The sequence below is a fragment of the Pseudoxanthomonas sp. SGT-18 genome (assembly GCF_003931645.1).
Classification (GTDB): Bacteria; Pseudomonadota; Gammaproteobacteria; order Xanthomonadales; family Xanthomonadaceae; genus Pseudoxanthomonas.
On record NZ_RRYJ01000009.1, the window covers coordinates 113,262 to 163,219 of the forward strand.

At 72.1% G+C, this 49,958-nt stretch carries 50 protein-coding genes and 1 pseudogene (1 of these 51 only partly in view); all 51 read left to right on the top strand.

Features of this window, described 5'->3' with window-relative positions; all coding sequences use genetic code 11:
* Nucleotides 1-164, top strand: the 3' portion of a protein-coding gene (locus EIM47_RS12775) for a flagellar basal body rod protein FlgF (RefSeq protein ID WP_019398906.1). Its footprint begins 586 nt before the window's first position; the window shows 164 of its 750 coding nt (coding positions 587-750); its start codon lies beyond the left edge, outside the window; the stop codon is at nucleotides 162-164.
* Between the two features lie 255 nt (nucleotides 165-419).
* On the top strand, nucleotides 420-1,205 hold the full coding sequence (gene flgG / locus EIM47_RS12780) for a flagellar basal-body rod protein FlgG (RefSeq protein WP_019398905.1): 786 nt from the start codon (nucleotides 420-422) through the stop codon (nucleotides 1,203-1,205).
* A gap of 27 nt (nucleotides 1,206-1,232) precedes the next feature.
* Nucleotides 1,233-1,922: a flagellar basal body L-ring protein FlgH gene (gene flgH / locus EIM47_RS12785; protein ID WP_125077118.1), complete on the top strand. Its 690-nt coding sequence runs from the start codon at nucleotides 1,233-1,235 to the stop codon at nucleotides 1,920-1,922.
* Between the two features lie 9 nt (nucleotides 1,923-1,931).
* Complete coding sequence (locus EIM47_RS12790; RefSeq protein WP_019398903.1) at nucleotides 1,932-3,062, top strand: flagellar basal body P-ring protein FlgI; 1,131 nt, start codon at nucleotides 1,932-1,934, stop codon at nucleotides 3,060-3,062.
* Nucleotides 3,062-4,168, top strand: coding sequence for a flagellar assembly peptidoglycan hydrolase FlgJ (gene flgJ / locus EIM47_RS12795; RefSeq protein WP_125077119.1), 1,107 nt, complete (start codon nucleotides 3,062-3,064; stop codon nucleotides 4,166-4,168). The genes EIM47_RS12790 and flgJ overlap by 1 nt, the downstream gene beginning before the upstream one ends.
* Nucleotides 4,169-4,171: 3 nt before the next feature.
* Nucleotides 4,172-6,049: a flagellar hook-associated protein FlgK gene (gene flgK / locus EIM47_RS12800; protein WP_125077120.1), complete on the top strand. Its 1,878-nt coding sequence runs from the start codon at nucleotides 4,172-4,174 to the stop codon at nucleotides 6,047-6,049.
* Nucleotides 6,046-7,248, top strand: coding sequence for a flagellar hook-associated protein FlgL (flgL, locus tag EIM47_RS12805; RefSeq protein WP_125077121.1), 1,203 nt, complete (start codon nucleotides 6,046-6,048; stop codon nucleotides 7,246-7,248). Before flgK ends, flgL begins: the two co-directional genes overlap by 4 nt.
* Before the next feature lie 320 nt (nucleotides 7,249-7,568).
* On the top strand, nucleotides 7,569-8,393 hold the full coding sequence (locus EIM47_RS12810) for a flagellin domain-containing protein (protein WP_125077122.1): 825 nt from the start codon (nucleotides 7,569-7,571) through the stop codon (nucleotides 8,391-8,393).
* 236 nt (nucleotides 8,394-8,629) lie between these two features.
* Entirely contained in the window at nucleotides 8,630-12,202 is a 3,573-nt protein-coding gene (locus tag EIM47_RS12815; protein ID WP_125077123.1) for a glycosyltransferase, read from the top strand.
* Between the two features lie 96 nt (nucleotides 12,203-12,298).
* Nucleotides 12,299-13,642: a flagellar filament capping protein FliD gene (gene fliD / locus EIM47_RS12820; RefSeq protein WP_125077124.1), complete on the top strand. Its 1,344-nt coding sequence runs from the start codon at nucleotides 12,299-12,301 to the stop codon at nucleotides 13,640-13,642.
* 101 nt (nucleotides 13,643-13,743) lie between these two features.
* Nucleotides 13,744-14,154, top strand: coding sequence for a flagellar export chaperone FliS (fliS, locus tag EIM47_RS12825; protein WP_125077125.1), 411 nt, complete (start codon nucleotides 13,744-13,746; stop codon nucleotides 14,152-14,154).
* The gene (locus EIM47_RS12830; RefSeq protein ID WP_125077126.1) at nucleotides 14,151-14,447 is read left to right on the top strand and encodes a hypothetical protein; all 297 of its coding nucleotides are present in this window, start codon (nucleotides 14,151-14,153) and stop codon (nucleotides 14,445-14,447) included. The genes fliS and EIM47_RS12830 overlap by 4 nt, the downstream gene beginning before the upstream one ends.
* The gene (locus EIM47_RS12835) at nucleotides 14,447-14,680 is read left to right on the top strand and encodes a hypothetical protein (protein WP_125077127.1); all 234 of its coding nucleotides are present in this window, start codon (nucleotides 14,447-14,449) and stop codon (nucleotides 14,678-14,680) included. Before EIM47_RS12830 ends, EIM47_RS12835 begins: the two co-directional genes overlap by 1 nt.
* Complete coding sequence (locus tag EIM47_RS12840) at nucleotides 14,677-15,258, top strand: PilZ domain-containing protein (RefSeq protein WP_028915046.1); 582 nt, start codon at nucleotides 14,677-14,679, stop codon at nucleotides 15,256-15,258. Before EIM47_RS12835 ends, EIM47_RS12840 begins: the two co-directional genes overlap by 4 nt.
* A 92-nt stretch (nucleotides 15,259-15,350) precedes the next feature.
* The gene (locus EIM47_RS12845; protein ID WP_019398893.1) at nucleotides 15,351-15,992 is read left to right on the top strand and encodes a response regulator transcription factor; all 642 of its coding nucleotides are present in this window, start codon (nucleotides 15,351-15,353) and stop codon (nucleotides 15,990-15,992) included.
* A 208-nt stretch (nucleotides 15,993-16,200) separates the two neighbouring features.
* On the top strand, nucleotides 16,201-17,631 hold the full coding sequence (gene rpoN / locus EIM47_RS12850) for an RNA polymerase factor sigma-54 (protein WP_125077128.1): 1,431 nt from the start codon (nucleotides 16,201-16,203) through the stop codon (nucleotides 17,629-17,631).
* A 22-nt stretch (nucleotides 17,632-17,653) separates the two neighbouring features.
* Nucleotides 17,654-18,034 carry a response regulator transcription factor gene (locus EIM47_RS12855; protein WP_019398891.1) on the top strand — a complete coding sequence of 127 codons (381 nt, stop codon included), beginning with the start codon at nucleotides 17,654-17,656 and terminating at the stop codon, nucleotides 18,032-18,034.
* On the top strand, nucleotides 18,031-19,473 hold the full coding sequence (locus EIM47_RS12860) for a sigma-54 dependent transcriptional regulator (protein WP_125077129.1): 1,443 nt from the start codon (nucleotides 18,031-18,033) through the stop codon (nucleotides 19,471-19,473). Before EIM47_RS12855 ends, EIM47_RS12860 begins: the two co-directional genes overlap by 4 nt.
* Before the next feature lie 192 nt (nucleotides 19,474-19,665).
* Nucleotides 19,666-20,043, top strand: a complete 378-nt coding sequence (fliE, locus tag EIM47_RS12865; protein WP_125077130.1) for a flagellar hook-basal body complex protein FliE — start codon at nucleotides 19,666-19,668, stop codon at nucleotides 20,041-20,043.
* Nucleotides 20,044-20,060: 17 nt separating this feature from the next.
* Entirely contained in the window at nucleotides 20,061-21,764 is a 1,704-nt protein-coding gene (gene fliF / locus EIM47_RS12870; RefSeq protein ID WP_028915054.1) for a flagellar basal-body MS-ring/collar protein FliF, read from the top strand.
* Nucleotides 21,765-21,777: 13 nt separating this feature from the next.
* Nucleotides 21,778-22,767, top strand: a complete 990-nt coding sequence (gene fliG / locus EIM47_RS12875; RefSeq protein WP_026010577.1) for a flagellar motor switch protein FliG — start codon at nucleotides 21,778-21,780, stop codon at nucleotides 22,765-22,767.
* Nucleotides 22,764-23,387: a FliH/SctL family protein gene (locus EIM47_RS12880; RefSeq protein WP_125077131.1), complete on the top strand. Its 624-nt coding sequence runs from the start codon at nucleotides 22,764-22,766 to the stop codon at nucleotides 23,385-23,387. The genes fliG and EIM47_RS12880 overlap by 4 nt, the downstream gene beginning before the upstream one ends.
* Nucleotides 23,384-24,790, top strand: coding sequence for a flagellar protein export ATPase FliI (fliI, locus tag EIM47_RS12885; protein WP_019398885.1), 1,407 nt, complete (start codon nucleotides 23,384-23,386; stop codon nucleotides 24,788-24,790). Before EIM47_RS12880 ends, fliI begins: the two co-directional genes overlap by 4 nt.
* Entirely contained in the window at nucleotides 24,787-25,242 is a 456-nt protein-coding gene (fliJ, locus tag EIM47_RS12890; RefSeq protein WP_028915057.1) for a flagellar export protein FliJ, read from the top strand. The genes fliI and fliJ overlap by 4 nt, the downstream gene beginning before the upstream one ends.
* Nucleotides 25,239-26,390 carry a flagellar hook-length control protein FliK gene (locus EIM47_RS12895; RefSeq protein ID WP_125077132.1) on the top strand — a complete coding sequence of 384 codons (1,152 nt, stop codon included), beginning with the start codon at nucleotides 25,239-25,241 and terminating at the stop codon, nucleotides 26,388-26,390. Before fliJ ends, EIM47_RS12895 begins: the two co-directional genes overlap by 4 nt.
* Before the next feature lie 271 nt (nucleotides 26,391-26,661).
* Nucleotides 26,662-27,180 (top strand): flagellar basal body-associated FliL family protein, encoded by a 519-nt coding sequence (locus tag EIM47_RS12900; RefSeq protein ID WP_028915059.1) that lies wholly within the window; start codon nucleotides 26,662-26,664, stop codon nucleotides 27,178-27,180.
* A 13-nt stretch (nucleotides 27,181-27,193) separates the two neighbouring features.
* Complete coding sequence (gene fliM / locus EIM47_RS12905; protein WP_019397609.1) at nucleotides 27,194-28,207, top strand: flagellar motor switch protein FliM; 1,014 nt, start codon at nucleotides 27,194-27,196, stop codon at nucleotides 28,205-28,207.
* A complete protein-coding gene (gene fliN / locus EIM47_RS12910; protein WP_019397610.1) occupies nucleotides 28,204-28,536 on the top strand; it encodes a flagellar motor switch protein FliN in 333 nt (110 codons plus the stop codon). Before fliM ends, fliN begins: the two co-directional genes overlap by 4 nt.
* Before the next feature lie 2 nt (nucleotides 28,537-28,538).
* On the top strand, nucleotides 28,539-28,940 hold the full coding sequence (gene fliO, locus EIM47_RS12915; RefSeq protein WP_028915060.1) for a flagellar biosynthetic protein FliO: 402 nt from the start codon (nucleotides 28,539-28,541) through the stop codon (nucleotides 28,938-28,940).
* Nucleotide 28,941: 1 nt separating this feature from the next.
* Entirely contained in the window at nucleotides 28,942-29,709 is a 768-nt protein-coding gene (gene fliP, locus EIM47_RS12920) for a flagellar type III secretion system pore protein FliP (protein WP_019397612.1), read from the top strand.
* Between the two features lies 1 nt (nucleotide 29,710).
* Nucleotides 29,711-29,980 carry a flagellar biosynthetic protein FliQ gene (locus tag EIM47_RS12925; protein ID WP_019397613.1) on the top strand — a complete coding sequence of 90 codons (270 nt, stop codon included), beginning with the start codon at nucleotides 29,711-29,713 and terminating at the stop codon, nucleotides 29,978-29,980.
* Nucleotides 29,981-29,995: 15 nt separating this feature from the next.
* Nucleotides 29,996-30,790, top strand: a complete 795-nt coding sequence (gene fliR, locus EIM47_RS12930; RefSeq protein ID WP_019397614.1) for a flagellar biosynthetic protein FliR — start codon at nucleotides 29,996-29,998, stop codon at nucleotides 30,788-30,790.
* Nucleotides 30,791-30,858: 68 nt separating this feature from the next.
* A complete protein-coding gene (gene flhB / locus EIM47_RS12935) occupies nucleotides 30,859-31,995 on the top strand; it encodes a flagellar biosynthesis protein FlhB (RefSeq protein WP_019397615.1) in 1,137 nt (378 codons plus the stop codon).
* A 41-nt stretch (nucleotides 31,996-32,036) separates the two neighbouring features.
* Complete coding sequence (gene flhA, locus EIM47_RS12940; RefSeq protein ID WP_125077144.1) at nucleotides 32,037-34,082, top strand: flagellar biosynthesis protein FlhA; 2,046 nt, start codon at nucleotides 32,037-32,039, stop codon at nucleotides 34,080-34,082.
* A gap of 171 nt (nucleotides 34,083-34,253) precedes the next feature.
* The gene (gene flhF, locus EIM47_RS12945) at nucleotides 34,254-35,630 is read left to right on the top strand and encodes a flagellar biosynthesis protein FlhF (protein WP_125077134.1); all 1,377 of its coding nucleotides are present in this window, start codon (nucleotides 34,254-34,256) and stop codon (nucleotides 35,628-35,630) included.
* Between the two features lie 37 nt (nucleotides 35,631-35,667).
* Nucleotides 35,668-36,501 (top strand): P-loop NTPase, encoded by an 834-nt coding sequence (locus EIM47_RS12950; protein WP_019397900.1) that lies wholly within the window; start codon nucleotides 35,668-35,670, stop codon nucleotides 36,499-36,501.
* Nucleotides 36,498-37,238 carry an RNA polymerase sigma factor FliA gene (locus EIM47_RS12955; protein ID WP_019397899.1) on the top strand — a complete coding sequence of 247 codons (741 nt, stop codon included), beginning with the start codon at nucleotides 36,498-36,500 and terminating at the stop codon, nucleotides 37,236-37,238. Before EIM47_RS12950 ends, EIM47_RS12955 begins: the two co-directional genes overlap by 4 nt.
* Before the next feature lie 26 nt (nucleotides 37,239-37,264).
* A complete protein-coding gene (cheY, locus tag EIM47_RS12960; RefSeq protein WP_019397898.1) occupies nucleotides 37,265-37,657 on the top strand; it encodes a chemotaxis response regulator CheY in 393 nt (130 codons plus the stop codon).
* Entirely contained in the window at nucleotides 37,654-38,283 is a 630-nt protein-coding gene (locus EIM47_RS12965; RefSeq protein ID WP_019397897.1) for a protein phosphatase CheZ, read from the top strand. The genes cheY and EIM47_RS12965 overlap by 4 nt, the downstream gene beginning before the upstream one ends.
* Nucleotides 38,284-38,286: 3 nt before the next feature.
* Nucleotides 38,287-40,194, top strand: coding sequence for a chemotaxis protein CheA (locus EIM47_RS12970; protein ID WP_125077136.1), 1,908 nt, complete (start codon nucleotides 38,287-38,289; stop codon nucleotides 40,192-40,194).
* A 112-nt stretch (nucleotides 40,195-40,306) separates the two neighbouring features.
* The gene (locus tag EIM47_RS12975) at nucleotides 40,307-41,047 is read left to right on the top strand and encodes a flagellar motor protein (protein ID WP_019397891.1); all 741 of its coding nucleotides are present in this window, start codon (nucleotides 40,307-40,309) and stop codon (nucleotides 41,045-41,047) included.
* A gap of 13 nt (nucleotides 41,048-41,060) precedes the next feature.
* Nucleotides 41,061-41,888 (top strand): annotated as a pseudogene (gene motD / locus EIM47_RS12980) (flagellar motor protein MotD); the annotation flags it as partial.
* 188 nt (nucleotides 41,889-42,076) lie between these two features.
* Nucleotides 42,077-42,862, top strand: coding sequence for a ParA family protein (locus EIM47_RS12985; protein ID WP_028915065.1), 786 nt, complete (start codon nucleotides 42,077-42,079; stop codon nucleotides 42,860-42,862).
* A 482-nt stretch (nucleotides 42,863-43,344) separates the two neighbouring features.
* Nucleotides 43,345-43,896, top strand: coding sequence for a chemotaxis protein CheW (locus EIM47_RS16190; protein WP_343202897.1), 552 nt, complete (start codon nucleotides 43,345-43,347; stop codon nucleotides 43,894-43,896).
* A 53-nt stretch (nucleotides 43,897-43,949) separates the two neighbouring features.
* Entirely contained in the window at nucleotides 43,950-44,258 is a 309-nt protein-coding gene (locus EIM47_RS12995; protein WP_019399691.1) for an STAS domain-containing protein, read from the top strand.
* The gene (locus tag EIM47_RS13000; RefSeq protein ID WP_026010741.1) at nucleotides 44,255-44,620 is read left to right on the top strand and encodes a response regulator; all 366 of its coding nucleotides are present in this window, start codon (nucleotides 44,255-44,257) and stop codon (nucleotides 44,618-44,620) included. The genes EIM47_RS12995 and EIM47_RS13000 overlap by 4 nt, the downstream gene beginning before the upstream one ends.
* Before the next feature lie 43 nt (nucleotides 44,621-44,663).
* Nucleotides 44,664-46,625, top strand: coding sequence for a chemotaxis protein CheA (locus EIM47_RS13005; RefSeq protein ID WP_125077138.1), 1,962 nt, complete (start codon nucleotides 44,664-44,666; stop codon nucleotides 46,623-46,625).
* Between the two features lie 99 nt (nucleotides 46,626-46,724).
* Nucleotides 46,725-47,468: a flagellar brake protein gene (locus EIM47_RS13010; protein ID WP_240626235.1), complete on the top strand. Its 744-nt coding sequence runs from the start codon at nucleotides 46,725-46,727 to the stop codon at nucleotides 47,466-47,468.
* A gap of 86 nt (nucleotides 47,469-47,554) precedes the next feature.
* On the top strand, nucleotides 47,555-48,034 hold the full coding sequence (locus EIM47_RS13015; RefSeq protein WP_019399695.1) for a chemotaxis protein CheW: 480 nt from the start codon (nucleotides 47,555-47,557) through the stop codon (nucleotides 48,032-48,034).
* Between the two features lie 77 nt (nucleotides 48,035-48,111).
* Nucleotides 48,112-48,489: a hypothetical protein gene (locus tag EIM47_RS13020; protein WP_026010743.1), complete on the top strand. Its 378-nt coding sequence runs from the start codon at nucleotides 48,112-48,114 to the stop codon at nucleotides 48,487-48,489.
* Between the two features lie 73 nt (nucleotides 48,490-48,562).
* On the top strand, nucleotides 48,563-49,958 hold a 1,396-nt coding region (locus EIM47_RS13025; RefSeq protein WP_125077140.1), incomplete at its 3' end, for an MCP four helix bundle domain-containing protein.

Below are 49,958 nucleotides of genomic sequence, written 5' to 3' on the forward strand. Positions count from 1 at the left end.
CCGTGCTCACCACCGGCGTAATCGAGGAAAGCAACGTCGACGCCGCCGGCGCGCTGGTGCAGATGATCCAGATCCAGCGCCAGTTCGAGATGCAGGTGAAGGTCATCAAGACCGGCGACGAGAACGCGCGCTCGGCCAACACCATGCTGCGCCTGGGCGGCTGACGGCCGTTCCGGTCCCCTGCCGGTGCCCTCCGCCGGAGGGACATCCGGGCGCCTCCCGCCCCGTCGGCAAGGCGCCCGTTCCTTTGCTTCCGTGCCCTGCCCCTGCGCACGCCCGGGCGGCCCCGCCGCGGCCGCGACGGCGTCCCGGCGCGCGGACGGCATGCCGCCACGGCCAGCGCGACGGGCCTCCGACGCGGTTCTGGCACGCCCCATGCATCAGGGGTGGCGTCAATCCGTCACGTGAGGTTCCGCGTCATGAATCAGGCACTCTGGGTCGCCAAGACCGGTCTGGATGCGCAGCAGACGCGCATGTCCGTGGTGGCCAACAACCTGGCCAACACCAACACCACCGGCTTCAAGCGCGACCGCGCCAACTTCGAGGACCTGCTGTACCAGCAGGTGCGCCAGCCCGGCGGCTCGACCTCGGCGCAGACCCAGCTGCCATCCGGCCTGCAGCTGGGCACCGGCGTGCGCGTGGTGTCCACCGCCAAGGACTTCCAGCAGGGCAACCCGCAGCAGACCGGCCGCGCCCTGGACGTGATGATCAACGGCCGCGGGTTCTTCGAGGTGCTGATGCCCGACGGCAGCTCGGCCTACACCCGCGACGGCAGCTTCCAGGTCAACGCCCAGGGCGAGCTGGTGACCAGCAGCGGCTACCCGGTGCAGCCGGGCATCCAGATCCCCGAGGGCGCGCAGTCGATGACCATCGGCACCGACGGCACGATCACCGTGCAGATGGCCGGCGACGGCCAGGCGCTGGAGATCGGCGCCCTGACCCTCACCGACTTCATCAATCCCGCCGGCCTGCAGGCACGCGGCGAGAACCTGTACGTGGAGACCACCGCCTCCGGACCGGCGCAGAACGGCACGCCCGGCCTCAATGGCCTGGGCCTGATCGAACAGGGTGCGCTGGAGGGCAGCAACGTCAACGTGGTCGAGGAGCTGGTGAGCATGATCGAGACCCAGCGCGCGTACGAAATGAACGCCAAGGCCATCTCCACCACCGACTCGATGCTCGGCTTCCTCAACAACAACGTCTGACCGCGCTAGCGCCGCTGGAGTCCTGCCATGAACCCGCGTCCCCGTTCCGCCCTCGTCCTGGCGCTGCCGGCCGTGCTGCTGCTGGGCGGCTGCGCGGCCGCCGGCGACGTGCGCCCCTACCCGCCGATGGCGCCGATCGTCCCGGTCATGCCGGCCCAGGCCGCGCCAACGCCCGGCGCGATCTACGCCGGCGGCCAGGGGCTGTCGCTGTACGGCGACCGCATCGCCCGCGACGTCGGCGACCTGCTGACCATCACCCTGGTCGAGTCCACCACCGCGCAGACCAGCGCCACCACCCAGGTCAGCAAGGACAGCGAGCTGTCCACCGGGGTGCCCTCGCTGTTCGGCGGGCCGGTGAGCTTCAAGGGCCGCGACATCCTCTCGGCCTCGGCCAACGGCGAGCGCGGCTTCGACGGCCAGGGCAAGTCCAGCCAGAGCAACCGCCTGCAGGGCAGCGTCACCGTGAGCGTGATCCAGCGCCTGCCCAACGGCAACCTGGTCGTGCAGGGGCAGAAGAACCTGCGCCTCAACCAGGGCGACGAGCTGGTGCAGATCCAGGGCATCGTCCGCCCGCAGGACATCTCGCGCGACAACACCGTGCCCTCCAGCCGGGTCGGCGAGGCGCGGATCGTCTATGGCGGCCGCGGCGCGCTGGCCCAGTCCAACGCGATGGGCTGGCTGAGCCGCTTCTTCAATTCCGGCCTGTACCCGTACTGAGGTCGCCCCATGGCAACGTCCCGCAACCCCATTTCCGGCCTGCGCGCCCTCGCCTGCGCGCTGGTGCTGCTGGCCCTGGTGGCCGCGCCGGCGCAGGCCGAGCGCATCAAGGACCTGGCCCAGGTCGGCGGCGTGCGCAGCAACGCCTTGGTCGGCTACGGCCTGGTGGTGGGCCTGGACAACAGCGGCGACCGCACCAGCCAGGCGCCGTTCACCGTGCAGAGCCTGAAGAACATGCTCGCCGAGCTGGGCGTGCAGGTGCCGGCCAACGTCAACCCGCAGCTGAAGAACGTGGCCGCGGTGGCGATCCACGCCGAGTTGCCGCCGTTCGCCAAGCCCGGCCAGACCATCGACGTGACCGTGTCCTCGATCGGCAACGCGGTGTCGCTGCGCGGCGGTTCGCTGTTGATGGCGCCGCTGAAGGGCGCCGACGGCCAGGTCTACGCCATCGCCCAGGGCAACCTGGTGGTCGGCGGCTTCGGCGCCCAGGGCCGCGACGGCTCGCGCGTGGCGGTCAACATCCCCAGCACCGGGCGCATCCCCAACGGCGCCACCATCGAGCGCGCCCTGCCCAACGTGCTGGAGGCCGGCGGCGACCTGACCCTCAACCTGCACCGCACCGACTTCACCACCGTCGCGCGCATGGTCGACGCGATCAACCGCATGTACGGCCCCGGCGTGGCGCGCGCGGTGGACGGGGTGACGGTGGCCGTGTCCGCGCCGTCGGACCCGGGCATGCGCATCAGCTTCCTCTCCCAGATCGAGAACCTGGAACTGACCCCGGGCACCGCGCCTGCCAAGGTCATCGTCAACGCCCGCACCGGCACGGTGGTGATCGGTTCGCAGGTGCGGGTGATGCCGGCGGCGGTCACCCACGGCGCGTTGACCGTGACCATCAACGAGGGCGTGCAGGTGAGCCAGCCCGGCGCCTTCGCCGGCGGCGGCACCGTGGCCGCCCCGACCTCCTCCATCAGCAGCGCGCAGGAAGGCAGCCGCATGTTCCGCTTCGAGGGCGGCACCACCCTGGACGAGATCGTGCGCGCGGTGAATGAGGTTGGCGCCGCGCCGGGCGACCTGATCGCCATCCTCGAGGCCCTGAAGCAGGCCGGCGCGCTGCGCGCGGAGCTGGAAGTGATCTGATGCGCATCGACGCCCGCCCGCTGGAACTGGCGCCCCAGTCCGCTCCCGACGCCGCGCGGGTGGAACACGCCGCGCGCCAGCTCGAAGGCCAGTTCGCGCGGATGCTGGTCAAGAGCATGCGCGACGCCAGCTTCGGCGACTCGTTGTTCCCCAACGAGAACCAGGTCTTCCGTGACATGTACGACCAGCAGATGGCGCAGGCGCTGACCTCCGGCAAGGGCCTGGGGCTGGCGCCGATGATCGCGCGCCAGCTGGCGCGCCAGAGCGGCATCGACGCCACCGGCGGCAAGCCGCTGGATACCCGCATCGACGCCCGCCCCGGCCCGACCCGCGCCGCCGCGGCCCAGGCCTATGCCAGCGCCGCGGGGGCGATGGACATGCCCGCCGCCGCGGCCGACCGCGCCCTGGACCTGATCGCCGGCCGCGAGGGCGGCGATGCCGGCGAAGGCTCGCCGCTGGACGCGCTGGTCCGCCGCCTGATGGCCGGCCCGGAGGGCGCCGCGGCCACCACCGGCATGGTCCCGCCGGGCGCCGCCGCCCGGGCGGCGGCGGAGTTCGCGCCGCGCAGCCCCGAGCACTTCGTCGCCAGCATCTGGGACCAGGCCCAGGCCGCGGCCCGGGAACTGGGCGTGGACGCGCGCGCCCTGGTGGCCCAGGCCGCGCTGGAAACGGGCTGGGGCCGGCGCCAGATCCAGCGCGATGGCGGCGGCAGCGCCAACAACCTGTTCGGCATCAAGGCCAACGGCTGGAGCGGCGAGCGCGCCACCACCCGCACCCACGAATACGCCGGCGGCGTGCGCCGCACCGAGACCGCGCAGTTCCGTGCCTACGCCTCCCCGGCCGAGAGCTTCGCCGACTACGTGCGCCTGCTGAAGAGCAACCCGCGCTACCAAAAGGCGCTGCAGGCCGGCGGCGACGTCCGCCGCTTCGCCCAGGCGCTGCAGAACGCCGGCTATGCCACCGATCCGGGTTACGCGGCCAAGATCACCGCCATCGCCAATGGCCCGACCGTCAACCGCGCCATGCAGGCGATCGCCGGCGTGGCCGCGCGCGCGGCCGGCGGCGCGCTGGCCGCGGCCGACGTGGCCGGCTTCACCAGGAGATAAGCGATGTCCGTCCTGTCCACCGGCACCGGCGCCCTGCTCGCGTTCCAGCGGGCGCTTTCGACGGTCAGCCACAACGTCGCCAACGTCAACACCGAGGGCTATACCCGGCAGCGCGTCGACTTCGCCACGCGCACGCCGATCGACTACGGCTACGGCTACGTCGGCAGCGGCACCAAGGTCGCCGACATCCGGCGCATGGCCGACGAGCTGGCGACCTCTCGCCTGCTCGACAGCGGTGGTGAACTGGCGCGCCTGCAGCAGCTTTCCGCCCTGACTTCGCGCCTGGACGCGCTGTTTTCCGACAGCGCCACCAACCTCGCCGGCGCCTGGTCCAACTTCTTCGACTCGGTCAGCGCGCTGTCCTCCAACGCCGCCGCCACCGCCGAGCGCCAGAACGTGCTGGCCGAGGCCAACGCCCTGGCCACCCGCTTCCGCCAGCTCGACGGCCACATCGCCTCGCTGGATTCGGAGATCAACAACAGCCTGCTGGCCGGCGCCAGCGAGATCAGCCGCCTGGCCGCGGAGATCGCCCGCATCAACGGCGAGGTCGGCTCGGACGCCAGCAAGGCCGCGCCCGACCTGCTGGATCGCCGCGACCAGCTGGTGGCCGAACTGGTCGGCTACACCGGCGGTACCGCGGTCATGCAGGACGGCGGCGCGATCAACGTGTTCACCGCCGGTGGCCAGCCGCTGGTGGTGGGCGTGCAGGCCTCGAAGCTGACCACCGTGGCCGATCCCTACCGTCCCGAGCGCCTGCAGCTGGCGCTGGACGGCGGCGCTTCTCGGACCGTGCTGGACCAGCGCGTGCTGGGCGGCCGGATGGGCGGCCTGCTGGAGTTCCGCAACACCGTGCTGGACCCGGCAGCCGCCGAGCTGGGCCGGATCGCGGTGGCGATGGCGACCACCTTCAACCAGGGCCACGCCGCGGGCATGGACCTGTACGGCAACCTGGGCGGCGCCTTCTTCGACGTGCCGGCGCCGCAGGTCAACGCGCACGCCGGCAACGGCGGCGGCGCCACCCTCCAGGCCCAGGTCGCCGACGTGTCCGCGCTCGACGGCCAGAACCTGGTGCTGCGCCTGGGCGATACCGGCTGGATCGCGATGCGCTCCGACACCGGCGAGGCCTTGCCGATGACCGGCAGCGGCACCGCGGCTGACCCGTTCGTGGTCGCCGGCATCTCGCTGCAGGTTTCCGGCACCGCCGCGATCGGCGACCGCTTCCTGGTGCAGCCGACCGCGCGCGCGCCGGGTGGCTTCTCGGTGGCGATCTCCGATCCGTCGCGCATTGCCGCCGCCACGCCGGTGCGTGGCAACGCCGCGCTGTCCAACGTGGGCAGCGGCGCGCTGTCCGGCCTGCGCGTGGAGGACGCCTCCGATCCCGCCCTGCTGCAGGACGCGGTCATCGAGTTCCTCGACGCCGGGCAGTACACCATCGACGGCGCCGGCCCGTTCGCCTTCACCCCGGGCCAGCGCATCAGCGCCAACGGCTGGAGCGTAGTGCTCGATGGCATCCCGGCGGCCGGCGACCAGTTCACCATCTCGCGCGCGGCACCCGGCAGCGGCGACAACGGCAATGCCACCCGCCTGGCCAACCTGGACGACGCGCGCGTGGTCAGCAGCGGCACCATCAGCCTCAACGGCGCGGTCGGCGGCCTCACCACCATGGTCGGCTCGGCCGCGCGCCAGGCCGAGTACGCGGCCGACGCGCAGCAGGTGATCCACGACGACGCCAGGGCCGCGCGCGACGCGGTGGCCGGCGTCAACCTCGACGAGGAGGCGGCCAACATGCTGCGCCTGCAGCAGGCCTACCAGGCCGCCGCGCAGATCATCTCCACCGCCGACAACCTGTTCCAGTCCATCCTGAGCGCCGTCCGCCGATGAATTCGCGCATCTCCACCAGCCTGATGTACGACCTGTCGCTGGCCACCATGCTGGCGCGGCAGAAGAAGCTCTCGCAGCTGCAGCAGCAGGTCGCGACCGGGCAGAAAAACATCACCGCCAAGGACGACCCGGTCGGCGTGGGCGCCGCCGTGGGCCTGGACCGCTCGCTGGCCGAACTGGAGCGGTTCGGGCTCAACGCCAACACCGTGAACCACCGCCTGGGCCTGCAGGAGAACGTCCTTGCGCTGATCGGCGACGACATGATCCGCATCAACGAGCTGGCGGTGCAGGCCAACGCCGACACGCTCTCGGACGATGACCGCAAGTCCATCGCCGCCGAGCTGCGCGCGATCCGCGACAACCTGATCAGCCTGGCCAACAGCACGGACGGCACCGGGCGCTATCTTTTCGGCGGAGCGGCCGACGACGTCGCGCCGTTCAGCCGGGTCGCCGGCGGCATCGCCTACAACGGCGACCAGACCCAGCGCTCGGTCGAGATCGCGCCGGGCAGCTTCGTGCAGGACACGCTGCCGGGCAGCGAAGTCTTCATGCGCATCCGCACCGGTGACGGCACCGTGGACGCACGCATGGCCGCCGGCAACAGCGGTACCGGGATACTGGAGAGCTTCAGCCGTAGCACCGCAGGCGGCTGGAATGGCGAGAGCTATACGATCCGCTTCACCGCCGGCAACGGCTATGAAGTGTTCGACGCGGACAACAACATGGTCGGCGGCGGTACCTGGGCGCCGAAGACCGACATCGAGTTCGGCGGCCTGCGCCTTTCGGTCAGCGGCCAGCCCGCGGACGGCGACGAGCTGCAGATCGGCCCGGCGGGCACGCGCGACGTGTTCGCAACCGTGCAGGAGATGATCGACGCGCTCGAGGCGCCGGTGGTCACCGCCGGGGACAAGGCCGCGAGGCGCAACGCCCTGCAGGCATCCATGCGCGATGTCGCGCGCGCGGCCGAGAACATGATCGACGCCCGCGCCGCCGGCGGCGCCCAGCTGGCCCTGGTGGACGACGCGGCCTCGCTGCGCGAGGCCAATGCGGTCACGCTCAAGACTACCCTGTCCGGCATGCGCGACCTGGACTACGCGGACGCGATCACCCGCTTCCAGCTGGAAAGCACCGCGCTGCAGACGGCGCAGACCGTGTTCACCCGCATGCAGGGGCTGTCGCTCTTCAACCTCCTGCGCTAGGCCCGAAGGGGCCGACGCGGGACCTGGGACGGCGCGGGAAACCGCGCCGTTTTTCTTTTCGTCACGCCCCCCCTAAAGCCCGGCACGGCGCTGCCGTTAATCGATACCGTAGCCGGAGGCGACCGGGGGCAGGCTCTTTGAGCCACGCAAGTGCCCGGTAGCAAAGAAAAGAATTCCGGCACGGCACTAAAGCTTCGAATGCTGCCGCCGTTAATGGATACAGCAGCGGCACCGGTCAGATTGATGACCCCCCTGCGGAGGTCCGGCCAAGGCTTACGCAGTCCTACCCGCCGGGATGAATCGCTTAGAGGAGACTCAAAATGGCACAAGTCATCAACACCAACGTGATGTCGCTCAATGCGCAGCGCAACCTGAGCACCAGCAGCGCGAGCATGGCGACCACGATCCAGCGCCTGTCCTCCGGCCTGCGCATCAACAGCGCCAAGGACGACGCCGCCGGCCTGGCCATCGCCCAGCGCATGACCGCCCAGGTCCGCGGCATGGACGTCGCCGCCCGCAACGCCAACGACGGCATCTCGCTGGCGCAGACCGCCGAAGGCGCCCTTGGCTCGATCACCGACAACCTGCAGCGCATCCGCGAGCTGGCCGTGCAGGCCGCCAATGGCACCAACAGCGACGACGACCGCGCCGCGCTGCAGAAGGAAGTGGAGGAGCTGTCCGCGGAAATCACCCGCGTCAAGGACAACGCCCACTTCAACGGCATCAAGCTGCTGGACGGCAGCAGCTCCACCTTCGAGATCCAGGTTGGCGCGGACGCCAGCACCGATAACCAGATCACCATCAGCACGGTTAACATGAGTGCTACGGCAACGGCGGTCGCCGCCCTGGATATCTCTACGGCATCTGGTGCCACCGCCGCGCTGACCGCGATCGACAGCCAGCTGAAGACGGTCAACGACGCCCGCGCCGCCCTGGGTGCGATCCAGAACCGCTTCTCGTCGGTGATCTCCAACCTGCAGACCAGCTCGGAAAACCTGTCGGCCGCCCGCAGCCGCATCCAGGACACCGACTATGCGAAGGAGACGGCGGAACTGACCCGCAACCAGATCCTGCAGCAGGCCGGTACGGCGATGCTGGCCCAGGCCAAGGCGATCCCGCAGAACGTCCTGAGCCTGCTGCAGTAAGCCAGGCCAGCGCGGTAACCGCACCAGGCCCGCCCCGGTCCCACCGGGGCGGGCTTTCCTTTTTTCCGGCGCCCGGCGGCGGCACGCGGCTTGCATCAGCTTCCCGGTCGCCGGCGGCAGCCGCTGCGCGACGACGGCCCGGCGGCGGATGGCCCCGCTTCCGGGATCCGGTCCGGGTGCCGCCCCACGGCGCGCGCCCGTCCGGGCCGCGCGGCCATCCACTCCCCGGGTGATCCATGTACCAGAGCAGACTCCACCGCAGGTTGCGCTTCCCCTACTACCTGATGGCTCCCGACTACCAGGAAGCCTCGTCCCGGGTGCAGTGCGTCCACTACCTGTGCCATGCGCTCAACCTCGAGGGCGCGGACGCCTACCTGGTGGGGGCCAAGGTGCTCAACCCGGCGCTGAAAACGCCCGTGCTCACGGACGAGATGATCGCCCGGCACGTGGCGGAAGGCCGGCCGGGCATCGCCATCTATCCGGAAATCGTGCAGGGCTCGCCGATCCCGGCCGCGGTGGCGGTGCGCTACATGCTCAACCGCGAGGGCGTGATCGGCGGCAAGCCGATGGATCCCGGCCCGGACGACCTGTACATCTACCACCGCAGGGAGTTCATGGACCCGGAGCGCCCGGGCCAGCTGCTTACCGTGCCGATGGTGGATCCGGAGCGCTTCAGCCCGCAGCCGGAGGTCGAGCGCACGCTGGACCTGCTCTACCTCAACCGCGTGCCCGCCTCGGAGGTGGACTTCTCGCGCCTGCCGCCCGGCATCGTGGTGCTCTCGCCGGAGAACCGGCTGGGGCTGGACGAGCTGGCGGACGTGCTGCGCCAGGCGCGCGTGCTCTACACCTACGAGTCCTCCACCACCTGCCGCCTGGCGATCATGTGCGGTTGCCCGGTGGTGCCGCTGGTCGCGCCCGGGTACGAGAACCTGGCGGTCACGCCGCGGACCGTCGCCGACCTCGGCGGCGGCGGCTTCGCCTGGGACGACTCGCAGGAATCGCTCGAGCTGGCGCGTTCGCAGTGCGGACGCATCCGCGAACTGGTCGTGAAGATCGAGGACCGGTTCTGGAAGCAGCTGCACAAGTTCATCGAGACCACCCAGGAGGCCGTGCGTGCCAGGCAGCCGGTGGCAGCGGCCCCGGGCGGCCTGCGTGGCTGGCTGGAGGCGCGCACGCCGTTGCCGGCGCAGGCGCAGATCATTGCCGGCGCCCTGGCCCAGGAAGCCAACCCGGTCATCGGCGTGCTGGTCAACGGCAGCGATCCCTTGCGCCTGGGCCGCACGTTGCGCAGCCTGGCCCAGGCCCGGGAGCTGTATCCGCACCTGAAGACCTGGTGCGTCGCCGCGGACGGCACCGCACTGCCGGCCGACGCAGCGCAGGGCATCGAGGCCCTGCCAGCCGGCGCTTCCGCCGGCGCGGCCGGCGCGGCCAACGCGATCGCCGCGGCCGGCGCATGCGACTGGCTGATGGTGGTCGATGCCGGCTGCGAGTTCGTGGCCCCGGCCATGCAGTTGATGGCGGTGAACCTGGTCGCCAATCCGGAGCTGCGCGCGGTGTACGCCGACGCGGTGCAGCGCGATCCCGGCGGCGGCCTCTCCGCCCTGTTCCGCCCGGACTTCAACCTCGACCTGCTGCTGTCCGCCCCGGGCAGCCACGCCCGCCACTGGCTGTACAACTGCAAGGTGCTGCTGGAGGCCGGCGGCCTGGCGCCGGAGCACGGCCAGGCCGCGGAACTGGACCTGCTGCTGCGCCTGGTCGAATCGGGCGGCTTCGCCGGCCTGGGCCACGTGCACGAGCCGCTGCTGGTCACTCCGCTCCAGGTGCTGCGCAGCCTGCCGGAGGAGGAGCGCGCGATCCTGCGCCATCTGCGCGACCGCGGCTATGAGGGGGCGAGCGTGGCCAGCCACCTGCCCGGCCTGTACCGCGTCGGCTATGGCCACCCCGACCAGCCGCTGGTGTCGGTACTGGTCCCGACCCGCGACCAGTTCGCCCTGGTGCAGCGCTGCCTCGACACCCTGCTGGAGAAGACCCGCTACCCGAACTACGAGGTGCTGGTCGTCGACAACGGCAGCACCGAGGAGGCGGCGTGCCGCTGGCTGGACGGCATCGAGGCCATGGGTAGCGAACGCCTGCGCGTGCTGCGCCATCCCGGTCCGTTCGACTATCCGGCGCTGGTCAACGCCGCCGCCGCGCAAGCGCGCGGCGAGTACCTGCTGCTGCTGGACAACGACACCGCCATCGTCGACGGCGACTGGCTGGACACCATGCTCAACCACGCCCAGCGGCCGGAGGTCGGCGTGGTCGGGCCGAAGCTCATCAAGCCCGACGGCAGCGTGGAGGCGGCCGGCCTGGTGCTGGGCGCCGGGATCGGTGCGGCGCCTGCGTTCGAGGGGCACAAGCCGCAGGACGCCGGCTACATGTACCGCCTGCAGGTGGACCAGGACTACTCCGCGGTCCCCGGCTCCTGCCTGATGGTGCGGACTGCCGTGTTCCACGAGGTGGGTGGCCTGCGTGGCGGCGACCTGCGCCACGCCCACAGCGACGTGGACTTCTGCCTGCGGGTGGGCCAGGCCGGCTACCTGGTGGTCTGGACCCCGCATGCCCTGGTCCTGCACGAGGGTGGCGCCAGCCGCGCCCGGGTGGACACCGCGCCGCTGGAGGACAAGGCGCAGCGGGCCAAGGCCTCGCTGGAGGAGCTGTACCGGCAATGGCTGCCGCGGTTGGCGCGCGACCCGGCGCACAACCTCAACCTTTCGCTGGGCGAGCGGCCGTTCCAGGTCGAGACCGCGTCGTGGCTGAACCACGATCCCCTGCCCTGGCGGCCCCTGCCCGTGGTCCTGGCCCTGCCCGCCGACCGCCACGGCTGCGGCTACTACCGCGTGATCCACCCGGCCCGGGCCATGTCGGCCCACGGGGTGGCCGATGCCAGGGTCGGCGACCGCTACCTGAGCCCGGTGGAGCTGGAGCGGATGGCGCCGCAGGCGGTGGTGTTCCAGCGCCAGATGCTGCCCGAACAGGCCGAGTCGCAGCGGCGCATGACCGGCTTCAGCGACGTATTCAAGGTGGCCGAGCTGGACGACTACCTGCCCAACGTGCCGCTCAAGAGCGCGCATCGCAACCAGCTGCCGCAGGACGTGCTCAAGAGCATGCGTGCGGCGCTCAAGCAGGTGGACCGGCTGGTGGTCTCCACCGAGCCGCTGGCCGAGGCGCTGCGCGACCTGCACCCGGACATCCGGGTGTCGCGCAACCGCTTGCCGGCCGAGTGGTGGGGCGGACTGCGCGGCGGCCGGCGCCAGGGCAAGCGCCCGCGCGTGGGCTGGGCCGGCGGCATCGGCCATCGCGGCGACCTGGAAATGGTGGCCGACGTGGTCGAAGCGCTTGCCGGCGAGGTCGAGTGGGTGTTCATGGGCATGTGCCCGGAGCGGCTGCGCCCGTACGTGCACGAGTACCACCCGGGCGTGGCGATCGAGCAGTACCCGGCGCGCCTGGCCGCCCTGGACCTGGACCTGGCGATCGCGCCGCTGGAGGACAACCAGTTCAACCGCTGCAAGAGCAACCTGCGCCTGCTGGAGTTCGGCGCCTGCGGATTCCCGGTGGTGTGCAGCGACGTGGAGCCGTTCCGCGACGGCCTGCCGGTCACCCGGGTCAAGCGGCGCTTCCGCGACTGGATGGAGGCCATCCGCATGCACCTCAGCGACCTGGACGCGGCCGCTCGGGCCGGCGAGGCCCTGCGCGAGGCGGTCCACCGCGACTGGATGCTGGACGAGGCCAGTGCCGGCGCCTGGCTGGCCACCTGGCTGCCCGACTGAGGTCCGGCCGGCGGCGCCTCAAGATGCGCCGCCGGCGGCCGCTATCGACACCGGAGCACTGCGCGGCAGCGCAACCTGGACAAGCGAGGAAACACCATGGCATCGATCTCGACGGGCGGTTCCGGGCTGGACATCGCAAGCCTGGCGGCCCAGCTCGTGCAGGCCGCGCGCCTGCCCACCGAGGCCCGGATCAAGAGCCAGGCCAGCACGGTCGACGCCAAGCTGTCGGCGGTGGGCCAGGTGAAGAACGCCCTCAGTTCGCTGCAGGCCGCGCTGGACAAGCTCGCGTCCGCCGCGGACAAGCCCGCCTTCCAGGCCACCGTGCAGGAAGGCGCCGGCTTCACCGCCACCGGCTCGTCCGAAGGCATGGCCGGCAGCTATGCCGTCGAGGTGCTGTCGGTGGCCACGGCGCAGAAGCTGTCCTCGGCCGGGCACGCGCCCGGCGCGGTGATCGGCAGCGGAACCCTGACCATCGCCTGGGGCAGCGAGGACGACCAGAGCCTGAGCGTGGAGTTCGCGGAGGGCGCCACCCTGGCCGACATTGCCCGCGCCGTGAATCGTGCGGCCGGCGGCAAGGGGGTCAGCGCCACCGTCATCACCGCCGACGACGGCGAACATCTGGTGTTCACCGCCCGCGAAACCGGCGTCGCAAATGCCCTGTCGATCACCGCCAGCGGTGGCGACGGCGGGCTGCTGGCGGTCAGCAACGGGGCCGGCGGCGGCCTGGCCGAACAGGTGGCCGCCGCCGACGCCCGGGTGCGGGTGGACGGCTTCGAGCGCACCTCCGCCAGCAACAGCATCAGCGGCCTGGTGCCCGGGGTGACCCTGGCCCTCGCCGCGGCGAAGCCGGGCGAGACGTTCCGCCTGGACGTGAAGCAGGACAATTCGGCGCTGGAGAAGGCCATCGAGTCGTTCGTCTCGGCCTACAACAGCCTCGGCTCGGTCCTGAAGTCGACCAGCAGCTACGACGCCAACACCAGGACGGCCTCCGCCCTGACCGGCGACATCCTGGTCCGCGGGCTGCAGCAGCAGCTGCGTACCCTGACCAGCGGCAACTCGCAGGCGCTCAAGGCCCTGGGCATCAGCGTCGACAAGAACGGCACGATGAGCTTCGACAAGGCGAAGCTGGGCGACACCCTGGCGTCGGAGCCGCAGGCCATGTCGCGGCTGTTCGGCGCCGAAGGCGCGCTCACCACTCCGCTGAAGACGCTGCTCAAGGCCCAGCTCGACAGCGACGAGGGCACCATCGCCCAGCGCACCGACAGCCTGAAGAAGCAGCGCGAGCGCCTGGACGACCAGCTGGACCAGCTGGACCTGCGGATGGAGAAGCTGCATTCGATCTACCTGGCGCAGTTCACCGCCATGGAAAGCATGATCGTGCAGCTGCAGGGCAGCGCCAGCTCGCTCAACGGACTGCTGGCCCAGGCCAGCAAGGACTGATCCGGGAGCCAGCTCAAGCCATGGCCCGGGCCGCCGATAACAGGGGTGTGACCGGTTGCTCCGTCCGCCACCGGTCGTAGAACGCCCGAGGAATCCCCACCATGTACGCCGCCAAGCGCAACCTCGCCGACCAGTACCGCCGCACCGGGATCTCCTCCCGCGTCGCGGAAGCCGATCCGCACCAGCTGATCGCGCTGCTGTTCGAGAGCGCCGGCCAGCGCATCCGCCGCGCCCAGGCGTGCCTTGACCAGGGCGACGTCGCCCAGAAGGGCAAGGCCATCGGCGAGGCCTGCGCGATCCTCGGCCACCTCAGCGGCTCGCTGGACCACGAGGCCGGCGGCCAGGTCGCCTCGAACCTGGCGTTGCTGTATGACTACATCATCCGCCGCCTGACCGAGGCCAACCTGCACAACGACCCGGCGCCGCTGCGCGAGTCGCTGGACCTGCTGGTGGAGATCGAATCGGCCTGGAATTCCATTCCCCAGGCCCAGCGCGTGGCGATGCCGTCATGAGCGCCGCGGCCCGCCTGGCGGAACTGCATGCGGCCATGGACCGGATCCGGGAGGCGCTGGAGCGCGACCAGATCGAGGCCATGCCGCCCATGCTGGACGCCTACGACCGGGCCGTGGACGAGTTCTGCCGGATGGAAGGCGCCGCCGCGCTGCGGGAGGGCGTGCAGGCGCTGCACGAGCGCCAGCAGCAGGTCATCGCCGCCATGCGCGTCCGCCAGGACCGGCTGCAGGCGCTGATGCGCCAGCAGCGCCAGGCCAACCGCGCGGTACACGCCTACGCAGGGGTGCGCTGATGGCGGCCCCCACGCTGGCCGCCCTGTTGCACGATCTGGCCTGCCTGCGCCAGGCGCTGGAATGCGAGGACTTCGGGGCCGCCGGCGAGATGCTGGCCGGATACGAGCTGCACCTGCGCCAGTTCATCGAGACCTTCAGCCCCACCGCCCCCCAGCTGGTGCTGCGGGGCCTGCTCCAGCTGCAGAACATCCTGCAGCTCGACCACGGCCAAGCCCCCGGAGGTAGTGCATGAACAATCCCGCCTGGCCCGCCACCGCGCAGGCCGCCGAGCACGGGCTGTTCGGCGACGTGCTCACCTGCGACGCCGTCCTGCCGGCCAGCTACCTGGCCGACGCCACCGCGCGCACCGCCCAGGCCGAGGCCCTGCTGCAGGGCCTGGCCCAGGTCGAGGACCTGCGCGGCAGCGAGGACTCCGGCGAGGAAAAGCGCGGCGAACTGCCACTGCTGGCGCAGCGCCTTGACGCCAAGCTGGACCTGGTACTGGTGCTGCTGGGGCGGCTGGTGCGCCAGGCCAATCCGCCGTTGCCGCCCACGCCGCTGCGCTGGTCGGTGCGCGGGCTGCGCCTGCAGCTGGCGGCCGACGCCGCCCTGCCGGAGCCGGACTCGGCCGGCAGCGTGCGCCTGCAGCCGGCCGACTGGCTGCCCGACGACGTCGAGCTGCCGGTGATCGTCAGCGCCGCCGCACGCGGGCCGCAGGCCAGCTGGGTCTGGCTGCGCTTCCCCGCCCTGCCCCCGGGACTGGAGGAGGCCATGGGCCGCCACCTGTTCCGCATGCACCGCCGCCAGGTCGCCGACGCCCGCCGCCGCTAGGCTTGAACCGCGAACGCGGTCGCGGATGGCTACAAAAGCCCACGCCCATGGGCTAAGGTGGCAGGAATTTTCCCGGGGATCGGCAGCAGGCCGTGCGAGTTCTGATCGTTGACGACCACACCCTGGTCCGCGCGGGCCTCAGCCGCCTGCTGCAGACCTTCGAAGGGGTGGACGTGGTCGCCGAAGCGGCCAACGCCGACCAGGCCATCGACCTGGCCGCGATCCACCGCCCCGACCTGGTCCTGCTCGACCTGTCCCTGCCAGGGCGCACCGGCCTGGAGGCCCTCAGCGGGATCCTCGAGAAGGTGCCGGAGACGCGGGTGGTGATGATGTCCATGCACGACGACCCGCTGCACGTGCGCGACGCCCTGGACCGCGGCGCCGCCGGTTTCGTGGTCAAGGATGCCGCCCCGCTGGAACTGGAGCTGGCGCTGCGCGCGGCGGCCAACGGCGAGGTGTTCCTCAGCCCGCGCATCTCCTCGCGCATGATCGCCCCGCTGCTGGGGCGCTCGCGCCAGGCCCGCCCCGAGGGCGTGGCCGCCCTGCCCCCGCGCCAGCGCCAGATCCTGGCCCAGATCGGCCGCGGCCTCAGCAGCAAGGAAATCGCCAGCAGCCTCGGGATCAGCGTCAAGACGGTGGAGACCCACCGGGCGCGCATGATGGAGGCCCTGGGCTGCCGCCGCGCCAGCGAACTGGTGCTGCTGGCGGTCAAGCACCAGCACGAGCTGGGCTGAGCCGTTCCGGCGCGGCGAAATTCCGGCGCCACCGTCCCCGAAATGCGCACTGCGTCAGGATTTCAACGATGCTGTAGGTAAAAACCCTACACGCTGTAGGGGCTACCCCCTCAGGAATCAGGCGTCCCCCGATTCTTCCGCCGACGCAACCGGGGCAGGATGCTTCACATCGGCGTGACGAAACCGGCGCCGAATGGGGAAAAGCAAGATGAAGGCCATCCAGTCCGCGCAGTTGGGCCAGCAGCTCAACCTGACGCCGCAGCTGCTGCAGTCGATCCGGCTGCTGCAGCTCAATGCCCAGCAGTTGCAACTGGAGGTCACCCGTGCGCTGGAACTGAACCCACTGCTGGAGCTGGAAGAGGAAGCCCAGGCCGAAGCCCAGGCGCCGGCCGCCGGGGACGTCGAGCCGGCTGCGGTGGCCGGCGTCGAGACCGCCGCCTTCGACGAACTGCCCGAACCCTCGATGTGGGACGTGCCCGGCGCCAGCTGGAGCGGCGAAGGCGAGGACCGCACGCAGCGGATCGCCGAGCCCGGCTCCAGCGACCCCTGCGTGCGCGTGCTGCAGGCCCTGGCCCTGGAACTGGAGCCAGCCGAGCTGGAGATCGCCGCCTTCTGGCTGGAGCACTGCGACGAGTCCGGCTACCTGGAAGGCGAACACTCCGCCCTGCTGCTGCGCGCCACCGCCCGCTTCGACGTGGCCGCCGCGCGCATCGAGGCGGTGCGCCAGCGCCTGCTGCACGGCGAGCCGGCCGGACTGGCCGCGCGCGATGTCGGCGAGTGCCTGCAGGCACAGCTGGCCGCCCTGCCCGCGCCCTGCCCCGGGCGGCCGCTGGCCGCGCGGATCCTGGAATCCTGCGTCGATGCGCTGGCCGCGCACGACCATGCCGCCATCGCCGCCCGCCTGGATGCCGACGAGGCCGATGTCGCCGAGGCGGTGCGCCTGATCCTGTCGCTGCAGCCGCGTCCGCTGCAGGAGGCGGTGGAGACGGCGGACGGCTACGTGGTCCCCGACGTGGTGGCCTGGCATGCCGACGGCCAGTGGCGGGTGGCGCTGAACCCCGCCACCGCCCCGCGCGTGGCGATCAATGCCGGCTACGAGCGCGCCCTGGCCCACGCCGGCGACGGCGAAGGCGCCGCGGCCATGCGCGAACTGCTGCAAGAGGCGCGCTGGCTGACCCGCGGCCTGTCCATGCGCTACGAGACCCTGCTGCGCACCACCCGGGTCCTGGTCGAGCGCCAGGCCGCCTTCCTTGCCCGCGGCGAGGAAGCGATCGCCCCGCTGACCCTCAAGGAAGTGGCCGACGAGATCGGCATGCACGAGTCCACCGTCTCGCGCATCACCAGCGGCAAGTACATCCAGACCCCGCGCGGCACCTTCGAGCTCAAGCAGTTCTTCGCCGTGCGCCTGGAGGGCGCCAACGTCTCCGGCGCCGCGGTGCGGGCGATGGTGAAGCGCCTGATCGAGTCCGAGCCGCCGGGCCGGCCGCTGGCCGACGACGCCATCGCCGCGCTGCTGGCGCGCCAGGGCGTGCACATCGCCCGGCGTACCGTGGCCAAGTACCGCGAACAGCTTTCCATCCCCACCGCGCGCGAGCGCCGCCGCGCCGCCGCCCCCGCCGCGCTGGCGCGCGCCGTCTGACCCCCGCCCCCGGAGTAGCCCGATGCGCAAGATCCGCGTCCTGCTGGTCGACGATCACGAGGGATTCATCAATGCCGTCCTGCGCCACTTCCGCAAGCTGGAGTGGCTCGAGGTGGCCGGCACCGCCGGCAACGGGCTGGAGGCGATCGAGCGCTCCGAGGCCCTGCGCCCGGACGTGGTCCTGATGGACCTGGCCATGCCCGAGATGGGCGGGCTGCAGGCCACGCGCCTGATCAAGGCCCAGGACGAGCCGCCCTTCATCGTCATCGCCTCCCATTTCGACGACGCCGAGCACCGCGAGCACGCCACCCGCGCCGGTGCCGACGGCTTCGTCAGCAAACTGTCCTACCTCCAGGAAGTGGTACCGATCCTGGAGCGCCTAGCCGGAGTCCAAGCGTCATGAGCGAATCGCGCATCCTCGTCCTCGATAGCCAGGGGCCGCGTGCCGAGCACCTGTGCGGGTTGCTCGAGTTCATGGACCTCAACCCGCGCTGGGCCGCCTCGCCGTCCGACGTCAACACCGGCCGCCAGCGCCCGAGCGACTGGATGGCGGTGGTGGTCGGCACCCTGGACGACGACGAGTCCGCGCGCGCGTTCTTCGCCTGGCTGGGCGCCGCCCAGCTGCCGCCGCCGGTGCTGCTGCTGGAGGGCGACACCGCCGCCTTCGCCACCGCCCACGGCTTGCACGAGGCCGGGGTGTGGCCGCTGGAATCGCCGATCCGCCACGCCCAGCTGGAAGCCTGCCTGCGCCGGGCCAGCCTCAAGCGCCTGGACGCCGAGCAGCAGGGTTCCGGCGCCGACGACGGCCCGACCGGCACCAGTCCGGCGGTGCAGCGCCTGCGCCGCATGATCAGCCAGGTGGCCCCGTTCGACACCACGGTCCTGGTGCTGGGCGAGTCCGGCACCGGCAAGGAAGTGGTCGCGCGCACGATCCACCAGCAGTCCGCGCGCCGCGGCGGCCCGTTCGTGGCGATCAACTGCGGCGCCATCCCGCCGGACCTGCTGGAGAGCGAGCTGTTCGGCCACGAGAAGGGCGCCTTCACCGGCGCGCTGACCGCGCGCAAGGGCCGCTTCGAGATGGCCGAGGGCGGCACCCTGCTGCTGGACGAGATCGGCGACATGAGCCTGCCGATGCAGGTCAAGCTGCTGCGCGTGCTGCAGGAGCGCAGCTTCGAGCGGGTCGGCGGCAACCAGACCATCAAGTGCAACGTGCGCGTGATCGCCGCCACCCACCGCAACCTCGAGGACCGGATCGCCGAGGGCCAGTTCCGCGAGGACCTGTTCTACCGGCTCAACGTGTTCCCGATCGAGATGCCGGCCCTGCGCGAGCGCGCCGAGGACCTGCCGGCGCTGGTGCAGACCATCTCCGCGCAGCTGGCCCGCTCCGGCCGCGGCGAGATCCGCTTCGCCGACGCCGCGCTGGCGGCGCTGGCCGGCTACCCGTGGCCCGGCAACGTGCGCGAGCTCACCAACCTGGTCGAGCGCCTGGCCGTGCTCAACCCGGGCGGCCTGGTGCGCCTGGAGGACCTGCCGGCCCGCTACCGCGCGCATGTCCCGGCCGGCGTCGAGCCGGTGGCGATCGTGCCCGCCACTGCCGCTGCCACCACCACGCCGGCCGCGCCGGCCGCACAGGCACCTGCCGCGGTCGAGCTGCCGGAAGACGGCCTGGACCTGCGCGAGCACATGGCGCGGATCGAGCTGAAGCTGATCCGCGAGGCGCTGGAGCGCACCCAGGGCGTGGTGGCCCACGCCGCACAGCTGCTCGGCCTGCGCCGCACCACCCTGGTCGAGAAGCTGCGCAAGTACGGCATCGAGAAGGAGCACAGCGAGGTGATGGGCTGATCCTCCGTGCCCCCGCGCGGGCCCGTCCGGCCCGCAGGAGCGCCCCGCGATGCGGGGCGTTCGCGTTTTCCGGGCCAGCCGCGCCCGCCCCGCCGGCAGCCGGGCCGGTTTTCCGGCGCAAGGCCCCGCCGGCGCCGTGGCACACCGCTTGCATCGCCTGCGGCGACACCGGCCCATGCCGCAGGGAAACCCATGACCGACTCGATCAGCTCCGTCCTGTCGCAGATCCGCGCCTACCAGGGCCAGCTCGGCCAGGCCGCCGCGCGTGCGGGCGACGTGGCGCGCAGCGATGCGATCCAGGGACTGGGCGCCATGCAGGCACCGGGCGCGACCCAGGGCACCGCCGCGCCGAGCTTCACCCAGACCCTGGCCCGCGCCCTGGAAGGCGTCAACGCCGCCCAGGCCAAGGCCGGCGAGCTGCAGGCCGCGTTCGAGCGCGGCGAGCCGGGCGCCGACCTGGCCCGGGTGATGGTGGCCTCGCAGCAGTCGCAGGTGGCGTTCCGCGCCACGGTGGAGGTCCGCAACCGGCTGGTGCAGGCCTACCAGGACGTCATGAACATGCCGCTGTGACCAGGGACTGACACACGATGGCGATCACTCTTTCCAAGGACAGCTTCAACCGCGAGCAGGCCACCGAGAAGGCGGCCCAGGCGGTGGTCAAGCTGCAGGAGATGCAGCTGGGCCGGAAGCTCGGCACCCTGCTGGCGATCTCGCTGGCGGTGGCGGCCGGCCTGTACGTCTTCTTCTGGTCGCAGAAGCCGCAGTACACCCCGCTGTACACCGGGCTGGACGCCAAGGCCACGGCCGAGGCCGCCGACCTGCTGCGCGCCGCGCAGATCCCGTTCAAGCTCGACCAGGCCACCGGCGCCATCTCCGTGCCGGAGGCCAACCTGCACGACGCGCGCCTGAAGCTGGCCGGCTCCGGCCTGACCGAGAGCGGCCGCCTGGGCTTCGAACTGATGGAGCGCGACCCGGGCTTCGGCGTCAGCCAGTTCGTGGAGAACGCGCGCTACCAGCACGCGCTGGAAACCGAGCTGGTGCGCACCATCGCCACCCTGCGCCCGGTGCGCGACGCGCGCGTGCACCTGGCCATCCCCAAGCCCTCGGCCTTCACCCGCCAGCGCGAGGTGGCCAGCGCCTCGGTCGTGCTGGAACTGCGCTCCGGCGCCCTGCTCGAGCGCAACCAGGTGGACGCCATCGTCCACCTGGTCGCCTCCTCGATCCCGGACCTGGCCCCGGAGCGGGTGACCGTGGTCGACCAGAACGGCCGCCTGCTCAGCAGCAACGGCCAGGACAGCGCCTCGGCCCTCAGCGCCGCCCAGTTCGAGCAGGTGCGGCGCCAGGAGACCTCGTTCAACCAGCGCATCCGCGAGCTGCTGGAGCCGCTGACCGGCACCGGCCGGGTCAACGCCGAGGTCACGGTGGACATGGACTTCTCGGTCACCGAGGAGGCCCGCGAGCTGTTCAACGCCGAGCCGCAGAAGCTGCGCAGCGAGCAGGTCAGCGAGAACACCACCGCCGGCGAGGGCCCGCAGGGCATCCCCGGCGCCACCAGCAACACCCCGCCGGGCGCGGTCGCCCAGCAGCAGGCCGACGGCACCCCGCTGCCCGGCACCACCGCGGCCGCGCCCGCCGGCACCAGCTCGCGCAGCGCCACCCGCAACTTCGAGCTGGACCGCACCCTGCAGCACACCCGCCAGCCGGCCGGCCGCATCCGCCGGGTGACCGCCGCGGTGGTGGTCGACCACGTGCCGCGCCCCGGCCCGGACGGCAAGGTCGCCCTGCAGCCGCTGTCGGAGCAGGAGCTGGCGCGCCTGCAGGAGCTGGTGCGCCAGGCGGTGGGCTTCGACGCCGCCCGCGGCGACCAGGTCTCGGTGGTCAACGCCCCGTTCGTGCGCGACGACGCGCCGGCGGTCGAGGGGCCGAAGTGGTGGGAGGACCCGCGCGTGCGCGACGCCCTGCGCCTGCTGGTGGGAGCGGTGGTGGTGCTGGCCCTGCTGTTCGGCGTGCTGCGCCCGAGCATCCGCCAGATCGTCGCCCCGCCCGCGCCAAAGAAGGAGGAGAAAGCCGAGCCGGCCACCGCCGAGGTCTCCCTGGTCGAGGACGGCGAGGACCTGCCCGCGCTGGCCGAGGACACGGCCCAGCTCGGCCTGCAGGCCCCGCAGCCGCCGGCGGCGCTGCCCTCCGATGCCTACGAGGACCGCCTGCGCAACGCCCGCGAGGCCGTGCGCGCCGACTCCAAGCGGGTCGCCCAGGTGGTGAAGGAGTGGTTGGGAAATGAAGCAGCCTAGTCTCCAGTCCGAACTGACCGGCGTGCAGCGCGCCGCCGTGCTGCTGCTGTCGCTGGGCGAGAGCGACGCGGCCGAGGTGCTCAAGCACATGAGCGCCAAGGAAGTGCAGAAGCTCGGCCTGGCGATGGCAACCATGAGCGGCATCAGCCGCGAGCAGGTCATGGACGTGATGGAGCAGTTCGAGCAGGCGCTGGAGCGGCAGACCTCGCTCGGCGTGGGCGCGGACGACTACATCCGCAACGTGCTGATCCAGGCGCTGGGCGCGGACAAGGCCGGCAGCCTGATAGACCGCATCCTGCTGGGCCGCAACACCACCGGCCTGGACACGCTCAAGTGGATGGACCCGCGCGCGGTGGCCGACCTGGTGCGCAACGAGCACCCGCAGATCTGCGCCATCGTGCTTTCCCACCTGGACCCGGACCAGGCCGCCGAGGCGCTGAAGTTCCTGCCCGACCGCGCCCGCTCGGACGTGCTGCTGCGCATCGCCACCCTCGACGGCATCCCGCCGAACGCGCTCAACGAGCTCAACGAGATCATGGAGCGACAGTTCGCCGGCAACCAGAACCTGAAGTCGTCCAACATCGGCGGCGTCAAGGTCGCGGCCAACATCCTCAACTTCCTCGACGGCGGCCAGGACCAGTCGATCCTCGGCGAGATCGGCAAGGTCGACAACGAGCTGTGCCAGCGCATCCAGGACCTGATGTTCGTGTTCGACGACCTGGTCGAGCTGGACGACCGCGAGCTGCAGACCCTGCTGCGCGAGGTCTCCGGCGAGCGCCTGGGCATCGCCCTGCGCGGCGCCGACATCAAGGTGCGCGAGAAGATCACCCGCAACATGTCCCAGCGCGCCGCCGAGATCCTGCTGGAGGACATGGAGGCGCGTGGACCGGTGCGCCTGTCCGACGTGGAGGCGGCGCAGAAGGAGATCATGACCATCGTCCGCCGCCTGGCCGATGAGGGCGTGATCAACCTCAGCGGCGGCGGTGGCGAGGAGCTGGTATGAGCACCGTCGTGCGCTGGATGGCGCCGGAGCTGGAGGTCGCCCCGCCCCCGGCACCGGAGCCGGAGATCGTGGAGGAAGTGCCGCTGCCGGTTCCGCCGACCCTGGAGGAGATCCAGGCCATCCAGGACGCCGCGCGCGAAGAGGGCTACCAGGCCGGCTTCGCCCAGGGGCACCAGGACGGCTTCGCCCAGGGCCAGGCCGAGGTGCGCCGGCTGACCGCGCAGATCGAGGGCATCCTCGACAACTTCACCCGCCCCCTCGCCCGCCTCGAGGACGAAGTCACCGCCGCGCTGGGCGAGCTGGCCGTGCGCATCGCCGGCAGCCTGGTGGGCCGCGCCTACGAGGCCGACCCGGCGCTGCTGTCGGAACTGGTGTCCGAGGCGCTGGACGCGGTCGGCGGCGCCAGCCGCGAGGTCGAGGTGCGCCTGCACCCGGACGACATCGAGACCCTGGCCCCGATGCTGGCGCTGGTGTCCGAGGCGCGCCTGGTGCCCGACCCGACCCTGGGCCGCGGCGACCTGCGCGTGCACGCCGAGGCGGTGCGCATCGACGGCACCCTGGAGGCGCGCCTGCGCGGCGCGCTGGAAAGCGTGATCCACAAGGCCGGAGCCAGCGCATGAACCCCGCCCCCGACCGCAATCCCGCCCTCGGCGGCGCCGTGCCGGCCGACTGGCTGTCCGCGCGCAACCTGCGCCTGGCCATGCGCCTGGGCGCCCTGTCCCCGGACCCGGCCGCCGGCCGCGGCCTGATCCGCGAGGGCATCCTGCGCCGCGCCGTGGGCCTGACCCTGGAAGCCACCGGCTGCGCGGCGCCGATGGGCGCCACCTGCCGGGTGGAAGTGGCCGACGGCGGCTGGGTCGAGGCCGAGGTCGTCGGCTTTGCCGGCGACCGCACCTCGCTGATGCCCAGCGCCGAACTGCACGGCCTGCTGCCCAACGCCCGCGTGGTGCCGGTGCGCCGGCGCGGCGGCGTGGAAGTGGGCGAAGGCCTGCTTGGCCGGGTGATCGACTCCGACGGCGTGCCGCTGGACGGCAAGGGCCCGGTCCGCGCCGAGGGCAGCGTGAGCATGGCCGGCGCCGCGATCAACCCGCTGGCGCGCGAGCCCATCACCCAGCCGCTGGACGTGGGCGTGCGCGCGATCAACGCCCTGCTGCCGATCGGCCGCGGCCAGCGCGTGGGCCTGTTCGCCGGTTCCGGCGTCGGCAAGTCGACGCTGCTGGGCATGATGACCCGCTTCACCGCGGCCGACGTGATCGTGGTCGGCCTGATCGGCGAACGCGGCCGCGAAGTGCGCGACTTCGTCGAGAGCACGCTGGGCGAGGAAGGCCTGCGCCGCGCCGTGGTCGTGGCCGCCCCGGCCGACCGCCCGCCGCTGGCGCGCCTGCATGGCGCCTACCGCGCCACCGCCATCGCCGAGTGGTTCCGCGACCAGGGCCTGAACGTCCTGCTGCTGATGGACTCGCTGACCCGCTTCGCCCAGGCCCAGCGCGAGATCGGCCTGTCGGTGGGCGAGCCGCCGACCACCCGCGGTTACCCGCCGAGCGTGTTCGCCAAGCTGCCGGCGCTGGTCGAGCGCGCCGGCAACGGCGCCAAGGGCCGTGGCTCGATCACCGCCTTCTACACCGTGCTGACCGAAGGCGACGACCCGCAGGACCCGATCGCCGACGCCGCGCGCGCCATCCTCGACGGCCACATCCTGCTGTCGCGACGGATCGCCGACGCCGGCCTGTACCCGGCCATCGACGTCGAGTCCTCGGTCAGCCGCGTGGTCCAGGACATCGCCGACGAGACCTGGCGCGAGCGCATCCGCGCGCTCAAGCGCCTGGTCGCCGCCTACAACGCCAACCGCGACCTGATCGCCATCGGCGCCTACCAGCGCGGCAACGACCCGCTGGTGGACGAGGCCCTGGCGCGCTGGCCGCAGATCGTCGAATTCCTCGGCCAGGACGTGGCCCGCTCGGCCGACCTGGAACATAGCCGCCAGGCCCTGGCCGACCTGCTGCACAAGGAGAACGCCGCATGATGCAGTCCCGCCGCATCGATCCGCTGCTGCGCCGCGCGCAGGAGCACGAGGATGCCGTGGCGCGCGAGCTGGCCGAGCGCCAGCGTGCGCACGAACTGCAGGAATCGCGGCTGGAGGAGCTGCGGCGCTACGCCGCCGAGTACGCCGCCAGCCAGATGTCCGCGATCAGCCCGGCGCAGCTGGCCAACCGGCGCGCCTTCCTCGACCGCCTGGAGAGCGCGGTCGAACAGCAGAGCCGGAACGTGGACCGCAGCCGCGAGCGGCTGGAGGCCGAACGTGCCCGCCTGCTGCTGGCCAGCCGCGACAAGGCGGTGCTGGAGCAGCTGGCGGCGAGCTACCGCGCCCAGGAACGCAAGGCCGACGAGCGCCGCAGCCAGCGCGAGATGGACGACCTGGGCGCGCGCCGCGTGCGCGCCGCGCAGCAGGCCCGGCAGGAAGGAGAGTCGCAGTGACCCCGAGCCTGTTTGCCGCCGTCGCCCCGGCGCCGAAGACCGCCCCGGCAGGCTCCCCGCCCTCCCCGCGCGGCGCCTCCGCCGGCGGCGAGGGCCAGGATTTCGCGCGCCTGCTGGAAGGCCCGCAGGACGCCGGCGCCGCGCGCAAGGGCCCTGCCCGCGCCGACGCCCCGGCGCGCCAGCCGGGCAAGGACGAGGCCCCGGCCCGGGACGAGCTGCCGGGCGCCCCCGGCGAGGCCCGCCCGGCTACGGAGGAATCCGCGGAAGCGGCCACCGCCGCGCCGGCGGCCACGGACGAGACCCCGGGCACGGACAGCGATGGCGAAGCCGCCGCCAGCGACTGGCCCCCGCCGGGCCTGGCCTGGCTGCTGCAACCGCCGGAACCGGCGCCGCCGGCCCCGGCCGCCGGCGCCGCCGTTCCCGCTCCTGTTGCGGGCAATGCCGGCGAAGGCGAGCCCGCCGCGGCCGGCAAGGCCACGGCCCCGCTGCTGCCGGACCTGGCCGCCCCCGCCGCGCGCCCGCTGGCCGCCGCCCCGTCCCCCGCTGCCGAACCCCTGCCGCAGGAGGATGCCGCCGGCGAGGCCCTGGACACCCTGGCCGGCGCCGCGCGCCACCTGCAGGCGCTGGTCCCGGAGACCGGCCCGGAATCGCAGGCACCGGCCTTCGTGCTGCCGCTGGCCAACCCGGCGCCAGTGGCCGCACCCGCCGCGGCGCTACCGGCCACCCCGGCGCACCTGCCTACCCCGCAGCTGGGCGACGCCGGCTTCGCCGAGGATGTCGGCAGCCACGTGGAGTGGCTGGCCGGGCAGAAGATCAGCCATGCCGTCATCCGGGTCTCGCCGCGGGACCTGGGCCCGGTCGAGGTGCGCCTGCAGCTGGATGGCGACCGCCTGAGCGCCGACTTCAGCAGCGCCCAGGCCGAGGTCCGCCAGGCGCTGGAGCAGAGCCTGCCGCGCCTGCGCGAGATGCTGGGCCAGCATGGCTTCGAGCTGGCCCATGCCGGGGTTGGCCACGGCCAGGCTGGCGACCGCGAAGCGGCGTCGCAAGGCCGCCAGGGGAGTGGCGGCGAAGCAAACGGCGACGAACCGGCGGCCACGGCCCAGCCGGTACGGATGGCCCGACGCGGCCTGCTCGACGCCTACGCCTGACCGTCGCGGTGCCGGTCGCGCGGCACCGCTGTCCCCGGACCTGGTCCGCCGCGCTGCTTCGATGGTGCGTGTTTGCTGCCCCGCCCTGGCCGCGTCCGCGGCCGGGGCGCAGGTGCCTGTCGCAATCCCGATCGCCAGGCCCCGGCCATGCCGGCCGTGCGGCCACGCGCCGGACCTTCGCCGGCTCCGCCGCCGCTCGTCGTCAAACCGTCGCCGCGCTTGCGGCACGCCGCTTGCATAGGCCTTGCCGCAAACCACAGGAGATCGACGCGTGGCCACCGCAGCCGACAGGACCCCCCGCAACTCGCCGAACAGTACTCCCCGCGACGGCGGCAAGCTGCCCCTGGTCATCACCCTGGTCGCGGTGCTGGTGGCCTGCGGCGCCGGCGGCGGTTGGTACTGGAGCTCCCAGCGCGCCAAGGCCGCCGAGCAGGCCGCCGCCGAGGCGGCCAAGCCGCGCCTGCCGGCCCCGGCCCAGTACCTGGCGCTGGAGCCGCCGTTCGTGGTCAACCTCAACGGCGGCATCGAGGGCCCGAAGTACCTGCAGGTGGAGATCCAGCTGATGACCCGCGACAACAACGAGCTGGCGGAGCTGGAGCGCCACGCCCCGGCGATCCGCGCCCGCCTGCTGATGCTGCTGGCGCAGCAGACCGCCGAGGGCATCGCCGACCGCGCCGGCAAGGAAGCGCTGCAGGCCGAGGCCCTGGCCGAGGTGCGCAAGCTGATGCGCGCCGAGACCGGCAAGCCCTGCGCCGAAGCCCTGCTGTTCACCAGCTTCGTGACCCAGTGAGCCGCGCGCGCCCATGACCATCAACGACCTGCTCTCACAGGACGAGATCGACGCCCTGCTGCACGGCGTGGATTCCGGCGCGGTCAACACCGAGCCGGAGCCGGACCCGGGCACCGCGCGGCCGTACGACTTCGCCAGCCAGGACCGCATCATCCGCGGGCGCATGCCCACCCTGGAGATGGTCAACGAGCGCTTCGTGCGCCTGTGGCGCATCGGCCTGTTCAACCTGATCCGGCGCTCGGCCGACATCTCCGTGCGCGGCATCGACCTGATCAAGTTCGGCGAGTACATGCACTCGCTGTACGTGCCGACCAACCTCAACCTGGTGCGCTTCAAGCCGCTGCGCGGCATGGGCCTGATCGTGTTCGAGCCCAAGCTGGTGTTCACCGTGGTGGACAATTTCTTCGGCGGCGACGGGCGCTACCCGACCCGGATCGAGGGCCGCGAGTTCACCGTCACCGAGATGCGGGTGATCCAGCTGATGCTGCGCCAGACCTTCACCGACCTGGTCGAGGCCTGGGCACCGGTGATGGACGTGGAGTTCGAGTACATCAACTCCGAGATCAACCCGCACTTCGCCAACATCGTCACCCCGCGCGAGTACGTGGTGGTCAGCCGCTTCCACGTCGAGCTGGACGGCGGCGGCGGCGAGATCCACGTCACCCTGCCCTATTCCATGCTCGAGCCGATCCGCGAGCTGCTCGACGCCGGCATCCAGAGCGACCGCATCGACCGCGACGAGAGCTGGAACGCCACCCTGCGCGAGCAGCTGCAGCTGGCCGAGGTGACCATCTCCAGCGTGCTGGCGGAGAAGCGCATCGACCTGCGCCAGCTCACCCAGCTGAAGGTCGGCGACGTGCTGCCGATCGAGCTGTCCACCACCGTCCCGGTGTGCGTGGAGAACATCCCGGTGTTCACCGGCCAGTTCGGCCTGTCCAACGGCAGGAACGCGGTGAAGATCGTCCAGACCCACCCGCCCGGCGCCGAAAAGCCGCGCCAGGCCGCCCCCGAGGAAATGCCCGCATGAGCACCGAAGCCCCTGCCGCGACCGCGCAATTCGACGCGCTGCAGTCCGAGCCCGTCCAGGGCGCCAGCGACCTGAACCTGGACGTCATCCTCGACGTGCCGGTGACCCTGTCGCTGGAGGTCGGCCGCACCCGCATGCCGATCCGCAACCTGCTGCAGCTCAACCAGGGCTCGGTGATCGAGCTGGAACGCGGCGCCGGCGAGCCGCTGGACGTGTACGTCAACGGCACCCTGATCGCCCACGGCGAGGTGGTGGTGATCAACGACCGCTTCGGCGTGCGCCTGACCGACGTGGTCAGCCCCAGCGAGCGGATCCGGAGGCTGCGTTGAGCATCCTGCCGCTGCTGCTGGCCGCCGCCCCCGCCGCGCAGGCCGCGCGGCCGGCGGCGCAGGCCCAGGGCCCGGGCCTGTTCGGCGCGTTCTTCGCCCTGCTGCTGGTGCTGGGCCTGATCGTCGGCCTGGCCTGGCTGCTCAAGCGCATGCCCGGCTCCGGCTTCCGTCCCGCCGACGGCCTGCGCGTGGTCGCCTCGCTGCACCTGGGCACCAAGGAGCGCGCGGTGGTGGTGGAGGTCGGCGGCCGCCAGCTGCTGCTGGGCGTCTCCCCGGGCGGCGTGACCCTGCTGCACGAGCTGCCCGAGCCGCTGCCCGCGCCCGAGGCGCCGCGCCTGCCCAACCTCAAGGAACTCCCCAACTTCGCCCAGCTGCTGTCGCAGCGGCTGCGCCGGACCCGCTGACATGAACTCCCGCCGCCTGCTCCTGACCGTCGTGGTGCTGGTGCTGGCCTGCCTGCCGCTGCTGGCCGCCGCCGCGCCGGCGGCGCCGCAGGTGCCATCCCTGCCGAACGTGACCGTGGGCCGCATCGGCGACGCCCCGGTGAGCGTGCCGCTGCAGACCCTGCTGCTGATGACCGGCATCACCCTGCTGCCGTCGCTGCTGCTGGTGATGACCTGCTTCACCCGGATCATCATCGTGCTGGCGCTGCTGCGGCAGGCACTGGGCACCGGCCAGACCCCTTCCAACCAGATCCTGGTGGGGCTGTCGCTGTTCCTGACCGCGATGGTCATGATGCCGGTGTGGCAGAAGGCCTGGGACGCCGGCTTCGGCCCCTACCTCAACGGCGACATCGACTTCCGCAGCGCCTGGGACCTGGGCACCGCGCCGCTGCGCGCGTTCATGCTGGCGCAGGTGCGCGAGACCGACCTGATGACCTTCGCCGGCCTGGCCGGGCATGACACCTACAGCGGCCCGGACGCGGTGCCGTTCCCGGTGCTGGCGGCCTCGTTCGTCACCTCCGAGCTGAAGACCGCGTTCGAGATCGGCTTCCTGATCTTCATCCCGTTCGTGGTGATCGACCTGGTGGTGGCCAGCGTGCTGATGTCGATGGGCATGATGATGCTCTCGCCGATGCTGATCTCCGCGCCGTTCAAGATCCTGCTGTTCGTGCTGGTGGACGGCTGGGTGCTGACCGTCGGCACCCTGGCGGCCAGCTTCAACGGGGTCTGAGATGAGCCCGGAACTGGCCCTGACCGAACTGCGCCGCGCCCTCGAGGTGGCCCTGTGGGTGGGCGGCCCGCTGCTGGTCACCATGCTGGTGGTGGGCGTGGTGGTCGGCATCGTCCAGGCCGCCACCCAGATCAACGAGCCGACCATCGCCTTCATCTCCAAGGCCGTGGCCATGACCGCGGCGCTGTTCGCGCTGGGCAGCTTCCTGCTGGCCTACCTGGTCGACTACACCACCACGCTGTTCCAGCGCATCCCCCACCTGATCGGCTGAGGACGGGAGCGCGCGGTGGATCCGGCAACCCAGATGGTGGTCGACGGCCAGCAGGCCTTCGGCATGATCGGCACGGTCATGTGGACCATGCTGCGCACCGGGGCGATGCTGATGGCGATGCCGCTGATCGGCACCCGCGCGGTACCGGTGCGGGTGCGGGTGCTGGTGGCCGGCGCCCTGGCCATGGCGCTGGCGCCGATGCTGCCGCCGGTGCCGGAGTTCGCCGGCCTGGACGCGGCCAGCGTGCTGGGCGTGGCCCGGGAACTGGCGGTGGGCGTGGCCATGGGCTTCTGCCTGCGCCTGATGTTCGAGGCCGGGGCGTTCGCCGGCGAGATCGTGTCCCAGGGCATGGGCCTGGCGTTCGCGCAGATGAACGACCCGTTGCGCGGCACCAGTTCCGGCGTGGTCGCGCAGTGGTTCTACCTCGCCTTCGGCCTGCTGTTCTTCGCCAGCGACGGACACCTGGCCATGGTCGCGATGCTGGTGCGCAGCTACCAGGCCCTGCCGATCGGCGCCGGCTGGACCGATGCCGCGGCCGGGCTGTCGGTGCCGGTGCAGCTGTTCCCGGCGGTGCTGCGCGGCGGCCTGGGCCTGGCCCTGCCGCTGATGATGGCGATGCTGGCCACCAACCTCACCTTCGGCGTGCTGGCCAAGGCCGCGCCTTCGCTGCATCCGGTGCAGCTGGGCCTGCCGGTGGCGGTGCTGACCGGCATGCTGTTGCTGTCGCTGCTGGCCGGCGAGATCGCGCGCCCGGTGCAGGCGCTGTTCGACACCGCGTTCGACGCCGGCATGGCCGTCCCCGCGCCCTGAGCCGGCGCCTGGAACGGAACTTGCACTGACCGCCCCGCGCCGGCCCCCTTCCGGCGCCGGAGACCGGCATGGCCGAGAACGAGGACGGCCAGGAAAAAACCGAACAGCCAACCGGCAGACGCCTGCAGAAGGCGGCCGAGGAAGGCAACGTCCCGCGTTCGCGCGAACTGGGCAACGCGGCGCTGTTCGGCGCCGGCGTGGTGGCGGTGATCGCCGGCGGTCCAATGTTCGCGCGCGGCGCGGCCGGCTGGATGCGCAACGCGCTGGCGCCCGACCTGGGGATGCTGGAGGACCCGTCCCTGCTGTTCGGGCACATGGGCATGCTGCTGCTGAAGCTGTTCGCGGTGGTGCTGCCGCTGCTGGGCGTGGCGCTGCTGGCCTGCCTGGTCGCGCCGGTGCTGATGGGCAGCCTGCAGTTCAACCTCAAGGCACTGGCGCCCAAGCCCGAGCGCCTCAACCCCCTGGCCGGGCTGCAGCGCATGGTCAGCAGCGACGGCCTGGTGGAACTGGCCAAGTCGCTGCTGCGCGTGGCGTTGCTGGGCACCGCCTGCGGCCTGGTGCTGGTGCACGGCTTCGACGTGCTGCGCGCCATGCCCGGGCAGTCGCTGGAGGACGCCGCGCGCACCGGCCTGTACTTCGCCGGCCGCCTGCTGGGCGCCGCCGCGGTGGCGCTGCTGCTGCTGGCCCTGGCCGATGCGCCGTACCAGAAGTGGAACCGGCTCCGCAAGCTGAAGATGACGCGCCAGGAAGTGCGCGAAGAAATGAAGGAGGCCGACGGCAACCCGCAGGTCAAGGGCAAGATCCGGCAGATGCAGTTCCAGATGTCGCAGCGCCGGATGATGGAGGCGGTGCCGACCGCCGACGTGGTGGTGGTCAACCCGACCCACTACGCGGTGGCCCTGAAGTACGACGGCGGCAGCATGCGCGCGCCGAAGGTGGTGGCCAAGGGCGTGGACGAGCTGGCGATGCGGATCCGCGAGGTGGCCGACGCCCACCGCGTGGCGATCGTGTCCGCGCCGCCTCTGGCACGCGCCTTGTATCGCGAGGGTGAGCTCGACAAGGAGATCCCCGTGAGACTGTACGCCGCCGTGGCCCAGGTCCTGTCCTACGTGTACCAGCTGCGCGCCTGGCGCCCCGGTACCGGGCGCGCGCCGCAGCTGGGCACGGTCGAGGTCAGGGAATTCCCGGAGGATGACGGCAAGTGAGCGCGACCGCTTCCCAGCCGCTGTCCCGCCGCCTGCTGGAAATGGCCCGCAATGGCATCGGCGCGCCACTGTTGGTGCTGGCCCTGCTCGCCATGGTGGTGGTGCCGCTGCCGCCGCTGCTGCTGGATGCCCTCTTCAGCTTCAACATCGCCATCTCGCTGGTGGTGCTGCTGGCCGTGGTCTACGTGCAGCGGCCGCTGGACTTCACCATCTTCCCGGTCATCCTGCTGACCACCACCATGCTGCGGCTGGCGCTGAACGTGGCGTCCACCCGCGTGATCCTGCTGCACGGCCAGGCCGGCGGCGACGCCGCCGGCAAGGTGATCGCCGCCTTCGGCGAGTTCGTGGTCGGCGGCAACTACGCGGTCGGCATCGTGGTGTTCGCGATCCTGACCATCATCAACTTCGTGGTCATCACCAAGGGCTCCGGGCGCATCTCCGAGGTGACCGCGCGCTTCATCCTCGACGCCATGCCCGGCAAGCAGATGGCGATCGACGCCGACCTCAATGCCGGCCTGATCACCCGCGAGGAGGCCAAGGCCCGCCGCGACGAGGTCCGCGAGGAGGCCGACTTCTACGGCGCGATGGACGGCGCCAGCAAGTTCATCCGCGGCGACGCCGTCGCCGGCATCCTGATCCTGTTCATCAACCTGCTGGGCGGCTTCGCCGTGGGCATGTTCCAGCACGGCATGGCCGCCGCCGACGCCGCCTCGACCTACACCCTGCTGTCGATCGGCGACGGCCTGGTGGCGCAGCTGCCGGCGCTGCTGGTGTCCTCGGCCGTGGCCATGCTGGTGACCCGCGCCTCGCGCGCCCAGGACATGGGCCAGGCGGTGGTCGGCCAGGCCTTCGGCCAGTACCGCGCCCTGGGCGTGGCCTCGGCCATCCTGGTGACGGTGGGCCTGGTGCCGGGCATGCCCAACGTCGCTTTTCTGACGCTGGGCGCGGTGCTCGGCTTTGCTGCCTGGAAGCTGTGGCAGCGCAAGCAGCAGGAGGAATCCGCGGCGGCGCGGGCCGAGGCCGCCGGGCCGGCGGCCGCCCCGGGCCAGGCGGCCGGCGAGCTGGACTGGGACGAGCTGCGCCCGGTCGATCCGCTGGGCCTGGAGGTCGGCTACCGCCTGATCCCGCTGGTGGACAAGACCCAGGGCGGCGAGCTGATGGCGCGGATCAAGGGCGTGCGCCGCAAGCTCACCCACGAGATCGGCTTCCTGATCCCGCCGGTGCACATCCGCGACAACCTGGAGCTGCAGGCCAACCAGTACCGCCTGCTGGTACACGGCGTGCCGGTAGCCACCGCCGAGATCCAGCCGGACCGCGAACTGGCCCTGGACCCGGGCGGCGCGCTTGGCCCGATCGACGGCATCAAGGGCAAGGACCCGGCGTTCGGCCTGGACGCGGTGTGGATCCACCCGCACCAGCGCGCCCAGGCCGAGGCCCTGGGCTACACCGTGGTCGACCCGGCCACCGTGGTCGCCACCCACCTGTCCCACCTGGTGCGCGAGCACGCCCCGGAGCTGCTGGGGCACGAGGAGGTGCAGCAGCTGCTGGCCACCCTCGCCCGCAGCGCGCCGAAGCTGGCCGAGGACCTGGTGCCCAAGACCCTGCCGCTGTCGGTGGTGGCGCGGGTGCTGCAGAACCTGCTGGTGGAGCGGATCCCGGTGCGCCAGCTGCGCAAGATCGCCGAGGCCCTGCTCGAGCACGGCGCCTACAGCCAGGACCCGGCCGTGCTCACCGCCGCGGTCCGCAACAGCCTGGGCCGCTTCATCGTCCAGGAGATCGCCGGCGCCTCGCCGGAGCTGCCGGTGTTCACCCTGGCCGCGCCTCTGGAACGGGTCTTGCAGGAGTCCGCGCAGGGCAACGGCGCCGCGGCGCTGGAGCCCGGGTTGGCCGAACGCCTGCAGCAAAGCCTGGCCGAGTGCGCCGGGCGGCAGGAGGCGAAGGGCGAACCGGCGGTGGTCCTGGTACCGGCCACCGTGCGCGCCTCGCTGGCGCGGCTGGTACGCCACAGCGTGCCGTCGCTGTCGGTGCTGGCCTACACCGAGGTACCGGAGGACAAGCGGCTGAAGCTGGTCGGAACAATCAACTGAAAGCCGTGATTGGGGATTCGTGGTTCGTGATTCGAAAAAGCGGATCGCGGCGGACTGGGAAGGAAGTGGGATGAACAAGGCAACAAGAACACGGATACGGACAGGCCGCGGAGGCCCGGCATCTGCTTCTTCCAATCACCAATCACCAATCACGGATCACGGCCCCTAACCATGAAAATCAAGCGTTTCGTTGCCGCCGACATGCGTACCGCGCTGCGGATGGTCCGCGCCGAGCACGGACCGGATGCCGTGATCCTCTCCAACCGCCGCACCGAGGAAGGGGTGGAGATCGTCGCGGCCAGCAACTACGACGAGGACGCGGTGCAGCGGGCCCTGATCGAGGCCCAGCGCGCCAGTGAACCGGCGCCCGCACCCGCGGCCCCGACGCCGGCCGCCGCCCCTGCCCCTGCCCCTGCCCCTGCCCCTGCCCCGCACGACTTCGCCGCCGCCATGGCCGCGGCCCTGGCCACCCCGACCGCGCGCGCGGTCTCGGTGCTGCCGCCGGAGGTGGTCATGGCGCATCCTGCCGCCCCGGCCGGTCCCGCCCCCGCGGCGCCTGCGCCCGCCCCGGAACCGGCGCCCCCGGCCGCCAGTCCGGCCCCGACCCTGGCCGCGGTGCCGGCCCCGGTGGCGCCGGCCGACGACGAGCAGCTGCGCGCCATGCGCGAGGAACTGGCGCAGATGCGCGCCATGATCGAGCGCGAGATGCACCGCCTGACCGACGAGCGCCTGCGCGGCTCGCCGGTGCGGCTGGCGGCGATGGAGCTGATGGAGGACTACGGCTTCGACGCCGGGATCACCCGCGACATCGTCCTGGAACTGCCGGCCGACACCCCGATGCACCGCGGCCGCGGCCTGATGCTGGGCCTGATCTCGCGGCGCCTGCCGGTGTGCCCGGTGGACCCGCTGGAGGCCGGCGGCGTGATCGCCCTGGTCGGCCCCACCGGCGCCGGCAAGACCACCACCATCGCCAAGCTGGCCGCCCGCTTCGTGGCCGAGCACGGCCCGCGCGACATCGCCCTGGTCACCACCGACACCTCCCGCATCGGCGGTCGCGAGCAGCTGTACGGCTACGGCCGCCAGCTGGGCATCGCGGTGCACGAGGCCGACAGCGACGCGGCCCTGATCCAGCTGCTGCAGCGCCTGCAGGACTACCGCCTGGTGCTGGTGGACACCGCCGGCCTCGGCCAGCGCGACCGCGCCCTGGCCAACCAGCTCAACTGGCTGCGCGCCGCACGCAACGTCAGCACCCTGCTGGTGCTGCCGGCCAACTCCCACTTCGCCGACCTGGACGAGGTCGTGCGCCGCTTCGGCCCGGCCCGCCCGCAGGGCGTGGTCCTGACCAAGGTCGACGAGACCGGGCGCCTGGGCAGCGCGTTGTCGGTGGTCGTGGACCACCAGCTGCCGCTGACCTGGGTGACCGACGGCCAGCGGGTCCCGGAGGACCTGCACCGGGCCAATGCCGCCAGCCTGGTGCTTCGCCTTGAAGATCTGCGCCGGGCTGCCGATAAGCCGAACATCCCGGAGGCCGACCATGCCGTCGCCTGAGTCCCGCCCCGCAACCCCGAGCCCCTTCCGCCCGACGATGAACCACGCACCGCTCGCCCCCGTCCGCAGCATCGCCATCACCGGCGGCAAGGGTGGCGTGGGCAAGACCAACCTGTCGGTCAACCTGGCCGCCTCGCTGGCGGCGCTGGGCAAGCGCACCCTGCTGCTGGACGCCGACCTGGGCCTGGCCAACGTCGACGTGCTGCTGGGCCTGTCCCCGCAGCACACCCTGGCCGACCTGGTCGCCGGCCGCTGCGAGCTGGAGGACGTGATCCTGGAAGGCCCCAACGGCATGCTGGTGGTGCCGGCCGCCTCCGGGCGCCGGCACATGGCCGAACTGCAGCCAGCCCAGCACGTGGGACTTGTCAATGTTTTCAATGACCTGCAGCGTGATCTTGACATTCTGGTTGTAGACACTGCCGCCGGCATCACCGACAGCGTGCTGACCTTCTGCCAGGCCGCCCAGGACGCGGTGGTGGTGGTCTGCGACGAGCCGGCCTCGATCACCGACGCCTACGCCCTGATCAAGGTCCTGTCCCGCGAGCGCGGCGTGGACCGGGTCCAGGTGGTGGCCAACATGGTGCGCAGCCCGGCCGAGGGCCGCGGCCTGTACGACAAGCTGTCGCGGGTATGCGAGCGCTTCCTCGGCGACGTCTCGCTGAACTTCCTCGGCGCGGTGCCGCAGTGCGACTGGCTGCGCATGGCGGTGCAGCGCCAGCAGGCCGTCGCCACCGCCTACCCGGCCAGCCCCTCGGCCCGCGCCATCGCCGAGATCGCCCGCCGCGCGGCGCGCTGGCAGGCGCCGACCGCCCCGCGCGGCAACATCGAGTTCTTCGTCGACCGGATGATCCGGCAAGGCGCGGTCGCATGAATGCCGTGGCCGAATACCGCGCCGTGCGCGGCAGCAACGACGACGCCATCACCCGGCATGCCGACCTGGTGCGGCGCATCGCCCACCACCTGGCGGCGCGCCTGCCGGCCAGCGTCGAGGTCGACGACCTGATCCAGGCCGGCATGATCGGCCTGATCGAGGCCAGCCGCAGCTACGACCCCGACCAGGGCGCCTCGTTCGAGACCTACGCCTCGATCCGCATCCGCGGCGCGATGATCGACGAGATCCGGCGCGGCGACTGGGTGCCGCGCTCGGTGCACCGCCGCGCCCGCGACGCCGCCGCCGCGGTGCGCGAGATCGAGCAGGCCACCGGCCGCGCCGCCGCGCCGCAGGAAGTGGCGGCCAAGCTGGACATGCCACTGCCGGAGTACCTGCGCCTGCTGGAGGACGCCTCTCGCGGCCAGGTGCTGAGCCTGGACTCGCACGTGGAGGACCACGGCGACGTGCAGGTCAACAGCAACAGCCCCACCCCGCAGCAGCTGCTGGAGCGCAGCGATTTCGGCCGCGAGCTGGCGGCGGCCATCTCCAACCTGCCCGAGCGCGAACAGCTGGTGCTGTCGCTGTACTACGAGCAGGAGCTGAACCTGAAGGAGATCGGCGCGGTGCTCGGGGTCAGCGAGTCCCGGGTGTGCCAGATCCACGGCCAGGCCGTGCTGCGCCTGCGCGGCCGCCTGTCCCAGTACGAATCACGTGATGCCGGTCTGGACGACGACTGAGCACGCAACGCCAAACGGAGCACGAAGTGAACAAGAACATGCGGATCCTGATCGTGGACGACTTCTCGACGATGCGACGCATCGTCAAGAACCTGCTCAACGATCTGGGCTACAGCAACACCGCCGAGGCCGACGACGGCCACACCGCGCTGGCGGCCCTGCGCGCGCAGCCGTTCGACTTCGTCATCACCGACTGGAACATGCCGGGCATGACCGGCATCGAGCTGCTGCGCAGCATCCGCGCCGACCCCAAGCTCAAGACCCTGCCGGTGCTGATGGTCACCGCCGAGGCCAAGCGCGAGCAGATCCTGGAGGCCGCGCAGAACGGCGTGAACGGCTACATCATCAAGCCGTTCACCGCGCAGACCCTCGAGGAGAAGCTCAACAAGATCTTCGAACGGCTGGCGGCGACGGCATGAGCACCACCGCATCCCCCGAGCGTGCGGCGCTGGTCCAGCGCCTGCACGACGCCCTGGAAGCCCTGGACCGCGGCGACGAAAGCGCACTGCGCGCCGAGATCGACGCCCTGGCCGCCGCCCGCACCCGTCCGCTCGTGCAGGGCCTCGGCCGGCTGGCGCGCGAACTGAGCCAGGCCCTGGGCGAACTGCCGGAGGTCCCCGGCGCCGACGACCATGGCGTGGAGGGGGTCGAACTGGACGACGCCTGCGCGCGCCTGGACCACGTCATCGGCATGACCGAGCAGGCCACCCACCGCACCCTGGACCTGGCCGACGAATGCCGCGCCCTGGTCGAGGGCCTGCGCGCCGAAGGCGTGACCGACGGCCAGGACCAGGTGCTGGACCGCATCCGCCGCAACCTCACCGAGATCGCCCTGACCCAGAGCTACCAGGACCTGACCGGGCAGATCATCCGCCGCGTCGCCGGGATCGTGCGCCGCGTCCACGAAGGCTTCGGCGAACTGGGCCTGCCGCCGCGCGCCGAGCCGCGCGAGCCCGCGCTGGCGGGCCCCGCGGTGGCCGGGCTGGACACCCATGCGGTCAGCCAGAACGACGCCGACGCCCTGCTGTCGGAACTGGGGCTGTAAGCCATGAGCGGTGTGACGCCCGAAATCGCCGCGGACTTCATCGTCGAGGCCCAGGAGATCCTGGACCGGCTCGGCGAGCAGCTGGTGGAGCTGGAGCGCGCGCCCCAGGACAGCGAGCAGCTCAATGCGGTGTTCCGCGGCTTCCACACCCTCAAGGGCGGTGCCGGCTTCCTCGGCATCCAGCCGATGGTCGAGCTGTGCCACGCCGCCGAGGAAACCCTGGGCGCCGCCCGCTCCGGCACCGCCGAACTGGACCCGCTGCACTTCGACGCCGCCCAGCGCTCGCTGGACTGGTTGCAGGCCATGCTCGACGCGGTCGCCGCCGGCACCGAGCCGGAGCACGCGCCGCCGGAGCTGATCGCGCAGTTCGCCCTGGTCGCGCCGCCCGCGCCGCAGCCGCAGGCCGCGCCGCAGCCCGTGGCGGCGCCCGCGCCGGCCGGCGGCGACGACCTGATCAGCGACGACGAGTTCGAGGCCCTGCTCGACCAGCTGCACGGCAAGGCCGCGCCCGGCGCCAAGCCCGCAGCCGCGCCCGCGCCGGCCACCGCGGCTGCGGACACCATCACCGACGACGAATTCGAGGCGCTGCTGGACCAGTTGCACGGCAAGGCGCCGCCCGGGGCCAAGCCGCTGCCGGCCGCCGCGCCGGCCCCGGCACCGGCGGCCGCTGCGCCGCCGCCCGCTCCCAACCCCGTGCCGCAGCCGGCCGCCCCGCGCCCGGCCAGCCCGCCCCCGCGCGCCGCCGCCGCGGGCGAGGCCGAGCACACCGTGCGCGTGGACACCCGCCGCCTGGACGCGATCGTCAACCTGATCGGAGAGCTGGTGCTGGCGCGCAACCGGCTCAAGACCCTGCGCGCGCGCCTGCGCGACGACGAACTCGACCGCGCCGTGGCCAGCCTCGACGTGGCCACCGCGCGCCTGCAGTCGGCGGTCATGCGCACGCGCATGCAGCCGGTGGGCAAGGTGTTCTCGCGCTTCCCGAAGGTGGCGCGCGACGTCGCCCGCTCGCTGGCCAAGGAAGTCGAACTGGAGATGGTCGGCGCCGACACCGAGCTGGACCGCAACCTGGTCGAGGCCCTGGCCGATCCGCTGGTGCACCTGGTGCGCAACGGCATCGACCACGGCGTGGAGGCGCCGGAAGTGCGCGAGGCCTCCGGCAAGCCGCGCGTGGGCCGGCTGCGCCTGGCCGCGCAGCAGGAAGGCGACTACGTCACCATCGAGGTCCAGGACGACGGCGCCGGCATCGATCCGGAGCGCCTGCGCGCCAAGGCGCGCGAGAAGGGGCTGCTCGACCCGGAGGCCGCGGCACGCCTGGGCGCGGACGAATGCCTGCAGCTGGTGTTCCTGCCCGGCTTCTCCACCAAGACCCAGGTCACCGACATCTCCGGCCGCGGCGTGGGCATGGACGTGGTGCAGTCGCGCATCCGCGAGCTGGGCGGGCAGATCCAGATCCAGTCCGAGCTCGGCCGCGGCACCCGCTTCCTGATCCGCGTCCCGCTGACCCTGGCGATCCTGCCCACCCTGCTGGTGCAGGCCGGCGAGGCGGTGTACGCCCTGCCGCTGGCGCGGGTGCAGGAGGTGCTGCACGCCAAGCCCTCCGCGCTGGGCTGGTTCGACGGCCGTCCGGTGATGGACCGCCAGAGCCATACCCTGCCGCTGGTGGACCTCCGCCGCTGGCTGGGGCTGGAGCCGCTGTCCGGCAACGGCGCCCTGACCGTGGTCGTGCTGCAGATGGGCGACGCCCGCTTCGGCCTGATCGTCGACCAGGTGCGCGGCCGCGAGGAAGTGGTGATCAAGCCGCTGCCCAAGGCCCTGCGCGGCCTGCCCGGCTATGCCGGCGCGACCCTGATCGGCGACGGCCGCCTGGCGCTGATCCTGGACGTCGACGGCCTGCGCGCCAGCAGTCCGTGAGCGCGCGGCGCACGCCGTGCGCGTGCGCCGTTCCGCGCAGCCGCGCGCCGGCGGCGATGCCGGCGGGCGTTCCCGCTCAAGTCCCAGTCCACGTGCGCCGATAACCCGACATATGGACATCCTCAGCCTCATCGGTCTGCTCCTTGCCCTGGTCGCGCTGATCGGCGGCGCCATCCTCAAGGGCGCCGGCCTCGGTTCGCTGTGGTCGGCCGCCGCGTTCGTGATCGTGATCCTCGGCACCTTCGCCGCGATCTTCGTGCACACCCCGCCGCCGGTGTTCAAGCGCGCCCTGGGCATCGTCGGCTGGGTGCTGCGCCCGCCGGCCGCCGACCGCGCCGCGCTGATGGCGCAGATCCTGGAATGGAGCAACATCGCCCGCCGCCAGGGCCTGCTGGGCCTGGAGCAGCAGGTCGGCGAGCAGGAGGACCCGTTCCTGAAGAAGGGCCTGCAGATGCTGGTCGACGGCGTGGAGCCGGAGCAGATCCGGCACATGCTGGAGATCGACCTGGAGAGCCAGGAGAACCAGGAGCTGGCCGCTGCCAAGGTGTTCGAGGGCATGGGCATCTACGCCCCGACCCTGGGCATCGTCGGCGCCGTGTTCGGGCTGATCGCGGTGATGAAGAACCTGGCCGATCCGTCCAAGCTCGGCCACGGCATCGCCGCCGCGTTCACCGCGACCATCTACGGCATCGCCTCGGCCAACCTGTTCTTCCTGCCGATCGCCTCCAAGCTCAAGGCGGTCATCGGCCGCCGCACCGGCGAGCGGGAGATGATCATCGAGGGCCTGATCGCGATCGCGCAGGGCGAGAACCCGCGCAACATCGAATCCAGGCTCGCCGGCTTCCTGCACTGACCCGGAGCCGTCGATGGCGCGCAGGAAGAAGCACGAGGAGCACGGCAACCACGAGGCCTGGGCGATCCCCTACGCCGACCTGATGACGCTGCTGCTGGCGTTCTTCGTGGTGATGTACGCGATCTCCACCCTCAACGAGGGCAAGTACCGGGTGCTGGCCGACGCCCTGACCGCCGCCTTCGGCGGCGCGCCGCGCACCATCAACCCGGTGCAGGTCGGCAACTTCCAGCTGCAGGGCTCGGACTACGACCGGCCCTCGCCGATCAAGTCCGGCGCCCGCCACGGCCCGTCTGCGCCCTCGCCCGCGCCCAACCCCACCCTGCTTCCGGCGCTGGCCTCGCACATGCGCACCGGCGTGCCGCTGGACGTGTCCGACCGCGCCGCCGTGCAGCGCGCCCAGCGCCAGCTCGGCAACATCGCCACGCGCCTGGAGGAGGCGCTGGCGCCGCTGGTCGACGCGCGCCTGATCACCGTCCGCCGCGCCGAGCTGTGGCTGGAGGTGGAGATCAACAGCGACATTCTGTTCGACACCGGCTCGGCCGCGCTGGACGCATCCGCGCGCGAGGTGCTCACCCGCCTGGCCGACGTGCTGCGCGAGACCCCCAACCCGGTGCGGGTGGAGGGCTATACCGACAACCGCCCGATCAACACCGTGCAGTTCCCGTCCAACTGGGAGCTGTCGGCGGCGCGCGCGGCCAGCGTGGTGCACCTGTTCTCGGCGCAGGGCGTGGCCCCGGAGCGGCTGGCCATGGTCGGCTACGGCGAGCACCGCCCGCGCGCGGACAACCTCACCGAGGAAGGCCGCAACCGCAACCGCCGCGTGGTCCTGATCGTGCTGGCCGCGCCCGGCGCCGCCGGCGATGCGGACCCCGGCGCGGAGGAAGGCGTGGCGGTCAAGAGCGGCGCGCAGGTGCCGATAGCAGAGGTGGCAGCCAGCCAGCCGGTGCCCGGGCGCGCGGCACCCGGCCAGGCGGCCACCGCTGCCGCGCCCGGCGCGGCAGCCGAAAGAACCACAGGAGGATCCGACTGATGCGCGTGTGGGCGATCGCCAACCAGAAAGGCGGCGTGGGCAAGACCACCACCACCCTGGCCCTGGGCCGCGGCCTGGCCACGCGCGGCAGCCGCGTGCTGCTGGTGGACCTGGACCCGCATTCGTCCCTGACCCGCACCTTCGGCGTGCCCGCCGACCCGGCCCCGGAAGGCGTGATGGAGCTGTTCGCCACGCCGCCGCGGCCGCTGGCGAGCCTCGCCCGGACCAGCGCGGTCGAGCGCCTGGACTACGTGTGCGCGCAGACCGCCCTGGCCACCCTGGAGCGGCGCAGCGCCAACCAGCCCGGCCTCGGCCTGGCCCTGGCGCAGGCCCTGGCCCGCCATGCCGGCCAGCACGACTACGTGCTGCTGGACTGCCCGCCGACCCTGGGCCTGCTGATGATCAACGCCCTGGCCGCGGCCGACCGCGCGATCATCCCGACCCAGGCCGAGCCGCTGGCGCTGCACGGCCTGGCCGGCATGCGCCGCACCGCGGAGATGGTCGAGCGCTCGCGCCGGCGCCCGCTGCCGGTGTCGGTGCTGCCGACCCTGTACGACCGCCGCACCCGCGCCGGCCAGGAAGCACTCAAGCGCATGCAGGACGAACACGGCGAGCGCGTGTGGGATGACGCGATCCCGGTCGATACCCGGCTGTGCAATACCGAACTGCTGGTGCAGCCGTTTGCCGACGAGGGTGCCTATCCCGGGCGTGCCCTGTCCGCCTACCGGCGTGCGCTGGACTGGATCCTGGCCAGCGATGCCCAGGCCCTGGAACAGGCGGCATGAACGGGGTCGCGGCACTGGACGACTACCTGGACGGACTGCTGGCCCCCGAGCCTGCGGCCGGCGAGGCCGCGCCTGCCGCCCAGGCCCCTGCGGGCGATGCGCAGGCTCCCTCGCCGCCGCCTGGAGCGGAGGCTACGGTCATGGACGAGCGCCCGGCTGACGTTCCGGCTGACGTGGCTGATGCGGCGGCAGACCCGGCCGAGGCTCCGTCGGAGGCCGCGGTCGGGCCGGATGGAGCGGCCGGTACCCCGGCGCCCGCTGGCGCCACCGAAGCCGCCCCGGCGGCGGCCGCCGTCGGGCCCGCCCCGGCAGTGGCGGCCCCGGCAGAACCCGCCCCCGGCCCGGCGGCGGTCCCGGCTCCCGCGCCCGCTCCGATGGCGGCCCCTGCTCCGGCCCCAGCGCCCGCTCCCGCGCCGCGCATCGTGGCCCCTGCGCCGGTTCCCGCCGCCGCGCCCGTGCCGCCGCCACCCGCGCCGGCTCCCGTGGCCCGCCGCACCCAGCCTCCGGCACCCGCGCCGGCCCCGGTCCCGCACGCGCCGCGTGCGGCCCATGCCGCCGCGGATGAGTCGACCGCGGCCGACCCCACCGGGCACAGCTCGCGCTGGCTGCGCCTGCGCTGCGGCAGCCAGCGCTACGGCCTGGAACTGCTCAAGGTCCAGGAAGTGGTGCTGCCGGTGCCGCTGCTGGCCCTGCGCGGCACGGTCCCGGCCATGCTCGGGGTGATGAACCTGCGCGGCCAGGTCGTGCCGGTACTGGACCTGGGCATGCACCTGGGCCAGCCCGCGCAACCGGATACCGCCGCCACCCGCTTCGTCGTGCTCGAGGAAAAGGGCGAGGTGCTGGGCCTGCGCGTGTCCGCGGTCGAGGACGTGGTCACCCTCGGCCAGTCCCAGGTCGAGCCGCCCGGCACCACCCAGGTGCGGCTGGCCGGCAACGGCCTGTTCCGCGGCATCGCCCGCCTCGGCGGCGAGCCGATGGTGCTTCTGGACGCCTCCTGCCTGCTGGCCCCGGCCGGCGCGGACGCGTGGCGCTAAAGCCTGCGCCGCGGCGGCCGCTATCCAGACCGACCCCACTGCGTGGAGAAACGATGAACACCGTTTCCCTGGGCGAGGACCTCGGCATCGAGGCCAGCGCCGAGCTCAAGGAGCGCCTCTCGGCACACCTGGATGCCAGCGAACTGGCCCTGGATGGCACCGCCGTGCGCCGCGTGCACACCGCGGCCATGCAGGTGCTGTGCGCGTTCTTCCGCAGCCGCCGCGAACTGGGGCGCCGCACCGAGCTGTCCGGGTGCAGCGACGCCCTGCGCGACGCCGCCCGCCTGCTGGGCCTGTCCGGCCAGCTGGGGCTCACCGACCAACAAGACTTGAATAAGAAAGAAGTGGAGAACGCCGCATGAGCGCACGCATTCTGGTAGTGGACGATTCGGCCTCGATGCGCCAGATGGTCTCGTTCGCCCTGACCTCGGCCGGGTTCGCCGTGGAGGAAGCCGAGGACGGCCAGGTCGCGCTCAACCGCGCCCAGGGACAGCGTTTCAACGCGGTGGTGACCGACGTGAACATGCCGAACATGGACGGCATCTCGCTGATCCGCGCCCTGCGCGCCCTGCCGGACTACAAGTTCACCCCGCTGCTGATGCTGACCACCGAGTCGGCCGCGGACAAGAAGGCCGAGGGCAAGGCCGCCGGCGCCACCGGCTGGCTGGTCAAGCCGTTCAACCCCGAGCAGCTGGTCGCCACCGTGCAGAAGGTCCTGGGCTGATCCCGGGCCACCCGCCATACCCCCAAGTTTCGAGCGCGCCACCATGAGCATGGACCTGCAACGCTTCCACGCGACCTACTTCGAGGAAAGCCGCGAGGGCCTGGACGCGATGGAGGCCGGCCTGCTGGCGCTGGAAAGCGGCAGTACCGACCCCGAAGTCATCAACTCGGTGTTCCGCGCCGCCCACTCCATCAAGGGCGGCGCGGCCACGTTCGGGTTCGAGAAGATGGCCGCGCTGACCCACGTGCTGGAGACGCTGCTGGAAGAGATCCGCGGCGGCAAGCGCGCCCTCGCCTCCAGCGCGGTCGACGCCATGCTCGGCTCGGTGGACGTGCTCCGCGCCCTGCTGGCCGAGGCCGAGCACGGGCACCCCGCCGACACCGCCGCGATCGAGGCCGTGCACCAGCGCCTGCAGCAGGAGCTGGGCCAGCCCGGCGCCGCGGCCGCGGCCAAGGCCGCCGCCGAGCCGGAGCCGGAAGGCTGGGACATCGCCTTCAGCCCGGCGCCGTCGCTGTTCATGAGCGGCAACGACCCGCTGCGCATCATCCGCGAGCTGGAGCACCTGGGCCCGCTGGAAGTCAACGCGCGCCTGGAGAAGCTGCCCGAATTCGCCCAGCTCGATCCACTGGAAGCGTGCATCGCCTGGGACCTGGGCCTGCGCGGCAAGGTCCCGCGCAGCGCGATCGACGACGTGTTCGCCTGGGTGGTGGACGACTGCGAGCTGGACATCCGCCCGCAGCTGCCCGCCGCGCCCGCCGCGGCTGCACCCGCGGCCCAGGCCGCGCCGGCCGCCGCGCACCCGGGCGCCGGCGCCCCGGCGGCCGCGGGCGTGCACGAGGCCGAGACCTCCATCCGCGTCAGCGTCGACAAGGTCGACGCCCTGATCAACCTGGTCGGCGAGCTGGTGATCACCCAGGCCATGCTCAAGCAGGTCAGCGGCGGCATGGACCCGGCCCAGGCCGAGCGCCTGTTCGCCGGCCTGGAACTGCTGGAGCGCAATACCCGCGACCTGCAGGAAGCGGTGATCGGCGTGCGCATGCTGCCGGTGGATGCGGTGTTCCGCCGCTTCCCGCGCCTGGTGCGCGACCTGTCCGGCCGCCTTGGCAAGCACGTGCGCCTGCGCACCATCGGCGAAGGCACCGAGCTGGACAAGGGCCTGATCGAGAAGATCGCCGACCCGCTGGTGCACCTGGTGCGCAACGCCATCGACCACGGCCTGGAACTGCCGGACGCGCGCAAGGCGGCCGGCAAGGACGAGACCGGCACCATCACCCTGGCCGCCTCGCACCAGGGCGGGCACATCGTGATCGAGGTCGCCGACGACGGCCGCGGCCTGAACCGCGCCAAGATCCTGGCCAAGGCCGCCGAGCGCGGCCTGGCGATCCCGGACAACCCCACCGATTCGCAGGTCTGGGACCTGATCTTCCAGCCCGGCTTCTCCACCGCCGACCAGGTCACCGACCTGTCCGGGCGCGGCGTGGGCATGGACGTGGTGCGCAAGAACATCCAGGCCCTGGGCGGCGAGGTGCAGCTGGAGAGCGCCGAGGGCCGCGGCACCCGCGTGGTCATCCGCCTGCCGCTGACCCTGGCCATCCTCGACGGCATGGTCGTGTCCAGCGGCGGCGAGATCCTGATCCTGCCGCTGAGCCACGTACTGGAAGCGCTGCAGCCGGAGCCGGACGACATCCGCACCGTCGCCGGCGAAGGCCGGGTGCTGCGCGTGCGCGGCGAGTACCTGCCGCTGCTGTCGCTGGCCGGCACCTTCGGCTATGGCGACGGCTCCGGCGAATCGCTGGTGGTGGTGGTCGAGGGCGACGGCCAGAAGCTGGCGCTGCAGGTCGAGGAACTGGTCGGCCAGCAGCAGGTGGTGGTCAAGAACCTGGAGAAGAACTACCGCCGCGTGCCGGGCATCTCCGGCGCGACCATCCTCGGCGACGGCCGTGTGGCCCTGATCGTCGACGTCGGCGGCCTGGCCCGCCAGCGGCAGCTGCCGCTGGCCGCCTGAGGCGGTGGCGGCGCCCGCTCAAGTCGCCCCGCCGGCGGCCGATAAGGCCAGCAACGAGGCCCCGACCAACAAGGGATGACGGCTGCCACCGAGCCAGGCTTGGCCCCCATTGACCTGCCCGATGCGGAGCGCTACCAGCTGCGCGCCCCGCGGGAAGTGCTGCGCGTGCTGCATGCGCTGGTCGACGGCCGTGCCCTGATCAGCGCCCACCTGCTGCCCGGCGGCCTGTCCTGCCCCACCGCGCTGCTGGAAGCCGGGCCGGACGGCGTACTGCTGGACGGCAACCGCCAGGAGGCGATCAACCAGCGCATGGCGGCGGCCGAGCAGGTGCTGTGCGTGTCGCAGCTGGACCGGGTACGGGTCCAGTTCCGCCTGCAGCGCCTGCAGCTCGTCCCCGGCGAAGGACCGGCGACCTTCGCCGCGCAGCTGCCGTCCTCGGTACTGCAGCTGCAGCGCCGCGAGCTGTACCGGCTGGAGCTGATCCCCGGGCCGGTGGCCACGGTGCTGGTGCCGCCGCGCCACGAAGGCCAGTCCCCGATGCAGGTCCGGGTGGTGGACATCAGCGGCGGCGGGGTGGCCCTGGCCATCGGCGAGGAGGACCAGGCGCACTTCCCACCGGGCGGGCAGCTGGACGCCTGCACCCTGGAACTGCCTGATGGCGGCCGCCCGATCCCGGTGCGTCTGCAGGTCGCTCACACCTCGCGGCGGCAGCAGCTGGCGCGGCATCCGGTGCGGGTCGGCTGCCGCTTCGTCGACCTGCCGGCCAGCGCCGAGCAGCGGATCCTGCAGTTCATCTTCCGGGTCGAGCGCCAGCGCATGGCGCGCGAGCGGGGTGTGGTGTAGCGGGCCCTAAAGTTGCGCCGCCAACGGCCGATTCAACCCGGGAAGCCAGCGCGCATTGCGCCGACATGCCCCTGCAGGAGCAAACAATGAGCAGCACCCCGGTCCCCTCTACGGGCGAATTCCTCACCTTCACCCTGGGCGAAGAGAACTACGGCGTCGACATCCTCAAGGTCCAGGAGATCCGGGGCTACGACTCGGTCACCCGCGTCCCGGACGCGCCGGAGTACATCAAGGGCGTGATCAACCTGCGCGGCACCATCGTGCCGGTGATCGACCTGCGCCTGAAGCTGCGCCTGAAGGAAGCACGCTACGACAGCTTCACCGTGATGATCGTGCTGAACGTCGACGACCGCGTCGTCGGCATCGTGGTGGACAGCGTGTCCGACGTGGTGCCGCTGGCCGCCGAGCAGATCCGCCCCACCCCGGAGTTCGGCGCCTCGGTCGATACCCGCTTCATCAGCGGCATCGGCACCCTCGACGACCGCATGCTCATCCTGCTCGACATCGAGACCCTGCTGGACAGCGCCGACCTGGGCGAGGCCCAGGCCCTGGACACCGCTACCTGAGAACCCTTGCCAACGGCTGCCGCCGGGCGATCCCGGGGCGGCCCGCCTTTCCGTTCCCGCCATTGGAGTATGCCCCCATGAATCGTTTGACCAAGACCTTGTCCCTGGTGGCCGCCCTGGCCGCGGCGCCCGCCGCCTTCGCCCAGGAAGCCGTCCCCGCCGAGCAGGCCGTGCGCTTCATCGGCAAGGACGTGATGGTCTGCGGCAAGGTCGAGAAGACCCGCTGGGCCCAGAACACCGAGGGCGAGCCGACCTTCCTGTACATGGGCGGCATGTTCCCGCGCCACACCTTCTCCGCGCGCATCCCGGGCGACCAGCGCGGCAAGTTCAAGCCCACTCCGGAGGAGCTGGAGGGTCGCGACGTGTGCGTGATCGGCACCGTCCAGCGCGACGCCAGCCGCGCCGAGATCGCGGTGACCTCGCCGGCCAACATCAAGCTGGCCAACCTGAAGTAACAACAAAAACCTGGCGGGATGCCCGCGGGCATCCCGCACCCAATTGCCGCGAATATTCGGGGGAGTACGCTGCATGCATTGGCTCAAGAACTTGAAGCTCACGCCAAAACTGATGCTGGCTTTTGGCGTGGTGCTGGTATTGCTGGCCGCGCAGGGCGTCGGCGCCTACTACGGGCTGTCGTCGCTCAACCGGGCTACCACCAACCTGTCCCAGGGCAGCATGCAAAGCGTCTCCGTGGCGGCGGAGCTGCGTGCCCTGCTGGGCGAGTACCGCACCGCGGCCTACCGCGGGCTGGTGCGCGCCAGCGATGCCGTCAAGCTGGACGCGCGCGAGCGTAGCGCCAAGCTGTCGGAGCAGATCGACCAGTCCCTGGCGGCCTACGGCAAGCTCGCCGCGACCGCCGAGGAGCGCAAGCTGCTGGAGGAGCTGACCACCTCCTGGCACAAGGCCCGCGCCTCCTACGAGTCGGTCAACGAACTGATCGACCTGGAGCTGCCGGACGACGCCCTGGACACCTTCCTGGGCGAAACCTCGGACCTGCACAACGCCGCCACCGCCGCCGTCACCGCGCTGATCCAGGAAACCGACCGCCAGGCCGACCAGTCCGTGGCCAGCGCGGGCACCGCCTACGCGACCTCGGTGACCACCATCGTGGTGATGCTGCTGGTGGGCGTGGCCGGTGGCCTGGCCATCGCCTTCTTCATCGCCCGCAACCTGGCCGGTGCGATGCGCGGTGCCGTGGCCGTGGCCAACGACGTCGCCACCGGCAAGCTGGACAGCCGCATCGACATCCGGGGCTCGGACGAGATCGCCGACCTTATGCGCGCGATGCAGCGCATGCAGCACGACCTGCGCGAGCGCACCGAGCGCGACCAGAAGGTCGCGGCGGAGAACCTGCGCATCCGTACCGCGCTGGAAGCCTCCACCACCGGCCTGATGATCACCGATCCGGAATACCGCATCGTCTACCGCAACCCGGCGCTGGCCCGGATGCTGGAAGGCCATGCCGACCAGGTCGCGGCCGCCCTGCCCCACCTTGACATGGAGGCGCCGCTGGTCGGCCAGCCGGTCGAGGTCCTGGAGATCGGCGGCAAGATCGCGCAGGACTTCGTCGCCCGCCTGGAGCGCGAAGGCAGTGCCGCCCGCGAGGTGCAGTACGGCGATGCCTGCTTCGCGCAGAACATCTCCACCATCCTCGACGCCGAAGGCAAGTACGTCGGCATGGTGTGCGAGTGGCGCGACCGCACCGCCGAGATCCGGGTCGAGCAGGAGGTGGCGCGCGTGGTCGAGGCAGCCGCGGCCGGCGACCTGTCCGGGCGCATCGACACCAGCGACAAGCAGGGCTTCCTGCTGCAGCTGGCGGTGCAGCTCAACGGCCTGCTGGACGCCAACGCGATCAGCCTGGCCGAGGTCTCGCGCCTGCTGACCGCCCTGGCCCAGGGCGACTTGACGGTGCGCATGGAGGGCC

Excerpts from the sequence above, each read along its gene's own strand:
- EIM47_RS12840 (WP_028915046.1), top strand. The coding sequence starts at position 14,677 with ATGAACAATCCCGCCTGGCCCGCCACCGCGCAGGCCGCCGAGCACGGG.
- flhF (WP_125077134.1), top strand. The coding sequence starts at position 34,254 with ATGAAAATCAAGCGTTTCGTTGCCGCCGACATGCGTACCGCGCTGCGG.
- fliI (WP_019398885.1), top strand. The coding sequence starts at position 23,384 with ATGAACCCCGCCCCCGACCGCAATCCCGCCCTCGGCGGCGCCGTGCCG.
- EIM47_RS13005 (WP_125077138.1), top strand. The coding sequence starts at position 44,664 with ATGAGCATGGACCTGCAACGCTTCCACGCGACCTACTTCGAGGAAAGC.
- EIM47_RS12815 (WP_125077123.1), top strand. The coding sequence starts at position 8,630 with ATGTACCAGAGCAGACTCCACCGCAGGTTGCGCTTCCCCTACTACCTG.
- flhA (WP_125077144.1), top strand. The coding sequence starts at position 32,037 with ATGGCCCGCAATGGCATCGGCGCGCCACTGTTGGTGCTGGCCCTGCTC.
- flgK (WP_125077120.1), top strand. The coding sequence starts at position 4,172 with ATGTCCGTCCTGTCCACCGGCACCGGCGCCCTGCTCGCGTTCCAGCGG.
- fliM (WP_019397609.1), top strand. The coding sequence starts at position 27,194 with ATGACCATCAACGACCTGCTCTCACAGGACGAGATCGACGCCCTGCTG.
- flhB (WP_019397615.1), top strand. The coding sequence starts at position 30,859 with ATGGCCGAGAACGAGGACGGCCAGGAAAAAACCGAACAGCCAACCGGC.
- EIM47_RS12965 (WP_019397897.1), top strand. The coding sequence starts at position 37,654 with ATGAGCACCACCGCATCCCCCGAGCGTGCGGCGCTGGTCCAGCGCCTG.
- EIM47_RS12835 (WP_125077127.1), top strand. The coding sequence starts at position 14,447 with ATGGCGGCCCCCACGCTGGCCGCCCTGTTGCACGATCTGGCCTGCCTG.
- flgH (WP_125077118.1), top strand. The coding sequence starts at position 1,233 with ATGAACCCGCGTCCCCGTTCCGCCCTCGTCCTGGCGCTGCCGGCCGTG.
- fliE (WP_125077130.1), top strand. The coding sequence starts at position 19,666 with ATGACCGACTCGATCAGCTCCGTCCTGTCGCAGATCCGCGCCTACCAG.
- flgJ (WP_125077119.1), top strand. The coding sequence starts at position 3,062 with ATGCGCATCGACGCCCGCCCGCTGGAACTGGCGCCCCAGTCCGCTCCC.
- fliJ (WP_028915057.1), top strand. The coding sequence starts at position 24,787 with ATGATGCAGTCCCGCCGCATCGATCCGCTGCTGCGCCGCGCGCAGGAG.
- rpoN (WP_125077128.1), top strand. The coding sequence starts at position 16,201 with ATGAAGGCCATCCAGTCCGCGCAGTTGGGCCAGCAGCTCAACCTGACG.
- EIM47_RS12970 (WP_125077136.1), top strand. The coding sequence starts at position 38,287 with ATGAGCGGTGTGACGCCCGAAATCGCCGCGGACTTCATCGTCGAGGCC.
- EIM47_RS13000 (WP_026010741.1), top strand. The coding sequence starts at position 44,255 with ATGAGCGCACGCATTCTGGTAGTGGACGATTCGGCCTCGATGCGCCAG.
- EIM47_RS12830 (WP_125077126.1), top strand. The coding sequence starts at position 14,151 with ATGAGCGCCGCGGCCCGCCTGGCGGAACTGCATGCGGCCATGGACCGG.
- EIM47_RS13015 (WP_019399695.1), top strand. The coding sequence starts at position 47,555 with ATGAGCAGCACCCCGGTCCCCTCTACGGGCGAATTCCTCACCTTCACC.
- EIM47_RS12810 (WP_125077122.1), top strand. The coding sequence starts at position 7,569 with ATGGCACAAGTCATCAACACCAACGTGATGTCGCTCAATGCGCAGCGC.
- EIM47_RS12955 (WP_019397899.1), top strand. The coding sequence starts at position 36,498 with ATGAATGCCGTGGCCGAATACCGCGCCGTGCGCGGCAGCAACGACGAC.
- EIM47_RS12790 (WP_019398903.1), top strand. The coding sequence starts at position 1,932 with ATGGCAACGTCCCGCAACCCCATTTCCGGCCTGCGCGCCCTCGCCTGC.
- fliN (WP_019397610.1), top strand. The coding sequence starts at position 28,204 with ATGAGCACCGAAGCCCCTGCCGCGACCGCGCAATTCGACGCGCTGCAG.
- flgL (WP_125077121.1), top strand. The coding sequence starts at position 6,046 with ATGAATTCGCGCATCTCCACCAGCCTGATGTACGACCTGTCGCTGGCC.
- EIM47_RS12975 (WP_019397891.1), top strand. The coding sequence starts at position 40,307 with ATGGACATCCTCAGCCTCATCGGTCTGCTCCTTGCCCTGGTCGCGCTG.
- flgG (WP_019398905.1), top strand. The coding sequence starts at position 420 with ATGAATCAGGCACTCTGGGTCGCCAAGACCGGTCTGGATGCGCAGCAG.
- fliP (WP_019397612.1), top strand. The coding sequence starts at position 28,942 with ATGAACTCCCGCCGCCTGCTCCTGACCGTCGTGGTGCTGGTGCTGGCC.
- EIM47_RS13020 (WP_026010743.1), top strand. The coding sequence starts at position 48,112 with ATGAATCGTTTGACCAAGACCTTGTCCCTGGTGGCCGCCCTGGCCGCG.
- EIM47_RS12950 (WP_019397900.1), top strand. The coding sequence starts at position 35,668 with ATGAACCACGCACCGCTCGCCCCCGTCCGCAGCATCGCCATCACCGGC.
- EIM47_RS12985 (WP_028915065.1), top strand. The coding sequence starts at position 42,077 with ATGCGCGTGTGGGCGATCGCCAACCAGAAAGGCGGCGTGGGCAAGACC.
- EIM47_RS12925 (WP_019397613.1), top strand. The coding sequence starts at position 29,711 with ATGAGCCCGGAACTGGCCCTGACCGAACTGCGCCGCGCCCTCGAGGTG.
- fliD (WP_125077124.1), top strand. The coding sequence starts at position 12,299 with ATGGCATCGATCTCGACGGGCGGTTCCGGGCTGGACATCGCAAGCCTG.
- EIM47_RS12995 (WP_019399691.1), top strand. The coding sequence starts at position 43,950 with ATGAACACCGTTTCCCTGGGCGAGGACCTCGGCATCGAGGCCAGCGCC.
- EIM47_RS12860 (WP_125077129.1), top strand. The coding sequence starts at position 18,031 with ATGAGCGAATCGCGCATCCTCGTCCTCGATAGCCAGGGGCCGCGTGCC.
- fliF (WP_028915054.1), top strand. The coding sequence starts at position 20,061 with ATGGCGATCACTCTTTCCAAGGACAGCTTCAACCGCGAGCAGGCCACC.
- fliS (WP_125077125.1), top strand. The coding sequence starts at position 13,744 with ATGTACGCCGCCAAGCGCAACCTCGCCGACCAGTACCGCCGCACCGGG.
- EIM47_RS12855 (WP_019398891.1), top strand. The coding sequence starts at position 17,654 with ATGCGCAAGATCCGCGTCCTGCTGGTCGACGATCACGAGGGATTCATC.
- EIM47_RS12880 (WP_125077131.1), top strand. The coding sequence starts at position 22,764 with ATGAGCACCGTCGTGCGCTGGATGGCGCCGGAGCTGGAGGTCGCCCCG.